We start from the raw sequence: 57,671 nt of genomic DNA on the forward strand, positions 1-57,671 counted from the left end.
CATCCCCGTACGCTTTCGCCCAGTCGAGCAGGCCCCGCCCAGTCGTCTGTGTGTCCTAGCGTTCGGTCGTATCCGCACACTCGGTTAGCGTTCGCTGGGCACCATGGGACAGCGTTGGTTGGCGTGCCATAAATAAAAAGAAGCGAGTAGGTTACCAGCAGTCAGTGAGAGCACCCTTCTGGGTGGCTTCCGCACCACAGTCCGCACACGTCCAGTCGGTGTGATCGACATTACCGTACTTGTCGTAGCCTGTGTATGTGCCACTGACACGCTCGTCGTCCTCGGACGTGAAAACGTCGAGCGTCCCGTCATCAGTCGCGTTTTCGACGGCGGCCATGTGTTTACAGAATGCGTTCCGGTGGACGTGATGCGGACACGTGCAGGCCATCAGGTCTTCAATCACATCGTCGATGGAGACGGTGTGCTGGTGGTCAGCGGGATTCTCGTGGCTTTCATTAAAAGATACAGTCCTCGACGAACGGGGGTGGAATCGAACCACCGGGGCCATGAAGTGGCCGCCATCAACTTGGTGTCGATGGTGCTTCTACCAACAAGCAACCCGTTCTAGTGACACGGTGCGTGGTTGTGCCAGTCAACCACGCATTGGACATCTGGCATCAGACGCGGCGTTTATTTATTGACGATGCTCGAGCGTCGCAGGACATGGCAACCTGACTGGTGTAGTACGACGCTCGCAGTTTTTCTATTGAGTGCATCGAGTATTGTTATGTGGTGCTTGACGATGGAGAAAGGACTAATAGAACACGGCAAAATACGTAGTTGTGTCAATCACTGAATTATGAGGAAGAATAACTCAGTATGAGCCTCTTTGGGATTCTCTTTATCATTATTGGCATACTCTTCATCATCTATCCAAAACGGGTTGCTCGCGATCGTCTGAAAGGTGCGGAAGCTCCTACCCCGACACAGGGAGCGATCAACATGGTTCGCTATCTCGGTGGGCCTCGCTTGGTGATCCTCGGGTTCATCATGGCGTTTGTGACCATATGGTGATTCAGAAGGATTCAAGCAGTTAGGACGAGCTATGATGCGTTTGCGAAGTATCGTGTGAGAGTAAACGCGACGAGCAGGGACGATTCGCGGAGCAAACGAGTGATGACGATATCCTTCGAGTGATTCGTGAGTCCGAGTTTCTAGCAGTGACCGCCCGGTGGGTCGCGGATACAGTTGAAATGAAACGGCGGCCAGTCCATCAACGGCTCGAGGAGTTGCATGAGCGAGGTGAGTTGGAACGTGGGAAATTGAGTCCACGGGTGGTTATCTGGTGGATTACAAAGGAAGAGTAAGATGGGTCGCTCTAGCCGGTATATTCCTTTTCGAGTACCACTGCCCCGTCTGCGTTCGTGATGATAATTGTGTCACCACCGTTGTTCCAGACAGCACTTCCGGACCCCCAATAGAGCTTCGAGGCTGAATTAGACCCACTCCCCGTATAGAGCGTCACCGTCTCACCAGGGTCGACCGTGACGCCGGATGGGACGTAGTAGTCGTGACCTGCCTTATCGGCGATTGTCCAACCGGAGATATCGAGTGACTTTCCACCGGTGTTTTTGAACACAATGTACTCCTCGTTGAGGTTGTCGTGATCGTTCCCTGCTGCGTCGATGTGCAGTTTCGAAACCTCGAGTTTTCCGTCGCTACCACCATCATCTGCTGGTGGCTGCGTCGTCTGCTGTGTCTGTCGACACTCCCAGAGGCCAATCCCATTTTGCTGGGCATTCGACTCGGCATCATAGAAGCGGTCTTGTTTCGTGAAATCGCTATCATACACTCGCGCATAGCCCTGTTTCACCAATTGATAGTTGAAGAGTTTCCCATCGTCGCGGATGTAGATGAGTAGACGGCCGTAATACCCGCGTGGTCCTTCTCGCTTGTCGAGCATGATCGTGACCGTATTTCCAGCAAGTTCCGAGCGAGCGAATTCACTGGTTTTGTGGCCCCAATCACGGAGACAACTCGCTCCGGCATCGTTGTCCGGAATTCCCTCGAATTCAGCTGGGTCGTTAGACGTGTGGACTTCTGGTGTGTCGACGCCAAGTAATCGACCGGTATCCATGGTTCCGTTCTGGTACTTGAACTCCACCGTATCACCATCGACGATACGGACGATGGTGACCGTCGTTTTCGTCCAACTCTCGGATTGTGGTGTACTCGTCGACGTTTGGTGGCTCGTCTGCTCGGCTATCGTGTTTGACCGAGTCGATTCTTTGTGTGAGCTTGACGTCGAAGGTGGTGCTGTCGAGGCTGGGGCTGTTGAGTGGTGTGTTGTCTGTTGCTTGGTTTCTGTTTGTTTGGGTGTTGAACTCGGTGGCTCTGTTGAAATCCTCTGGGAGTCACAGGTTCGCCCGATAGTGTGACTGAATGCAGGCTCTTCCAAAGTCGCAGTTACTCCGATTCGTTGAGCAAGCGATGCACTTAGCTCGTCGAGCTGTCCCTCGTCACTCCTCAAAGTTTTCGAAACGGCGGTACACGCTCCACCAGCATATCGTCCTGCTCTGCCTCAAAGTACGGAAGAATACGACGTATCGGACGCTACTTGACGAGCTTATCGAGATGCCTCGGATTCGGAGCGCTATCGACCTTGATGAAATACCATCTCCATCGACGTTGTGCAAAGCGTTCGACCGGCTCGATATGGCTGTCTGGCGTGTCCTTCTCAACCTCTCGGTCAGACTCCTTCCGACTAACGGTGTTGTCGGGATTGACGCCACCGGGTTCGACCGTAATCACGCCTCGAAGCACTACACGAAGCGAACGAAGTTGAAGATTCAGCAGTTGAAAGTCACACTTCTCGTGGATACAAAAGCGAATGCTATCATCGATCTCCACGTAACGACGACCAGAAAACACGACTCGCAGATCGCGCCGTCGCTCATCAAACGGAACATCGGAGAAGTGGCGATTCTCCTCGCCGACAAGGGATACGACGACCAAAAGATTCGTGCGTTAGCTCGTGAATATGGTGTTCGTCCGCTCATCAAGCACCGAGAGTTCTCCTCGCTTCACAAGATGTGGAACGCTCGGCTGGACACCGACCTCTACGGCCAACGGAGTCAGAACGAGACGGTGAACTCTCGGCTCAAACGGAAATATGGCGCATTCGTGCGCTCACGACACTGGTGGAAGCAGTTCCGTGAACTCGTTGTCGGCTGTCTCACTCACAACATCGACAAGGCACTCTAAACGTTAGATATCGGGGTGATAGACACCGGGATTGCTTGGAATAGTCTCAAAGTATTTACTACTGCACTTTCGATTAGTGATTATGAACTATCAAGAGGATGTTGATCAGGTCTTGTTCGGCACCTACCGCCAAATTGCCCTGCTCGCAACTGGGATTAGCATCCTTCTCGGTGTCGGCGTGTGGCTAATCTATCCGACTCTCGGTGTGGAGTATTGGTTGTGGCCATCCTCGCTGATTGATTGGACCTTTGTTATCGGATTCATTTTTCTCGCCGCAGGAGTCGCGTTCTACCGGGCGGGCCTACTTGCGGCGTGCTGGGTGAGTTTTCCCGCACACGTTGCTCTCGCTCACTTCTATTATAGTCAAAACGGATTCGTCATCCTTCCCTTCCAAAATGACCTCCTCTCCTACGCACTCATTTCGGCCATGATAGCCATCTTCCATGGCTTGATTGGGTATTTTCTTGGCACCGTAAGCCGATGGGGTATTGACCGCTCATCGTTCAGTAACCCGAAGGTGGTCGATTGATAAGCACACCTACCTAATGGCTGTTTCAGAGGGAAAGTTATCGAGATAATATCATTTTAACAGAGACGACATTTTCCAACCTGAATACCGTTAGTCAGGTGTGCAAACTGATTGATAGCGAAACTACCAGTGTGAATAGATAATTATGCGAGCGGGCTGTATAGACAGCGCGTCTCGGTCATTAGTGACACCGGTCACGATTCGACGGATAACAACTTCTTATTGCCAAAGCAGACCCTGTTTCAGAATTGTAATTACGATCTCTTTGAACCCATCATACCCGCTCCACCCGAGTTCATCATGAGCGTCCTTGTTCGCTGCAACGACTTCCAAGAGAGACAACAGCTCGATAACCGCCTCTGGGCGAATCTCTGTGATGTATCCATCACTTCGCTTCTGAATATCTGCAATCAAGGGAGTCATCCGATTCGAGATGTCGTCTAGCAGCTCGGCGAAGTCCTGTCCATTCGCGGCCTGCACGATCTGCTGTGGATTACGATGACTTCGCAGAAGCAAGGAACGCTGTTCGAACTCGGCTACCCATCTCCGGAATAACCGGTCGAGCTGGTCGTCGGAATCCGTGAGCCCTTCTAGCTCGGCCTCAACCGCGTCAATCAATTCGTTCTGTTCGCGGAGGAGTACCCGAATGTATAGACCCGATTTACTGTCAAAAAACTGGTAGAATGTCCCCTCACCGATCCCAACTCGTTCCGTGATGTCTTGCATCGTCGTCTTCTGAAACCCATATCTGGTGAAAAGGTCACGCCCGGTCTCCACGAGCCGTTCCTCTATCTCACGTCGCTCTTCGTCACTGAAACCGCTCATATCGATCCGTCGCTCTGTAGAGTAAAGAGCGTATTGCTCATCACTCATGAGCGAAAGAGTGAATTACTCATACGCTCAAGACACAGGTATGCAACGACAAGAGCACTGTGAGAGAATGGTCAATCCCTCGGGGACCTCCCCTGTAGCACATAGCTACGAGTCGCTTGTGGACGAATGAGTGTGATTCGTGCGGAAGGCCTCGAATACACATACCACGGCAGCGACCACCAAGCACTGAAAGGACTGGATTTCGAGGTTCAGCCTGGCGAAGTGTTCGGATTTCTCGGTCCAAGCGGAGCCGGAAAGACCACGACGCAGAAAATCCTGACTGGACTCCTCGACGATTACGAGGGAGGTGCAACAGTCTTGGACCGGTCGGTGGTCAAGTGGGGATCCGACCTGTATCGCCACATCGGTGTCTCTCCGGAAACGCCGACTCTCTACCAGAAACTCACCGGACGCGAGAACCTCGAGCTGTTCGGGTCTCTGTACGGGGGACACAAACGAGACCCCCTCGAACTGCTCGATACTGTCGGTATCGCCGACGCAGTTGACCGTCGCGTCGGCACCTACTCGAAAGGGATGCAGATGCGCCTGAACTTTGTCCGATCGCTACTGCACGACCCAGAGCTCGTGTTTCTCGATGAACCAACGGGTGGCATCGATCCGAGCAGCGCCCGGGATGTGATGAGCGTCATCGAATCCCTCCGTGACAACGGAACGACGGTCTTTCTCACGACCCACGACATGACCGTCGCAGACCGACTCTGCGACCGCGTCGCGTTCATCGTGAACGGTGCGCTCCCGGTCGTCGATACGCCGCGCCAGCTGAAGATTGCACATGGTCAGCAACGTGTCCGTGTCGAATACCGGGAGGAGGGCGGGCTCCTCTCTCAGGAGTTCCCGCTTGATGACCTCGGGACGAACGATGCGTTCCAAGACCTTCTTGCGCGCAATGAGGTTGAGACGATTCACTCCGAAGAGGCGACCCTGGCCGATGTGTTCATCGAGATAACTGGTGAAACACTCCAATGAGGTCCAATCAAAGCGCAAGACAGGATGATGCTCACCAGGAGCGGTCGGCGGTCCATCCGGTCGTCGAGATGCTCAAATGGGATATTCGCCTTCAGTTTCGATATGGAATCATCCCTGTCTATGTGGTACTCACGAGCCTGTTAGTGCTGGGACTCCAGCTCGCCGGGCAGGACATTAACCCGGATATAGTCATTTTACTTATCGCAACAGACCCGGCTGTGCTCGGATTTTACTTTATCGCCGTGCTGGTGCTATACGAGAAGACAGAAGGAGTCCTCCAAGCGCTCGTCGTCTCACCGCTCGACGCCACCGGCTATCTCTTTTCGAAGGCCGCTTCGCTCTCTACCCTTGCCGTCAGTGCATCGTTCGCTGTCGCGGTCTCCGAATTTGGACTCTCGCCCCGAATCGCGGTCCTCTTGTTCGGAGTTCTTCTTTCCTCGTTGCTTATCGTTTTTCTTGGGTTCGTTGCCGTCTCTCGCTTCGATTCGATAAACGAGTATTTCCTGAGCGCCGCTGTCTGGGGTACTATCCTCTTCTCACCGATTCTTGGATACCTAGGCTTATTCAATACGCCCGCATTCTACCTCCTCCCGTTTCAACCGCTCCTCATCACTATCGAGGCGGGCGTCCGTTCCGTCTCGTTGTGGAAGGTCATTTACGCGTTCGCATATCTAGTAGTGGGAACGACTCTCACGTTTTTGTGGGCCCGTCGGTCGTTCGACCGTGACATTCTTCGGCAGGGTGACCCTGGGCGGAAACTCGGGCACGGATCGACTCAATCGACTGGAACGGATCGATGGATGCCCATGCCGCAGTCTCCGTGGGTCGGTCTGCTCGTGACGGACGCCAAAAACTGGCTCCGTGATCCGATGTTAGCGTTTGCAGCGGCGGGTCCGTTGCTCCTCGCGGGAGTCATCCGAGTGATTGCCCCGGTCATCACTACGAGACTCGCCGGAATCGTTGATCTAACCGTGTACTATCCGGTGATCGCGGGCTCGATGGCGGTGTTCGGGCCGGGGATTTTCGGCTTCATCGTCGGGATGCTCATCTTAGAAGACCGCGATACCGATATCCTCACTGCGTACCGAACATCCCCACTCTCACTAAACGGATATCTGCTCTACCGAGGCAGTACCACGTTCTTCTTCTCGTTTCTCTCCACGCTTCCGGCGTTGCTCGTCGTCGGTCTCGTACAGTCATCGGCACCGATCCTTCTCGGGACGGTGGTTCTAGGCGCCCTGAGTGGACCCGTCATCGGCTTAGTATTGGGGCTGGTGGCTTCGAACTCGATAGAGGGTATCGCGCTCAGTAAATTCATGAATATCGTTCTCCTCGGGCCAGCACTGGTCATTGCAGTGGTCCCTGAACCGCTTCAATTCCTTGCGGGCATCCTCCCGATGTACTGGCCGGTGAAAATGTATGTTGCAGGAGTGACTGGGCAGTCAAATACGTTCGCCTTGTTTGTGATCGGAATCGGTGTACATCTGATAGCGCTTGTCAGCGTCGCCAAACTCGTAGTGCCGAAGACGATCACGAGACGGTAGAACACTGACTCGAGCGAGCAATCGTACGTTCTCTACTGACTACACGCTCTGTCTCTGGCACGGCGCTTCTGACGAGAACCAGGGATGTCACAACGTGGTTCTCTTCATCGTTCATCGTTACTCACTGTTCAAAGTGTCTTATCGATGTTGTGAGTGAGACAGCCGACAACGAGTTCACGGAACTGCTTCCACCAGTGTCGTGAGCGCACGAATGCGCCATATTTCCGTTTGAGCCGAGAGTTCACCGTCTCGTTCTGACTCCGTTGGCCGTAGAGGTCGGTGTCCAGCCGAGCATTCCACGCCTTGTGAAGTGCCGAGAACTCCCGATGTTTGATAAGCGGACGAAGATTCTCTTCACGAGCTAACGCCCGAATCTTTTGGTCGTCGTATCCCCTGTCGCCGAGGAGAATCGCTACGTCACCGGTGTTCCGCTTGATGAGCGACGGCGCGATCTTCGAGTCATGTTTTCTGGTCGTCGTTACGTGGAGATCAATGATTGCATTCGCTCACACTACCGGAGGTACCTGTAACTGCCTGAGGATTTCAACAGAGACAGATTCAACGAGTGAGAGCGTACCCAATCGACGAGCAATGTGACGTAACAGTGTCTCATCGAGTATTTTCTCGGTATCGTCGCTCATCGATTAGGCGGACGCTTGCGTGGTGTTGTCGTGGTTCTGCCGTGCCTGTTCGAGTTCTTCGATTCGCCGTCGAACGGTTTTCCACTCTTGCAGCTCCGACCAGACATCCTCGACATCAGCATAGTCTGCATGATCAAGTGCATCCACGTGGTCGGGGCTCTCGGCATCGTATTTTTCGCGGTAGCGCCGCTCTTTTTCGATCTCCGTTTTCAATCGCCGCTCGAGTTCCTCCATGGGGAGTCCGCCTAACCGATGAATCCGCCGCCATCGGAAGTAATCCTCGTCGCGGACGAATTCATCCGGCGTCTCGTTGGTCTGTACTAGCATTCCGATTTCCGTGAACCACTGCAGATAGTCTCGAGCGGTTTCCTTCGAGACATTTGCTCTCTCGGCAATCGCAGCAACTCGTGTTGGCTCATATAGCTGCAGGGCAGTGGTGTACACCCGATCTCGTGTCGATTCGTTTTCCCACGTCTCTTTCCATTCCTCGGCGAGACTTGGCGGCGTAGGTGGGGTATCGTCTGAGGTCATATCCTATTCTTTGTGCTACTACAGCATATATATTGCTTACGCTTAAAATATTGAGTAGTGAATGTGGGTTATCGATTCTCGCGATGTTACTGGCCGTCGCCCTCCTCGACGCGAATTGCACCACCACTGTACTGTTCAGGGTTACGTACCGTCTTCGAGCGTCAATAGCGCGGAATTCGACCGCCGCAATCCTCGCACACGAGCCACCACTTTGGCGTGGTGAAGCGTTCGCAGTGCTGGGAGTATTGAGGACGTCTGTCCACTGTGCGAACGTCGAGCCGTGATTCGCGTCGCCGAACTCATGGTACTGCCAGGCGTGAATGAGTTCGTGGCGGACGGTGGAACTGAATTGCTCCCACCCGTGGTGTTCGGAGGCCGTCCAGGTCAGCACAATCGTGATCGCCTCTGTTGCAGGGTCGTACTTGGTGACACCCGCCTGTCGTTGCGCTCGGTGTGAGACCTCCTAGTCGATCGTTTCGACCGGCAGGTCAGGGAAATGCTCGGCGGCGGCGTTCGTTGCGTGCTGTTTTGCTCGGTCGAGCAGAGCTGTCGGTGTCTCGGGGGTATCGTCGGTCGTTGTATCCGCGCTTTCCGTCAGCGTTCGCTGGTCAGTAATATCAGTGAATGTCAATTGGCGTGCCATGAATAAAAAAGACTGAAGCGGTGGATACAAGTCATCCAGTTTGCTAGTTTTGATTTGATGGCGCCCCAACAACTGTCTCTTCAGTGTTCCTGTACCCCGGCATACAAAACGTGGGCAAAGCCAGAAGGGGAAATACCCCCGTCTGCAGCAATTATTGAAGGACTCGCTGAAGTCGAAGACGCCAATCCATTAGAACTTGATCCGCTGCTTGAGCAGATTGACCTAGATGCTGTTGACCAACTGTTGGACCACTCTGACGGAGCCCAATCAGGACTCCTTAGTTACTCTCTTGGTCGCTGGAACGTGTTCGTTCGACAGGATGGACACATTCTCATCTGTGACTCTGACCGGCAAACAGATCCGTCGCCTATATTCGACTGAGTTAGCACGGAGAAACTCATGTTGATTCATATAGGGCATAGGTAGAGTAACATCGAGAGCGCTGCCTACCATACCAGGGTAAAAAGAGCTGTAGTGGTGGTTAGTTCGGCAGTTCTTTTCGTCCTGTTCTCACGCACGGCCAGCAGGGGAACCCGTTGAGGCCCTCACAGTCGCAGTTGTCTGGTTCGGTCTCGTCGTCGTCCTCCGATGGGAATGCGTCGAGCGTCCCGTCGTCGATTGCGTTTTCGATGGCGGCCATGTGTTTGCAGAAGGCATTGCGGTGGACGTGATGCGGACACGTGCAGGCCATCGCGTCTTCGGTCACGTCGTCGATGGAGACGGTGTACTGATGGTCTGCGGGGTTCTCGTGGCTCTCGGTGGTGACGTCGATGAGTCCGGGGGCATCGACGTCGAAGGCACATTGTTCGGCCTGTGCGCGTTTCTGTGCCGTCTCGTCAACTTCGAGAGCTGAGTTCGTTTGCGGAATACCGGTGCCACCTGAAGAGATTATCCCGCTTGACCACCGAAGACCTATATGCAGTGGTGTGATCAGCCAACGAGATCATCAGAGAGCGAGGGTGTGAGGGACCGGAACCGAAGCTCGAAGGGGAGAGTGGCGTGACCGACGACCGCCTCCCGGCCGAACACCTCTCGCCACTCGCCACGCTCGTCGACGAGGTACTCGCGGGCGTCGGCTACGAGGTGGCGGCTGCCACCGACGCCATCGACGACGCTGTCCCCGGTTACGGCGGTCTCTTCGACCCCGCGACCACCCCGGCCGAGTTGCGTCAGGCGCTCGAAAGCCTGCTGACGTCGGGTCTCACCCGGCCACCCGTCCCCGAGCCGACGAGCGACACACTCGTCCTCTACGTTGACGGCAGTTCACGCGGCAACCCCGGCCCCGCAGGTGCCGGCGCTGTCATCATGGACGCTGCCGGGGAGGAGCTCGCCCGTCTCGGTCGACCTGTCGGCTCCCAGACGGGGAACAACACCGCCGAGTATGTCGCCCTCCAGCTCGGGCTCTCCGAACTGTTGGTTCGCTACGAGCCACGCAGGCTGCAAGTGCGCATCGATTCGATGACGCTCATCCGAGATGTCTGGGGCGGCGATGACCCGACGGAACCGGGCGTCGAGACGTACAGCGAGGCCATTACGGTGGCACTGTCGAACATCCCGGAACATCAGTACACACATCTGGCCGACAGCGACCCGAACCCCGCCGACGCACTGGCGACAGTGGGAGCCGATATCGCGGCCTTCGGACCTGGGTAGACGAAGATTTTTGTCTGTCTAGATGAACCTCAAAGCGAATGGCGAACGGGAGGCGCAAAGACGAATGGGAGGACCCGCCAACGGGGTTCGTCGCCGAGGCGAACATCACCGAGCGCGACACAGACGCGTTCCGCGAGGCTGGCTGGCCAGCGTGCTGGGAGGCCGCCGCCGACCTGTTAGAGTGGGACCGTCCATACGACGACGTGATGGATGACGACGGGACGACATGCTGGTTTCCCGGTGGGCGACTCAACGCGGCGTCCAACTGCGTGGACCGCCACGTAGCGGCCGATCGCGGCGACGAGACCGCGATTATCTGGGAAGGCAAACTCGAAGAGACTCGCACCTACACCTACCGGGAACTCTACGCAGAAGTGAACGCGTTCGCGGCCGCCCTGCGTGACCTGGGTGTCGGCGAAGACGACGTCGTCACTATCTATCTACCCATGGTGCCGGAACTCCCGATAGCGATGCTGGCATGTGCGCGCATCGGTGCACCGCACAGTGTTGTGTTCGCGGGGTTCTCCGCGGACGCACTCGCTACACGCATGAGCGGTGCGGACTCGGAATATCTCGTCACCTGCGACGGCTACTATCGCCGCGGCACCGCACTGGACTTGAAGCACATGGCCGACAACGCCTGTCTCTCTGTCGAACAGTCGGTCGAGCGAGTCATCGTCAACCGTCTTCACGACGATATCCCGGCTGGCGACCACCACGCCTTCGACGATCTCGTGGCCGACCACGCGGGGACCGAAATCGCCCCTGTCGAGCGCGACGTAGACGACCTCCTCTTTCTTATCTATACGTCCGGCACGACCGGCGAACCGACGCTGGTGCGGCATACGACCGGCGGGTATCTCGCGCACGTGGCGTGGACGAGTCACGCCGTGTTCGACCTCACGCCGGATGACGTTCACTGGTGTTCCGCTGACGTGGGGTGGATTACGGGCCACTCCTACACGGTCTACGGCCCGCTTTCGATTGGCGCGACGACCGTCCTGTACGAGGGGACGCCGGACCATCCGGAGAAAGACCGCCTTTGGGAGGTCATCGACCGCAACGATGTCAATGTCTTCTACACGGCACCGACCTCGATACGGGCGTTCATGAAGTGGGGCAGCGAGTACCCCGATAGACACGACCTCTCGTCGCTCCGTCTGCTCGGCAGTGTCGGCGAACCAATCGACGAGACGACGTGGCAGTGGTATCGTGAACACGTTGGCGGTGGCGAGTGCCCGGTTGTGGACACGTGGTGGCAGACCGAGACCGGCGGGGTTGTCCTCTCGACGCTCCCCGGTGTCGATTCGATGCAGCCTGGTGCGGTCGGTCGGAGTCTCCCCGGTGTCGAGGCCGCAGTCGTGGACGGACTCGGTAAGACGGTCGATTCGGGGTCGGCCGGAGAACTCGTCCTGACGCAGCCGTGGCCGGGCATGGCGAAATCGCTCTGCGAGCAGACCGACTGGGGCGGTCGCCGAACGCGAACCGCGGATGGCGACTGGCGATACGAGACTGGCGACAAAGCGGTTCGTGACGGGGATGGCTACCTCCATCTGCGCGGGCGGGCCGACGACGTGTTCAACGTCTCCGGTCACCGATTGAGCAGTACGGAAATCGAGTCGGCGATCGTCGGCGTCGAAGGTGTGGCCGAGGCGGCCGTCGTCGGTCGGTCGGACACCGTGAAAGGGATGGCAGTCCACGCATTCGTCAGTCCGGAGTCGAACGTCGCAGGCGACGACGCACTCGGAGACCGAATCGAGAGAGCGGTCGAGTCGGCGATTGGCGCTATCGCGGTCCCGCATACGGTCACGTTCGCGCCGTCGCTTCCGAAGACGCGGTCGGGGAAGGTTGTGCGGCGGTATCTCGAAGCAATCGCGAACGGCGAGGACCTCGGCGATACGAGTGCGCTCCGCAATCCGGAAATCGTCGGCGAACTCGAATCGCTCCTCGACCAGTAGCACTCCATTTCGGGCTTTCGGATAAACACGAAATAATTCTCTCCGTCGTTCACACACTGTTCGATACGGTTAGCGGATGACCACACAGAATGCCGCCATGGATTCCTAATATTTATTCATGTGTCTCAGAAAACCTGAAACAGAATGGCGCGCGATGGAGACGACGAGTTTCTGACGACAACCGAGTACGAACGTCTCCGTCGCGCCACCGAAACCTACCGCGAGGACCTCATCGTGGCGCTCGCCGGACGCGTCGGTCTCCGGCCCTCCGAACTGACGCGGATTCGGCCGGCCGACCTCTGCGACCACGACCACGACGGCGACCGATTTTTCTTCCTCACCGTGCCCGAAGGCGACGACGAGACTCGCGAGGCATACGTGCCGCGAGCAATCGCCCACGACCTCCAAAAGTACCGCGCTGCGAACGATATCGACACAGGAGACCCGTTCATCGCCGTCTCACAGCGTCGCGTCCAGATGATCGTCAGCGACGTCGCCGATCGAGTCGATGGTCCCTGCGACGTGACTTGCCGCGACTTACGCAAGCATTTCGCGTGGCGTCACCTCGTTGAGGAGCACGTAGATCCACGTGTCGTACAGTCCGTCGGCGGTTGGAAGCGTCTCGACAGCCTCACACAGTACTATCCCACGCCGACGACGGCGACGATTATCGACGCCTTCACCACTCAACCACCGACTCGGAGCGGTCACAGGCGCGGCCGTCCCGGTCGTCCTGACTCCCGGATTCCGGCACCGGAATCGCGACGCACTGACCGCCTCGCGTGCATGGAAGCACTCGGCCGAGCACTCACAGAAGCGTCTACCGATGAGGACGTACGCGCCGCCGCCTGTGACCAGCTCGCGGACCTGTACCGTGGCGTCTGGCTCTGTGACGAACGAGGCGCTACACGGGCGAGTGTCACGCCGCCGCGAACTACCGACGACCACGCCGAAAACGGCAACAGCAAACGTGACACCGACAGTGCTACCGACAACGATGACGAGAGCGACGTTCCGGGTGCGATTCTCGACGCGACGGACGCACTCGACGGAGCGGAATCAGGTGCCGTTACGGTCGTGGATGCATCGTCGGTCGCTGCGGATATCGGTGGCGTGCTCTCTGGGTGTTCGTTCGCCGTTGCGCCGCTGGAATCGAGTGAGACCGTTCACGGTGTTGTTTGTGTGGCCGGTGACTCGTTTCGGTCGGCAGACCGGACGCTCCTCGCGGACGCCGGTCGGCGCATCGGACTGACATTGACGTCTATCGAGCGCAAGCGATTGCTCTTGACAGATACGGGTGTCGCGCTCTCGTTGCGGAGTACGGACAGTAGCGTCTTTCTCGTCGCCGCGTCTGCCGAACTCGATTGTCAATTCTCGCTCGACGGTGTGGTCCCCATCGAAGAGCACTCGCTGCTGTATTTCGTGACTGCCAGTGGGGCTGCCGTCAGCGAGGTGCTCGATCGTGTGACCGACGCGGAAGCCGTCGAAGATGCACGGCTCATCCGCGACTACGGTGAGGATGCGCTCTTCGAGTTCACCGTCTCTGGCGAATCGCTCGCGACGATTTTGGTTGAGCGCGGTGGGAACGTCCGTGAACTTTCGGCGCAGTCCGGCGTGCTCGACGTGTCGGGGGTCTTCTCACAACACGCCGACGTTCGAAGCGTGGTCGAAGCAGTTGAGGATGTGTTTCCGGAGACGGACTTGCGTTCGAAGCGCGAGGTCGAGGTACCGACGCAGCGTGGTGTCCGTGTCCAGCAGTCGGTGCAGGACCGCTTGACGGAGCGCCAGCGAACGGTGTTGAGGGCTGCGTATCTCGCGGGATACTTCGAGTGGCCGCGTGGGAGTACGGCAGAAGAACTCGCGAATTCGATGGGTGTCTCCTCGCCAACGCTGCATAACCACCTCCGGAAGGCACAACAGAAACTCCTCGACAGCGTCTTCGAGGAGACCGATCCCGCGTTGGATGAGACTGAGTGACACTAAGTGTCTAGCCTTGCAGGTTCTGTCGGACGAACATACTCCGGCTAGATCTGGTAGTTGTTGGTGGAAACTTTCGGTACAGGGCTCTCAGCGCAAGATTCGAGCGGATTGGTATAGTTAGCTCCATCACTTATATAATAAGGTGCGGGTTGTGAACTTGGCACATGAGCGACGAAGACGGCGTACAGTTGGAAGCGAGACTCGAAGAACAAGAAGCGTTCGACCCGCCAGAGGAGTTCGTCGAACAGGCGAACGTCTCCGAGAAGTCGATCTACGAGGAGTTCGAAGAGAACTGGCCAGAGTGCTGGGAGCAAGCGGCGGACCTGCTCGACTGGGAGGAGAGCTACGACGAGGTCTTAGATGCGTCGAATCCGCCATTTTATGAATGGTTCACCGACGGAAAGCTGAACGCCTCGGCGAACTGCTTGGACCGCCACCTCGATGAGCGCGGCGACGAGGCCGCCATCGAGTGGGTCGGCGAACCACTCGAGGAAGGAAACCGCACGTACACCTACGAGGACCTGCATCGGGAGGTCAACGAGTTCGCGGCTGCGCTTCGGGAGATGGGCGTCGGCGAGGACGATATCGTGACGATGTACATGCCGATGATTCCGGAACTCCCGATAGCGATGCTCGCCTGCGCCAGAATCGGCGCACCCCATAGCGTGGTGTTCGCCGGATTCTCGGCAGACGCACTGGCGACTCGGATGAACGCGGCTGACTCGGAGTACCTCGTGACCTGCGACGGCTACTACCGTCGCGGCGACCCGCTCGACCACCTCGAGAAAACCAACGACGGCCTCGCGGGCGTCGAGCACTTCGTATCCGATGCTGTGGTCGTAGAGCGCCTCCGCGACGGTGACGGCTTCGGCCACGACCTCGCAGACGATCAACGCACGTACGCCGACCTCGTCGCCGAACAAGCGGGCGAGACGGTCGAACCAGTTGAGCGGGACGCCGAGGACATGCTGTTCCTGATGTATACGTCGGGCACCACCGGGCAGCCGAAGGGTGTCAAGCACACGACCGGTGGGTATCTGTCGTGGGCGGCGTGGACCAGTCAAGCAGTGCTAGATATCGAACCAGAAGACACGTACTTCTGTTCGGCAGACATCGGCTGGATTACGGGTCACTCCTACATCGTCTACGGGCCGCTCGCACTCGGCACCACGACGATGATGTACGAGGGCACGCCAGATTATCCCGAGCGCGACCGCCTCTGGGAAATCGTCGAGGAGTACGAGGCGAACCAGTTGTATACCGCTCCCACAGCGATTCGAGCGTTCATGAAGTGGGGGAGTGAGTATCCCGACCGACACGACCTTTCCTCGCTCCGACTGCTGGGGACGGTCGGTGAGCCGATCAACCCGCGGGCATGGAAGTGGTACTACAAACATATCGGCGGCGAATCTTGTCCGATTGTAGATACTTGGTGGCAGACTGAAACCGGCGGCATGATGGTCACGACGCTTCCCGGCGTCGGCACGATGAAACCCGGAAGCGCCGGGCCGTCGCTCCCCGGTGTAGATGCACAAATCGTAGACACCGACGGTACGCAGGTCGACGCAGGGCGTGCGGGCTACCTCACGGTGCAAAAGCCGTGGCCGGGGATGCTGCGAACCTTATACAAGAACGACGAGCGCTACATCGACGAATACTGGCGCGAGTACTCCGACACCGATAGCGACGACATGGAAGACTGGGTGTACTTCCCAGAAGACGGCGCGAAGATAGACGACGACGGCTACATCACGGTATTAGGTCGCGTGGACGACGTTATCAACGTCTCCGGGCACCGCCTCGGGACGATGGAAATCGAGTCGGCGATCGTCGGCGTCGAGGGCGTCGCGGAGGCCGCCGTCGTCGGCGGCGACCACGAGGTGAAAGGCGAAGCCGTCTACGCCTACGTCATCACCGAAGAGGGATACGAAGGAGGCGACGGACTCCGGTTGCGCATCGTTGGCGGCATCGAAGACGCCATCGGGCCGATCGCGCGCCCCGAATCGATTGTGTTCACGCCCGAACTCCCCAAAACTCGTTCTGGGAAGATTATGCGCCGCCTCTTGGAGGACATCGCCAACAACGATGAACTGGGCGACACCTCGACCCTGCGGAATCCCGACGTCGTCGAGGACATCGCGGCGTCAGTATCGGATGACTAAACGATTCGAACGAAAACGACGTTCGGAACACGACGATGATAGACGAGACCACACCATGACAGACGAGACCTCACGACATGACGAGCAACGTGCCGAAATAGAGACAGACGGCGGTATCGCTACCGACCGAGGAACCACCGACTACCTCGACGCCCGCGTCAACATCTTCAAGCCATCGACCCCGTTCATGCGGGACCACCTGAAGATCGTGTGGACGATGTTCGCAGCGTGGGTGCTCGTTGTCTTCGCCCCTGTGACGGCAACGTATCTCGCGCCAGACCTCATGACGAGCATCACCGTATTCGGCTTTCCGTTACACTACTTCCTGACCGCGACGGGGTCCCCGCTCGGTGCACTCATCCTCTCGTTCGTCTACGCGCGCAAGCGTGACCAACTGGACGAGAAGTATGGTATCGAACACTCGACGACCCAAACTGCGAGCGACGCCGAGGCAGTCGCCTCCGACGGAGGGACCGAACAATGATGCTGACGCCGTTCACCCTGCTCCCGGACGCACTGAACGCCTCGTTCAAAATCATCCCCGCCATCATGGTCACGGGGATGTTGCTGTTGTTCCTCGGAATCGGATACGCCTTCCGCGTGACCGATACCGACGACCTCTGGGTTGCCGGTCGCTCCATCGGGAACGTCGAGAACGGTATGGCTATCGGCGCCAACTGGATGTCCGCAGCGTCATACCTCGGGATGGCCGCGCTCATCGCGCTGTCGGGCTACTACGGACTCGCGTTCGTCATCGGCTGGTCGACGGGCTACTTCGTGTTGCTCATCTTCATGGCCGCCCAGATGCGCCGGTTCGGCAAGTACACCGCGCCGGACTTCGTCGGCGACCGATTCAACTCCGACACCGCGCGCGCCATCGGCGCGCTGACGACGATTCTCATCGGCTTCGTCTACTCGGTCGGCCAAGCCCGCGGCATGGGACTCGTCGGCATCTACGTCTTCGGTGGCGACTACACCACGATGGTCGTCTTGATGATGGGTATCACCGTCGGCTACCTCGCGCTGTCGGGGATGCTCGGCGCGACGAAGAACATGGCCGTCCAGTACGTTATTCTCATCGTCGCGTTCCTCGCGGGCCTCTACGTCGTTGGCTACACGCAGGGCTACTCGACGTTCCTGCCGCAAATCGAGTACGGCGCGATGCTGAATTCGCTCAACTCTGAGTTCACGGAACCGTTCAGCAGCGGTAGTTACTACCTCTGGATTGCGACCGCGTTCTCGCTCATCGTCGGTACCTGTGGACTACCCCACGTGCTGGTCCGCTTCTACACCGTCGAGAGCGAGCGAACGGCCCGCTGGTCCACCGTCTGGGGGCTGTTCTTCATCTGCCTGCTCTATCTGAGCGCCCCCGCGTTCGCGGCGTTCGGCACCGACCTCTACGCCAAGTCGGTCGGCCCTGTCTACGGCGCCAGCGGCATGAGCGGCGCGGAAGGCGACGTCATCGTCGTCCTCGCGTCGCAACTCGCGAACCTCCCGACGTGGTTCGTCGGTCTCGTCGCCGCAGGCGGTATCGCCGCCGCCATCGCGACGACCGCAGGCCTGTTCATCGCCGCCTCGTCGGCGGCCGCCCACGACATCTACACGAACATCATCAACCCCGACGCGACACAGCGCCAACAACTCATCATTGGCCGTCTCACCATTATCGCCCTCGGTGCTATCGTGACCGTCACGGCGCTCAACCCACCGGCACTAGTCGGTGAACTGGTCGCACTCGCGTTCTCGCTCGCCGGACTCGTATTGTTCCCGATGTTCTTCCTCGGCCTCTGGTGGGAGAACGCCAATCGACAGGGCGCGCTCGCCGGAATGACGACCGGACTCCTCATCTGGACTGCCGCGGTGTTCAACGAACTCATCTTCGCCACCGACGCGGGCCCAGTCGTGCCCCTCTACGCCGACGTCTTCCCGGCGGTCGGTGCTGCGCTCGCTGGAACGCCCATTGTGTTCGCCGTCACCATCGCGGTCTCACTGGTAACCGACGAGCCACCAGAACGCATCAAACGCATCGTTCGGCAGTGTCACAGCCCCGAACCGATGGGGCAACAACAGAGTGCCGAAGACGTGGTTTTGGCCTCCAACGGTCCGGTTTCGGGGGACGACTGAATGTACGAACGCATCCTCATTCCCACGGACGGCAGCGACACGGCAGAACGAGCGGTCGACGAAGCACTCGCCATCGCGGAGAAATTCGACGCCGCGGTCGAGACGCTGTACGTCGTGGATACAGATGCCGTGAACGTGACCCTCGGCACCGAGCAAGTCGACCGCATTCGTGCCGGTCGATTCGGCGAGATGGACGACCTCGAAGCACGCGCCCGCGACGCGACCCGATACGTTGCCGAGCGAGGCCGCGAACGCGGTATCGACGTTGCGGAACACTTCCGTGGCGGCCAACCCCACCGAGTTATCGCGAACGTCGCGAGCGACCACGACGTCGACCTCATCGTGATGGGAAGTCACGGCCGTAGCGGCATCGAGCGAATGCTACTCGGAAGCGTCACCGAGCGCGTGCTCCGGTCTACCCATCGGTCGGTATTGGTCGTGGACGAACGGGAGGCCGAGTAACGTGTCGCTCACCGGCACCGTTCTAGACCATGTCCGCGAGCATCGGTCCGGGATGGTCGTTGATCTCGCGTTCGCAGTAATCTGGGTTGCCGTCGTCTCGGCGTTGTTCGATGTGCTTTCGGCACCGACGTGGGCGTACCACGTGTCGCTGTTCGCAGGCGTCGTCGCGTACTTCGGATTCTTCGCGTCGCTGGAGAGTGCGCGAGACGCCCAGTGACCCAGTCTCGGTTTTCCAGGGAGTGAACGATTTAATCTTCATCTGACACGTCCGTTCTGACGGCTACGCTTCGCCAAATGCGTCTTCGTAGCGCTCCAGACACGCCAGCTGTTCGTCGATGGCACAGTCGCTCGCAGTCGGTCACCGTCTGCGTAGACAGTTCACTGGCTGCAACGGTCAGGGTACACGCCGAAGAAACGTCCTTCTGTCTGACTGGCTACCTGTATCGAATCTCTGTCCTGTCGTGAAGTTCTTGCAGTCAGTGCTGAATGAGGAGCTGGTACTTCGTGTATAGATACGTGGTCACATTCAGTCCGGATACTTCAAGCGAAATGACGTACGATTACGCCAGCGTTGAGGCCGAGTTGTTTGATCGATCGCTTGAAACGGGTCGCGGTCGGTGGGTACTACCTCTCCCTCTGTAGAAGAATGTCATTCATTGGACACTAGGACGAAGTGATTGGAATCGATCGGTATGCACGTCAATCGCGGTCAGTAGAGAGAAAGCGAGTGATGACGATATCCTTTGGGTGATTCGCGAATCCGAGTTCCCAGCAGTGACCGCACGGTGGGTTGCGGATATGGTCGAAATGGAACGGCGACCAGTGCATCAACGGCTCGAGGAGTTGCATGAGCAGGGTGATTTGGAACGGGGAAACTGAGTCCACGGGTGGTTATCTGGTGGATTCCAATGGGAGAGTAACCCCTCGAACACAATATCAATATCAATATCATTGGTGCGACAATCGCATTGTATCTCGTTCAGACCCCGATTCGCCGTGTCCTTTCTCGGTAGAGATTTTGGTTCTACTCTCCGTCTACATACTTCTGAAGTGAGTAGGTCACTGATTCAGAATCTGGAATCGGTCCGAGTCGGCATCGAAATGGCACTGGCCATGGGAACCCTCGATGAAGCGTGAGGACATCCTCATTGTATTCGACCGAGCGTAGCTGCTGGCGTGGAATAAATCGGGTAGCGAGTGTGCCACTCCGCTTTACGAGGAGGCCGCTCTCAACCAGTGTAAAGTGCTTGGTTTTTCCGACGATTACTGCATTAGCAAGGAGAACGCCGCCAATCGAGGCGAACAATCCCTGAGCGGGTTCTATTGAAATAGGGAGCATGAGTCCACTCGCAAGGAAGACAAGACCACTCACAAACGAGAGTATTCGAACGAAACGGAGATACCGTGTATCGGCTCGTCCGAACCACTCTGCGAGCACGTCTTCATTTTGCTGGAGGATTACAGCATAGCAATTCATCGTTGTACCATAGAGGATGACCCCCACGATTGCGAGGACCAGAGCTTCATCGGTCAAATCTTGGAGCAGATTTGCATCCGGGATGATTCCGGAAGTAGTGCCAATATCGGTGATCAGGAGAAACAACAGTGGTCCGAGTGAGACCGCAAGATAGAGACGAGTGCGAACGAGCAATTCAGTAAGATCATCACGAGCGGTTGCAAGTGCAACGCCAATCAAGAAGCCGATACAGGCTGTGGCGAGTGAGATACGCGAAAGATAGTGAGTGCTTGTAAGGAGTGCTACGACTATTAGGGCAAGAATGGCAGTATAAACCCCGAATGCAAGATCAAAGAGAGTACGCTGTACCGGACGCTGGAACATTTCTTTTTGATAGTCATTTGTATTTGATTAAAGTTCTTGTGTGGGAACTAGTTACGTGATATACCGGTCGATAGGAGACATGGAACCAATTACGATGGCGAGAGACAAGGAAAGGAGAAGGCCTTTGTTGGGTGCGTTTTGATTTCGGAGTGCCTTGGTAGCTCAGGCTGGCAGAGCAACTCCTTTGTAAGGAGTCGGTCGAGAGTTCAAATCTCTCCCGAGGCTTTTCAACGAGTTCTGGTTGCCTATAGTAGGTGAGAAGTTTCACCGTGGGTGTCTGAAGTTAGTATTGACTACTAACCAAACTCCATCTGAATTCTGATGCAAACGCGGTAGAAATGACTCGAGCAAGAAGCAATACTTCGCAATAATCTTCCTCGTGTCTAATTCTCTATCGTGGAGATTGTCTATTGCTCTCCTCGCAAATCACCCACCAGTTCGGCGAAGTGAACCCTTTACAGTACCGTGAGGTGTCGAACGTATCCGTCCATCGGGTTAACGTTGTGCCGTGATCTGCGTCGCCGAATTCGTAGTACTACCAGGAAGTTTTGTTGCAACCTTATTACTCCGCAATTGCTTTGAGTAGAATCGGCAAGAAACAGTTCAGCGGCGTAATCGTTACTACGCACAAATTATTTCAGGAGAGAATGTTTATCCGAAAATATCGATGGTAAGCCGTGAAAATTGGATAACAATCGCCTTTGTCATCGTAGCCCTCCCCGCAGCGTACGCTGCCAACATCTTACTGGAATCAAACGGCATCGCTCAAGATACGGCCTTCATGATCTCGTTTTTCGTACTGCTTGTTGTTGGCGTTGGTCTCCCAAGATTTGCAACGCGTAGTGGATGACCCCAGTCACGCACTATCAGTACTGGATGACATCAAGTAGTACTGTCTTTGTCGTCGGAATTACGTCGTATCTGTTAGTCGTGCATCCGCACTTTCCGTGAGCGGTCGCTGGTCAGAGATACTGAAGAAACTCAAGAGATCAACATCAAGGCCCATCCTTATAGTGCAGACAACAATGGAGGAGATGGCTTTTCACTCGTGAATCCATACGAGAGTCGTATGCACTTTGATCAACGGACACAAAACGCCCTTCGCGAAACAAGAGGACTCTCATCCGACCAGATACAGACAGTCGCCAACGCCGTTGTTGAGGCAACGCAGAAAGATGCCGAGCGTCTAGAGGCTTTCTTTGCTGATGTGGAGACAGTCTATTCTGACATGGATCAAGCGCACACAGCAAGTGAGTTTCCAGAGCATCGAATTCAGTACATCGACCTCTATACGCACGCCGATGAAATCCAGGGATACCTCCGGTTCGATACGTGGGGTGTCGCTGTCGAGGGAGGACGAATCTTAACTGAGGATCGGATTGAGCTGACACTTGGCTCATCAATCAACGATCGAGTGCGATTTGCTCGTGAGCGGGATCAGTTCTGAAGTAGGCGGTTTTTTCGAGATTACAGAGGTTTCTTACTCAATGGGTTCGATCGGCAAATCAGGGAAACACTCGGTCAGTGTTCGCTTGGCACCATCGGACAACGTTGTTTGGCGTGACAGAACTGAAAAAGAGGAGTGGGTTAGCAGCAGTCGGTGAGTGCGCCCTTCCGGGTGGCTTCCGCGCCACAGTTCGTACACGTCCAGTATGTATGATCGACATTGCCGTACTTGTCGTAGCCGGTGTACGGACCACTGATACGCTCGTCGTCCTCGGGGGGGAAGGCCTCAAGCGTCCCGTCGTCCGTCGCGGTTTCGACGGCGGCCATGTGTTTGCAAAAGGCGTTGCGGTGGACGTGGTGCGGACAGGTACAGGCCATCAGTTCCTCGGTTACGTCGTCGATGGAGACTGTATATTGGTGGTCTGCCGGGTTCTCGTGGCTCTCATTGGTGACTTCGATGAGTTCGGGCCTACTGCCTCATGTTGCACTAAGCAGAACTAAGAGAGTCTGGCAAGCGTATCGGATTTGTGTGCTGGCGTCTCGATTTCATAGAGACTCGGCCGCATCGCCCGAGCCAAAGAGTCGTCTTATTTGATATCAATAGGAATTTCGACAAGACAAAATAGATCGCCACATAGGGCTTAGAGCCACTCATCGGAGAGTTCGTTCGAATGAGTGTACATCAATTCGAGGAGTGGTTGAACTTCGGCAAAGTGTGGGGAGTTTCACATATATGACAAGAATGTCCTTTGAGAGTGTGCCACATCCTGCCAGCGCAACCAATACACCAGTCGTAACAAAATCAATGGTAGTAGCTGCCCGCAGAGTGACCTCGCGTATCTTCTGGAGGGGATTTTGGTAGAGAGCTGTGGAGTTCGAATATCCTCGTTGAGTGCCCCCCAAAAACTACGTTCGTACTTTTCACATGAGGGGTTTTATTGTTACTGACCATCATTTGTGAAAGGTGGGAAATAGGGGATAGACGTAAACCATAGTACAATGTCGCTATATGAGCAACAGCGGTATAATGGCTACTTTCCAAGCAGACAATATAAGAATTTTACTCTCCTTTCATTCGCTGTCGTTGGATTTTGGAGCTACTGGGCGTTTTCCCGTGGTATTGTCTTCGCAACGATGTATATCGTTATGTTCGGTTTCCTGGGACTTTTGTTCGTACTACTGTGGGAATGGTGACGGTCACGTTCGATCAAATAATAATCTGATTCATGACTGTGATCGAATTAGACGTCAAGGTACCTCCTCAAGAAGCACTCAATGCGCTCGCGACCGCACTCCCGGATGAGAGAGGATTTACGTACGAGCAAGCGTATACGATTCTGAAGAACGAAGAAGATCTTGAGCGTCCTGCTGCTGAGGACATCGTTGAACGGCTCTACATGAAGGGACATCTCTATGAGGTCGAGGGGAAGCTTCGACTCACTGATTACGAAGCTGAATAGTGAGGGGTAGTCGGCGATCTCAACCGAATCTTTCCACCAGGACTGAATCGCCGTAATGACTTCTCCAAGAACGTCACAGAAATCGTTGGGATATCGTTGATTACCTGCATCATCGGTGGTCCTGCTGGCGCCGTTGATCAGCAGTTGACGGGAGTAAGCTCCTTCGTATACAGTGAATCGTTGTTCATATCTTTGAGAGTTACCGTCAAGACGTCCGACTGACCATCGACGTCGACCTGTCCGAAGAATTGAAATCCGTCACTTGGTGGGAGGTTCGCTTCACCCTCTGGCGGACTCTTCTCGAAGACGACCGTCGGTCCGAAAGTGTCATCGAGTTCGTTCGGTCCGAACGTCCCGGCGTGAAGCGGTCCGGAGACGAACTCCCAGAATGGATCGAACTCGGAGAACGACGCTCGCTTTGGGTGATAATGGTGGGCAGCGGTGTAGTGAACGTCCGCCGTTACCCAGACCACATTCCGGATATTTTCCGATTGCATGAATGAGAGTAATTCCTTGATTTCGATCTCCCTTCCCTTCGGTATCCCACTGTCTGCGTTTGCGACGGCTTCATACTTATCACCGTCAGTGACCACGAGTCCGATCGGCATGTCCGCCGCGATGATTTTCCACGTTGCCTCGGATTCCGAGAGCGCGTCTTTGAGCCAGCTCATTTGCGTATCGCCGAGGAAGTCCGTTTTCGGACCCGATTCCGTTTGCGTGTTTTCTGTATTCGGGCCTCGATAGCTTCGCATATCGAGCCGAAATACCTCTAACGAAGGCCCATATGGGAAATTTTGATAAATCGCATCATCCACATCATCTCGAGGGCGAATGGGCATATAGTCGAGAAACGCCCGCTGACCACGTGCAGCGAGTAAATTCACGCTTTTAACGTCGTGCGGGTCGTCTGCCGGTAGCTTCTCGTTTGGATACCAATTGTTGAGGATTTCGTGGTCGTCCCACTGTGGAATCATCGGCACTTCGGAGACGAATGCTCGATAGTGGTCATCTCGGAGATTGTATCGATAGTTTCCACGGAACTCCGCAAGGGTGTCGGCAACGTCGGACGTCGCTTCGGTAACGACGTTCTGCCAAACGCTTCCATCATCAAGTTCGACACGTTCTTCGAGCGGCCCGTCAGCGTATATCGCGTCACCAGAGTGGATGAAAAAGTCCGGGTCCGTTTCACGCATCGATTCGAACGTCCTCATACCTCCGAAATCGGGGTCGATTCCCCACCCCTGTCCGGCAACATCTCCACCCCAAACGAAGCGGATATCGGTTCGGTCGGTCGGAGGCGTTCGAAACGACCCTCCTACTGGATCGTTTCGAGTCCCTGGATTTCGAAGACTTTCGAACGTCACTCGGTAATAAATTTCTTCGCCTCGAGGGAGTCCCTCGATGTCCATCGTTGCAGTATAGTTACTGTCTGCCAACGCCGTCGGCCCACGGATCGTCCGTTTCTCGGAGAAGTCCTGCTCGGTCGAGAGATGAAGGAACATCCGTGCTGGCTCACTCGCCCGGCTCCAGATGAGGGCTCTATCCTCGACAACGTCCCCGATTTGTGCACCGGATGGTGCTTCGATTACGTCCGTAGAATTGAGGTCTTCACGCGTGTCTCTCGGCTGTTCGGCTATCGTTGATTCGGTTATCATCGCTCCGCCGAAGGCTGCAGCAGCGGTCGTCCGCATTGCATCTCTTCTAGTTACGTTGTCCAGCATCGTTATTTGACATAATGTGAGATTATAATATAGTTCTTTATAAGTGTGAACAATACACCTATGTTACCCACCGAAGCTGTATGAGCGTTTGCTTCGCGCCGTCGTTTTTTGAATCCAGTTCTACGATCTGTTTTCGGTAGTTCACCGTCCAGAAGTACGGCGATTCGCCGGTTATGACTGGAGGAGATTTTCGGGGCGTGTAAAAAATCGTGGTCCGAAGCGGTCGTCGGAGCCCGAACGTTAAGTCGTCATTTCGCGAAGTCGGACTATGGTGGGGAAAGCGAACTACGATTTCACCGGCGAATCGGCCATCGTAACGCGGTCGACGAAGGGAATCGGCCGCGGAATCGCGGCCGACGTCGCCGAGGCAGGCGCGAACGTCACCATCAACGGGCGTTCGGAGGACGAAGTACGGGAGACGGTCGACGGACTTCGAGCGGACGCGGACAGCGCTCATCGGCGACGGACTCGTCTTTCAGGCGTTCGCCGGGGCGGTCATCGGGGGCGTCAACCTCTTTGGTGGCCGCGGCACCGATCTGGCTTATGAATTGCGGATAGTCATCCTTCAGGTCCTCGTTCTCCTCGATATCTCCGAATTGGAAGAGCCAGTCGAGCGAGTTCTCCTTGTCGGCGATATACCCGTCGACGCTCGTTGCTGTGTAGTATTGAGTCTTCACGATATGCTTACCTCCTTGTTAGTCTTCACTCTGAAGATAGTAGCTGAGATGTGTCACAGTGGGTGAGCTGATCACTCGTTTGATTTTCAGTTTATTCAGCTCGAGGTTCATATTGTCGAACAATCGGATTCCGTCGCCGAGTAACACGGGTGCGATGTGAATCTGGAGTTCGTCGATCAGCCCGGCTTCGAGGAATTGCTGGACGACAGCTGCACCGCCTGCGATTCTGACATCCTGTTTTCCGGCAGCTTCCGTCGCCTGTTCAAGCGCGCTATCAATACCATCAGTAACGAATGTGAAGGTAGTTCCCCCTTCACGGACCCATGGATCTCTCCTTTGATGAGTGAGGACGAAGACTGGCGCTTGGAATGGTGGCGGATTCGGCCAGCTTACTTCACCCTCGTCAAACATTCGACGGCCCATTATGTAGGCACCGACGCGGTCGAATGCTTCCCGGACCACTTCATCGTCTTTGTTCTTCTCGCCTCCCGTGCGATCCTGTCGTTCACGCCAGCTTTCGAGCTCGTACATCCACTGGTGAATCTGCTGTCCATTATCCCCCAAAGCGTTCTGGGGGCTACTGTTCGGACCGGCGATAAACCCATCTACTGACATACCGATGCCTACGATTACATTACTCATGGGGTAGTTTCTGGAAATTGGCTTTCGTCATTAGAATCTTCGCGCCAAGCTGCTAGGTCGGTAGGTTCAATCCAACCATCGACAGCTTCATCTGGCAATACGGGTGATTGTATCCCTCCGTCTGAGGACAGGAACTCGGATACGATTAGCCTCCGTTCCATGGCCCTCCAACGTCGTAATGAAAGTTGAACGTGCTGCCGAACAGTTCTGGTAGCAGTGGCTACTTCACATTCCGAGTTATATTCCCCCGGCGGTAATGGAGGTAGCTGTGTCAATACTCCAGATTCCAAATCAATGCATCGCTCGAGAGAGAATCCGTGCCTTGATTTACTGTAGGTGGTCAGCCAGTGTGGCTACACCAGAGTTAATGTGGTCGGCGGTCTCCCTGTTGCCTTCCTGTCGCGGACAGTGGCACATCAAAATAGAAGATTACAGCGCACCCATATAAACACCATAAATGTCCGGCACAATCTGCATGTGGAAGTGGAGCGTCCATATGATTAACGCATGTCAAGCGGGAAAACTGAAAGAGGCGCAGTGAACCGGGCGGAGACGAAACGACCGACTCCCGGCCAGTCGATCGTCGCCATGCTTGCTGAGTGCTTCGGCCGTACCGCGCTATTCAGGGGACCCCCCGAATTTGGCGGTATCGATGCTTCCGGAGGTAAAGCCGCCCTTGAAGTGCTCACTGATCTGGTGGAGGGATAATCACCCATGGCACCCCACACCTTCCTGCGCCGTGCCCACCGCGTCATCGCAATCCTGTTCTTACTCTCCATCCCCCCTGCTGGCTACTTTTCGTTCTCTACTACAGGCGGTGAGGTATCTCCCGTAGTCTACCTCCCTCTCTTCCCCCTCCTTGGCCTTATCCTCACAGGCGGGTACCTCCTTATCGACCCGTGGATCAAACGGTTCCGGGAACGTCGAATAACATGAACAGGACCCGAATTGTCGGCGCTATTATGACGTTCCTGGTGTATCGAATCAGCGTTCCGCTCGTGGGGATTCGTTCTCGATGACTATGCCTGTATGGAGGGCAGGAGGGAGTTCTGGCACTTCCTCATCTGAACCGGTCAGGAGACACTGAATCGAATGCTTGGCGACATTCGTATCGAGCACGACGCCGAGCTTACCGTTTTCACAATACCGGCTCGACTATGGTCAATTCGACGGTCGAAGATGTGAGCTTTTAGCAGCATTGCATATATGGTTTTTATCGGAGATTGAATCAAGCGCTTCGTTGTGCCCACTTGTCGAATCCGTGGTTTTCGATCCCATTCAATCGACGACATTCCTCGTCGGTGAAGATTACATCAGAGGCGGCAAGATTCATTTCTAGCTGCTTGAGGGTACTACAACCGACAATGGGAACCGTTGGGTGGTCACGTTCAAGCATCCAGGCGAGCACGATTGTGTTGCCGCTTACGTCATGTCGATCAGCAAGTTCCTCGACAAGAGACATCTTAAGTCGATTTTCCGATCGAACATAGGTATCGGGAATCGAACGATCATCGCGACCATAGCAACCGCCCAGTGTCGGCGAATACGGCAGTACAGTCAGGTCGGCTGTGACACAGTAGTCTACCAATTCATCCGTCATCGGCAATTGGACGGCCGCATCGAAGCTCGGATTGCGCTCGGGAATCAAGTAGGAAAACCGAGGCTGGACGAACTCGAACCGGGGCCAGTTACGCTCTTCAGCGATGCAATTCGCACGTGCGATTCGCCAGGCTGGCATGTTACTCGCGCCAATATAACGGACGTTCCCAACATCGACCTGCTCGGCTAACGTACGCATCACGTCGACCTGTGGCGTCTCTGGATCGTCGACGTGGACGTACAACAGGTCGATCGTCTCGATTCCGAGCCGTTCGCGACTTCGGTCGACTTCCTCCTGGATTACTTTGGGCTCAAGACTTCGTGGAACGTTCCCGTATTCAGCCCCGACCTTTGTAGCGATTGTCACCTCATCACGAATCCCTCGCTCTGTGATCCACTCCCCGAGTAATGATTCACTCTCGGGTTCTTCGTGTCCCTCGACCCAGGTAGCGTACACGTTAGCAGTATCGATGACTCGCCCTCCAGCGTCGTAGTATCGATCTAGCAGTTCAAATGATGTTTCTCGGTCGAGACGGCTCCCAAAATACATTGCCCCTAGACAAAGTTCACTTATCGATTCACCAGTCTTCCCGAGTTGTTTCATTTTCATATTCTCGAGTTGCTCAAAGGCTGTGGTAGTGCATGAGTGCGGTGCCGAACAATTCTGGTAGCAGAGGTTCACTCGACGCACGGATGACATCCGATGCCAATGGCGAAGACAGTTGTAGTGTAGAGAGAGCAGTTCACAGCACCGCTTGAGAGAGGATTCGAGCCTCGATCTTCTGAAGATGTTCGCCCACTGTCGCAACACTGAGGTCTATTTCGTCGGCGATTTCTCTGAGACCTACCTGGCGCGGTACATCGTAGTATCCCAGGTCAATCGCTAGTTTCAACAGTTCTCGCTGGCGCTCCGTCAGCAGCGACGCGAGTTGGCGCATATCTGAATGATACTCGCCGATCCCTTCGAGGTTAATCTGAACCCCTTCAGGTATTTCTCTGATAACCTCTCGGATTTTCTCATCGTCTCCAATCCAGGTAATTCGAAGCGCACCCTGAGCAGTGTATTCCATCGGCCAGTCCACAACGACCTCGTGCCGTCGAAATAGACCGAGGAGTTCAGTCATAAGCGCATCCGCCTGAAAATGGAGATAGACAAGCCCGTCCGCTGCCTCGGACCGCTCTATTGATAGCACCTCCGGGTCTTCCTCCAGTGCTTTTGCACTCTCTTCGAGGTCACCACGGAGTTGGTAGAGTGCTACACCAGTTCCGTCATCCAAGAGAGTAATGTAGTGAATTGCTTCACCTTCTACCACTGAATCGGTAGCGTCCTCTCCCTTAGAGCAGTTTTCATCATCAACTTTAGAAATGACGACTGTGATGTATTTCATACAATCGAACCAATATTTGTGTTTGTTTCTCTGAGAGTCTCTATAGTGGGACAATCAGTCGAGTAACGAGTCGATTGTGCTGTGTCTGTTGTTGATAGTGGTGCATAGGTAGAGGAGTATGCGTCAAATGTATTTAAACCCACCATAGCTGTACGGCGCTATTCGCATGCCGATGTGGAGCGTCCATAACATCACCTCATGTCAGACATACAAGCTGGAAACGACACCACAAACCGGACCGAGACGAAACCACTAACTCCCAGTCAGCCAGTCGCTGCCGCGCTCACCGAGCGCATTGACCTTGCCAAACATCGACGGTATCTCACACGCGATCTTCAGGGGGCGACACTACACCAGGGTGCTGGTGGTTTCACACTGGACGAAATCGAAACGCTACGTTTCGGCATGAACTCTGTTCGGCCATTCGTGCGCGAAACCACCACGCCTGTAAGCGATACCGAGACTGATTACCGGGTCGAAATAAGAGACTCTGCCTCTTCGTCCCTGGTAGTATCCTCAGATGATGATAGTTCTCAAGAGGTGCGCTGAAACATGAACGTGAAGGCGATCGCATTAGCGACTTTTGGCGCCGTCGTAGGGCTTCTCGGAGTGTTATGGCTGATTCAAGGCCTCGGACTCGTCGAGATCGGCCCCATCTTGTGTGTCGCTGACTGTGAGCCAATCACTGGAGAATCAACGCGGTGGACCGTCATCGGCATGATAGCCCTAATTCTGGGATTCACCATTGTCCGAGCGGGATTGAGACGCGCGAGTCGATGATGGCACTTGAAATCCTTACGAGGATCGCCAGGAATGAACCATTGGCAGGGGGACTGAAGAAGCGATTGTACCGCAGCAGACGCATGCCCTGATTGGTCTACCAATCCCGGTGTCGCCCGGCAGGATACACGCCTCGTAGACAATGGCGCGGCACTCGAAATGGTCGGAAGATAACTGACTAGTTTGCCATGCTCCAAAGCGCACTAAGGATCGAGGTGTGAAAGCACGCGCCCAAGCCGCGTTTTCTAAGACTTATTCAGGGCCACCGCTGAGCGAACGAGGGACTTGAACGCCTCTTCCTCGATTTTATCCCCTTCATGGATGTCGATAGCGCGACTGACTTTGGCGTCAAGGCTGGCGTTGAAAAGCCCTGCCGGATCGTCGAGGGAAGCACCCTTGGCGAAGGTTAGTTTCACCTTCTCTTTGTACGTCTCGCCAGTACAGATGTTCCCGTTGTGGGACCACACCGGGACCCCATGTGGGTTCGTCGGCTTTCTCCATTTCACTTCTTCGACCACATCGGGGTCAGCTTCCTTGATGAGACCACGCAATCGGGAAAGCGTCTCCCCTCGCCAGTCGGACAACTCCTCGATTCTTGCGTCGATCAGTTCGGAGGGGGATTCTTCGTTCTCCGAGGCTTCACCTGCCATGATTGCTCTCCTCCAGCCTTGTGGCGTCTTTGCTGAATCGGGATGCTGAATATCCGAGTCGTGTCCCAAACCGTAACTTGCTCAGTGACTCGCGCCTCGTCGCCGACCGGGTAAGCCCCCGGATGCGAAGCGATGTATCGTTCGATTTTCGGAGCGTCTCGCGCGGGGTACGCTCGCTCGCATCGATCACCGATATCGTTGAAGTAGTTCGATGTTTCATACTACTTCCGTCTACTCAGGAGACACACGAGCATACGAATGCTGCCGAACACTTGAGGTGGCTTTATTGTCGACGACGGTCGTTCTCCACCCTCACAGAGTTCGTCATTGAGTAAACTGCTTCGACGGGCTGAAAACAGAATCGTTAGCGAGGTCGTCGCCAAGGCGTCCGAATAGCGCGAGACGTTGAAGTTGAAACTAAACCAGTCTAATCGATCGTTAATGTAGAAACACTCTGTCGCCAGGAGATTCGTCAGACATCAATTCACTGAAGGGAAGACACACATCATTTTCATCCTCCGAGGTTGTGAAGCAGTGCTGGAGACAGAGGCATATCGGCCATACGGTCCATCGTCCCTGACCGAGCTGGCACTTATCGCACGGGCGGCCACTGTGTCTCTGGATAGGATTGGGTTCCGCCGTGGCTATTGCGAGCGACGAGTTCGACGGTCGCTGAGTGTTTTCCTTCCCACTGCTCGCTCGATTCCTCGTAGTACAAGACAGTCAAGTCGAGACAGGCGTGGAGCAGTTCGTTCGAGCAAAACCGGTACCGGTCCGTACTCGGGCCTACCTCTGCCGGTGGCTCCGAACGGAGGTGATGCTGGTAGAACAACAACGCGTTCGGTTTCAGCGCCGCCTTGATGTCACTCAGTCGGTCGAGCGTCCGGAAGAAACTGACCGTCACTACGTCGTAATACTCCTCCGGATAGTCGAACTGAGTCGCATCCGTCTGTATCAGATTGATCTTGTCAGCGACATCCTGCTCCCGCGCATTTGCTCTGGTGATACGGAGCCCTTCGATCGACTGGTCGAGCGCATCCACCTCGTAGCCCCGGTCGGCGAGGAATACCGCGTTGCGTCCCGTACCACAGGCGACATCGAGTGCCCGTCCGTCGGACGTCTCGTCAGCGTACTCGCGCAATACTGGCGAAGGTTCCGGCTCAGATGGATATTCGCCGGTACGAAACCGCTCGTCCCATGTTGTCATACAGTAACCATACCGTCCCTCACCTTTGTCAATACCTCTCTTGATCTGTTCTTGTTGACTCCGCCCCACGTCCCAATACGGACTTCATAGATTCCCTTCACTACTCAGCACACTGTTCCGAAGGAACGTCGCAGCATCTCTTCAAACGGATCGACAGTGACGACGATATTTCCGTACTCGTACACTAATCGTCGACGACTCCGATGAGGACGAGTGGCCCGAGCAGTCGTGACCGCTCCTAGTCTAGAATTTTCCGGCGCGGGTGCGCTACTCGCTCGAGTCGACCTCTCCGGCCTCGATCAGAGCCTCAACCGCCTCGCGGGTCGCTTCGAGCGAGGTGTATCGCGGTTCGTATCCGAGTTTCTCGCGCGCCTTCTCGATACTCATATTTGGGCTGTATCGGATGTGTTCCTCGGTCATCTCGACGTCCTCCTCGTCGTATTCGGGTCGATCGGCCCACTCGTCGAACGGCAGATATGTGAGGTCGGCGTCTCGTCCGAACCACCCGGCGACGGCCTCGGCGTAGCCGCGGAGGGTGAGCGCCCGCGGCGAGACGACGTGGAAGCTCTCGCCAACGGCCGCTGACCAGTTCTCGAGCGCACGCTGGAAGCCCTGTGCTACGTCGTCGGCGTGGACGTGATGAACGGTTTCGAGTCCGAAGTTGGGGAGCGCGACTTCTTTACCCCGCGCGAGTCGCGAGAACACGTCGGTGTCGAAGTTGCCCGCCGGATTGACGGGCTCCCAGCCGGGGCCCACGATGTGTCCAGGGTGGAGGACGGTCGCCGGGAAGTCGTTCCGTCGCGCCTCATCAAGCAGGTACGCCTCAATCTCGGCTTTCTTTCGTCCGTACTCGCCGAGCGGCCGGCGCGTGCGAGGGGAGTCCTCTGTCGTGGGGACGACGTCGCTGGGACCGTGGACCCAGATCGTCCCACAGTGCAGTAGGTGTTGGACCTCACCGCGTAGGGACGCGACGAGCGCTTCGGCGCTCTCCAGCTCAAAGCAGATCAGGTCGATAACGGCGTCCGGGTTGGTGGCCGCAATCTCCTCGCCGAACTCGCCCCGTTCCTCGGCGGTTTCGCGGTCGATTTCGACCGACTCGACGTCGGTCCACGCGCTATCGTCTTGATAGGGATTACGCTCTCCCCGGCTGACTGCGACGACCTCGTGGCCTGCCCGCACCAGTCGTGGCACCAAGTAGGTGCCAATGTGTCCGGTGGCTCCGATGACGGTAACTCGCATGGGTAGCGCAATGGCTAGTCCTCACGAAAAGAATTTGGATACCGGACTGATTCGGCTCTCGTCCGGGCGACATGCGTGTCGCATCCGAGGAGTTTGGTGGCGCGGTCGGGGTCGGTGCGCTCGACGTCGCTGACCAGCTCGAGTTCACCGCCCTCAACGGCGAGTTCGCCGTGGATACCATCAGCCGGATCTTCATCGCCTCCACTTGCGCTACCCAAGTTGATGTTGGCCGCCTCCGTGCGCAAGATACCCCTCGCCCACGAGTGGAGCGTTACAGCCCGGAGTCGCCCGCGGTGCGTCGACAGACGAAGGCGTAGCTCTCGTTTTCGAAGCCAACTAATCGGTCGACTTCGAATCCGGTGTCCCCAAGCCAGTCGTGGAGTCGATCCGGCGCGAGTCGGTGATTGATAGGTGGTCCCTCCTCACCAGGGCCGTTGGGGTGGTACTCGCAGACGAAGAGGCGAGACTCGGTGGGCAGTGCCTGAGAGAGTTCGGCGAGCAGACGCGTCGGGTGGTCGGCATGGTGGAGGACGTACGTGAGGAGCGCGACGACCGGCCGGTTGAACCGAACAGGGAGCGCCTCCGCGTCGGCGTGAATCGGCTCCACGTTTCCGACGTCTGTCTTATCCATCGTCCTCTGGAGGTAGCGGAGGGCGTCTCCATTTCTCTCGACGGCGTACACAGTACCCGACGGTCCGACTCGCTGAGCCGTGCGTAGCGCCGTGTGGCCGGGACCGCTCCCGACCTCGACGACCACGTCACCAGTTTCGAGCGAGATCTCGTCGAGCCACCTGGAAACGTATTCATCGCGTGCAACCTGTCGATCGTACACTTCCTCCCAAGTGAGGTGGCTCAGATCTCTGTGGAAGTCGTCGGTCATTCGTCTGTGTTGACCATCGAATCCCCACGCTATCACCCTGTCTACTCGCTCCCGTGGGATCAAGTCGACCACCTCTCCGGTAGCACCCAGATATTTACCAGTTGCCCGCGACTTTTCGGATAGCAGCTTCTCTGTGCGTCGTGGGTACGGAGTTGACTCGACCCGCCCGTTGGATTGGGTAGAAGCGAAATACGATCCCGAAAGCGAACACTAGCAGGTAGTCGAGAGAGCGCGTGCCAACGACCTTCTGAACGTTTGCGGAAACGACCTCCCGCACATTGATGCCATAGTGACGGGTTTTATCGAGACTTGTTAGTTCGTGCGGCGGTGAGTATGGTATCTCCCAATAAAGAGTACGAATTGCGTGTCGTCAAAATCGGATTAGAGCGGGGTTTGAGGACGATTTGGTCGATGTGTGAGAAAGACCTATTAGACGTCACTAGTCCGCTCACGTATGAAAACAGAAGACCATGAGTTGGCAGAGGGTACAACACTCCCAGATGAACGAGTAGTGAGATTCGAACAACTGCTTGATGAGAAATCCGAATTGGAGCTCACGGAGACGATGGCCACAGTCTGTGGAGTCCATATAGCAGCATTCCGTGTATACCTGACTGTTCTCAATCATCACCACAGCACGATCGCTGAAATCGCGGAAATTCTCGACCGTGATCAGAGTACGATTGGGAAGCAACTGCAGCCGCTATATGAACAGGAGTTGGTCACTCGGTATCCACGCACTGTCAGTAGTGGTGGTGTCAGGTATTTGCATGTCGCTCAACCACTTGCAGAAACCACGGAGTGGCTACAGCAGGAGCTATACATGTGGACAGATGCAGTCATGACCCAACTATCACGTCTTGGCGCAAACTAGCATATGGGATAAGTTTGGGTATATCGCTAATTGCGATGTGAGAAGTTCGACCGATGTTCACGATTCGTAGAGTTCGTTGGACAGCCTTGTTTCTCACCTCTGAACCGACGTAAGAAGACCACGTACTTTGAAAGTCGTGCGATGTTTGCAATTCGTACGAAGTCTACGATTCATAGGAATCGTACAGTTCGCTAGAATAGCTTTGTTTCTTAGCCCCTGAACCGACGACGGCAAGTCTCGTAGCTTAAGATTCTCGCGAGGTTTACGATTCGCGAGATTCGCTTATAACAGTTATACAATCCTGATGAGACGGTTGGAGCATAGGCACGCGCATAGTTGACGAGCTTTGAGATTCGTGCGATGTTTACGATTTGAACGATGTTTACGGTTCGTACGACTCGTAGAATTCGTTAGGGGCAGCCCGTCTCTCAGCTTGTGGACTGGTGGAGAAGATTTTGTACAGTGAACCGTCACAGGGTCAAGTCCCGAGGGGGAGGCCGTACGCTCTACCGGTAGACTTCGTACGATGTTTACGATTCTCGAGATTCGTACGATTCGCACATAACGTTTATACAATTCTGATGAGATGGTTGGAACAGAGGCACTCGCGAAGTTTACGAACTTCAAGATTCAAGCGATGTTTGCGATTCGTACGAATCTCACGAATCGTGGAGTTCGTTGAGTGCAGGAGAATCAATCATGGCAGGGGAACACAACAGCGGAGAACCGCGCGCCGTTTCTGTCGGCGTACTCAAAGGCGGGTTCGGAAAGACAACGACGGCGATTAACCTCGCTCGTGAGTTAGCTCATCGAAACGGCTCAGCTCTCGTTGTCGACCTCGACGACAACGGCCACATGAGCCAGAACCTCGGATTCACAGAACAGTATAGTGCCGAAGAGAATCACGCCGAAGCCGTTCTTATCAACGGAGAGGATCCAACGCAATACATTCAAACAGTAAGCCACGGGCTCGATATTTTCCCTGCCCACGTGCAACTCGAAGACGTCCAGAGTGGGCTAAAGGAAGCGACAATGGGAACGACACGACTCAAGGAGAACCTCATCAATCCGCTTCTCGGTGACGAGTACGAGTACATTGTGGTCGACTGTCCAGCAAATCGCGGGAAGTTGAACGACAACGCCATGTACGCAACAGGGAACATTATCATCCCCCTTCGCGCAGAGAGCGGGTATGAAAGCGGGCTCTCTAGCACTGTTCAACGGCTCGTTCAAGAAGCACGGCAGTACTTTGAGTTGAACATCCTCGCGATTACACCCACGGACTTACAAGATCGTATCGACCAAGATACCCGCGACCGGTCACTCCTCAAGGAGATCAACAATCGGGATGGTGTTTCAAAGCTCGTACCGAACTATGCACGAATAACCAGTGATGATTGGGAAGCGATCGATCAAGGGAAACAAAACGGTAATCTTCCGGGGATTCGACACCGAGCGGCGATCGATCGTGCGCACGATGAAGGTGTTCCACTTCGAGACTACGATGAGGCGTGCGATCAGCTCGAAGCCTACGACGAGCTCGCTCAAATCGTCGAGCAGGGGGAGGTGGTGCACAAATGACTGCGTTTGACGATCTCGAAAATGCAATCAACGAGGGAACAGAGAAGCCATCAACTTCGAGCAGTTCGTCCGAGTCTGGCGCATCGGAAGAATCGCAAACATCGAACGAATCGCACGAGTCGCACGAATCGAAAACGTCAGAAGAACCAAAAGACCCACGAGAGACGCCTGCATTCGAGTTTTCTCCAGATCTCCGACGGAGTATCTACACACGCGAAGAATCGTGGCAGGAGTTTGAGGATGCACGTGATTTAGAGATGACGCGAGAGTTGCGGGATGCTGGTGTCCGGAATCACGAGAGTCGTGAAGTTCACGATGCGATGGTTCGGTTAGCGGCGGAAAATCCCGAAAAGATGGCACAGTTAATCCTTGACGCACGCGGTGTCGACGAAGAGCAGTAGCTAGGGGAGTGCTTCAGCACATTCCAAAAGTTCGTCCTCGGTCTACCAAGCACACAGGCGGCCTGCATCATCTAGACTATCAAAGATTGCAGTCTGCATTCCACGATACGGTTTCTCGAGATCGATGTTCATATCAACTTCATTGGGTTCGATGTCGGAAAAGTCACGCTGGAAAACAGCGTCTTTGTGAAATACCCTGCCTACACGCTCGCTGACGCTCCCCCCTTAAGACGGGCGAGAATGTCACAGTCGTTTAACCGTTAGGATGTTTAAACATCGTACGATTCTACCGACTCGTTCGAATCGTACGAATCTCAGACATCGCAGCAGTCAGAAAATTTGCGAACTACGCTTACAGACCAGTCCTGGCACGATCTGACGGAGAGCAAACTCGAGAAAAACGATTCGGTGTTAGTATCGAATACTAACTTCAGCTGGAATAGGTTATTTGAACCAGCAACAGCTTTCTTGAATGTTCAACGTAGGATTAGTTGTTTTGAAGATCAGACACGATATTCTGCTTCGTTTTTGGCTGTTCAAATACAGTATCGAGAACCATATCCGAGTCGCGCAAGAGGGAGTGTTCCCGATAGCTCCCTTCACTCTTACCACACCAGTATGCCGATTTTCAGTGACGTCACTAAAGCCCCATTCCTTCAACAGTTCCAGCACTCGCTGGTGACTGAGAGGATCAGTTCCTTCACTCTTACAGACGTCTTCGTACACACGGTAGATCTCGCCTGTGCTGAATGCTTGTTTCAGGGAAGATTTCTGGAGATAGGCGAGCGCGAATAGGATATATTTCGAATGGGGAGTCGATCCCCGAATTAGCTCTTGGAACCGCGACATTTCCGCATAATCCTATGCTGCATCGACATGCTCCTCTGTGACACTAGAAACGCTATTCCGAGCAGCCGGCTTTCCAGCGCTCGAAAGAATTACAATTGCTTTCCGTGCGTCACCATGCTCACGCGCGGCAAGCGCTGCTACGCGTGGGATAACACCATTTTCGAGAACATCGGGTTGGAATGTATCTCGCCGTTTACTCAGAATTTCACGGATTTGCCCGGCATCATACGGATGGATATGGACGGTTAGTGGTCAAAAAGCGACGAGAGACACCCCTCATTTTCAGTGAAAACAATCGAGTGAATACCTACTTGATTCGAGCAGAACACGATAACTTAAAAGCGAGGGAATGGCTTCATTGTCAGACACCATGCTTTCAGTGAAAAACACGACGGCTACAACCGATTTTTACCCTCATAACCACGCCGCTAATATTGCGTCTACCCATAGATACTTACTATACATTCTAGTTAAACTAGTAGAGTAGTTGAGAATCAGCTAGCGGTTCTGTTTTCGCTGAAAACGAGGGGTGTGGGGATCCGTCTTCCGTTAGCATATTATACTAACCAAGAGCGGACGATTTCACACCTGCTCTCGACGAATCGTCGCTATGTCGGCTGCCACTCGTCCCGATTCGTCTGCTGCAATCACGAGTAGATTTGGCGCTGGTGTGCAGGGTGCTCGATCACCGACGTGAAATCCTGCATCTGCGGCACCCGGCAGTTGGACCTGATAGCCGTTCCCTGCGATCTGAAGTGAAGCGTTTGCAACTCGGTGGATCGAGACGGTGTCGAGCGCGGCTGATGTCGCGAGTTCGACGATATTCTCGTCGGTGATTCGGTCGAGGTCGACGACAAGAAGAAGGCCGTCAAATGCGAATACGCGGATGTCTGCGAGACGGGTTGGCTCGTCGTCGGCCTCTTCGACGAGTTCAGCGGCTCGGGCAGGCTTTGTGACTTGGAGAGCGAGGCCATCGCCGGACCGCTTGATCGTGTTGGGCATTGGAGGTTAGTATAGCATACTAACTCATGGATATTCGCCTTGGCAATGCGCTCTCGGCTCGACGTTGTTAGTGCCGCGAATCTTCCCGTATCTTCAGTTTTACTTCCGCTCTGGTTGGCTGACGTCTTTATCCATCGGATACGAAGCGTCGATTGCAGTCAGCGTACCCCAGTAGACGACGTGGGCTCCTGTGCCCAGACTAACCCATCCTTCCACGTCGTTTGCTCGTTCCCCTTGTTACGATGAGCTAGGTAGTGTCACGAGTGGACTCTGTCCGAGGGTTTACCTGTCGTGTCCTCGAATTTGGTCGCACGTATGGGTCCAAACGAGACGTCGCCGCTCACTCCACTTGCGCAAGAAGCACTTGATGCGCTCGCGAGCACACTCCCACCCGGTGGTGAACTTACTTACGAGCAAACCTATGCTATTCTAGCTGAGAAAGAAGATCTCGAGCGGCCTGCTGCCGAAGATATCATCGAACGATTGTACAATAAGGGCCATGTTTACGAAGTCGAGGGAAAACTCCGACTCACTGATTACGGGGCTGAATAGCGAAGCCGTCATATTTTGTCAATTATTATTCAGGAGATGATCGAACCAGCGTCACACTTGATTACGGCATCCAGATCGTCGCTTCGATCTAGTGTGGAAAACGGTCGAGATACCACTGCTTCTTATTGGGTGTCGTCAATACCGCTCCTGAACGGACGATGTTTTCGGAAGAATTGGAACTTGCCCACTTCCGTTTATTATCGCGGGCGGAATAGACACGGACAACACAATGATTCACGATGCTCGCGTCCTGCAACCACAGTTCGTCCCGGAAGAGGTCGAGCATCGCAACGCCGAGATCAACACCCTCTCGAATACACTCAAACCCATCATGGACGGTCAAAACGGCGAAACATCGCTCCTATTGGGTCCGTCCGGCGCGGGGAAAACCTGTATCGCGAAGTTCACCATCGAGCGACTACGTGAGAACGTTCTCGATATCGACCGCCAGTACGTCAACTGCTGGCAGGATTACACGCGATTTCAAGTCCTCTATCGTATTCTCGAAGGCATTGGCAAAACCGTCAACATCCATCGTCGATCGACACCGAAAGACGAACTCCTCGACCGTCTTCAGCGGTACGATGGACCACAGTTCATCGTCATCCTCGACGAAGTCGACCAACTCGAAGACAAGAGCGTCTTGTATGATTTGTATCGGATGCCGACCATCTCGATGGTACTCATTACGAACCGCGAGGACGAGCTATTTTCCCATCTCGACGGTCGATTGGCCAGCCGGTTGCGGACGTGTGTTCGCGTTCCGTTCGAAAAGTACCACCTCGACGAACTCGTTTCGATCCTCCGTGCTCGTGTCCAGTGGGGACTTTCGGAAGGCGCAATCGGAAACCAGGAACTCGAACTGATCGCAGACGCAGCAGCGGGTGATGCACGGGTCGCAATCGGCATTCTCAGGAACGCGGCACGTCGCGCCGACCAGAGTGGTCTGGATTACATTTCAACCGATATCGTTGATGAGGCAATCCCGGATGGCCAGCGCGAAGTTCGGCAGAAAACGATCAGTCAACTCAACGCTCATCAGCGCGCCCTCTACGACATTTTGGAAGAAGAGGGTGAACTCAATCCGGGGGAACTCTACGAGGCATATCAGGAACGCGTCGAGAATCCGAAAACAAATCGGACAGTCAGAAATCACCTCTCGAAAATGGAGCACTATCGGCTCGTCGTGGCCGATGGGAAGAATCGAGCGCGAACATACCAACTCCGCTGATTCGCGCTTTCGGAAGCGTTGGAAGCGACCCAGTCTTGCCTATGGTTGTACCGAGAGACACGTCTATTCGTGATGATGAATCAGAACTCACCGACGCTTCCGACGCTCGGCAGTGGAATAACACTTCTCGAAGTGGATGACCGAACGACTGGTGCACTTCAGTCGCTCGTTCTCGACCACCTCTTGCTCGAAGATGGCTCTGCCATCTGGGTTGATGCACAGAGACACGGAGCCACACAGCCACTCGCACAAATTGCACCATCGATGCGCTTGCTCGACCGCATTCGTATCGCTCGTGCGTTCACGCCGTGGCAACATTCGAGCCTTCTGCGGGACCTCAAGTCGGCCGTCACGGCTGACACGACGCTCGTGATTCTCCCCGCGTTCGACTGGTTCTACCGCTCCGACGACTTGGGTCAGGGTGATGGAAAACGGATGCTGGCAGCGGGTCTCGAGTTCGTCACCGAACTCGCGGCTGAAACCGACAGTCCGATTCTAGTGACTCTGGATTCCGACGATTCGTTTACCGCACCGATTCGAGCGGCGGTAGACGACGTCGTTCGTTGTCGAGGGACGACGTTCGGTCCTCGATTTACTGGCAACGACTTCGAAACGCTGGTCTACTCGCTGGAGAACGGCTTGGTGCAGACGACATTCGCGTTTTGGAAACAGGTGCTCACGACGCGGCATCCATCTATCGAAGGTGCGAGTGCCACCACTCGAACGGAGGTGAGCCTCCATGGGGCGAACTAATTCGACGTATCGTGACCTCCTTCGGGCGATGGAGAATCGATGGGGGGAGTATCGACGCGGCCTTCGTCGTGCTGACCAGCAGGTGTTCGACCGGCTGTTCGAGTTTGCACGGGCACACGCGGATGCGAGCGGATTGCAGACGCCTCGGCTCGTAGAAATCCCCGCTCTCGTCTCGATTATCCTCGAACAGCAAAAGCAGATTGACGACCTCGAAGACCGTCTCGACCATCTCGAGCAGGATCTCAACGATCGGGAATGAGACGATGGTGTACAAAATCGACTCCGTTGACGGCGACGTGTTCAGGTGGTCGGTAACCGAGTCGGGGGTGGAATGTGAAGTAGATGAATCGTACACGCCGACGATCCATGTGTCCGTCCATGGTGATGGCGACTTTTCGACGGCACGTGCTGCACTTCGGGACCATCCTGCCGTTACGCGGGTTGCTGTGGTTGAGGGACGCGTGAGCTTTCGGCACGACCCCGAGCAAGTACTCCGAGTGGATGTAGTTGACCTCAAGGCGGTGAATTCAGTGGCACGAATGGTGAGCAAGTGGGGCTCTCCTGGTGAGTATCGCTGCTACAACGTTGATTTCTCGCGAGAGTTCCGCTACTGTCTCGAAGAAGGAATCGATCCGTTGCCGAAACACGAACTCTCGAAGATGCAGATTGCTGTGTCGGAGACGGAGCTTGCGAGTGAGCAAGTTACTGAACTTACGATCGACGATGAGATGGTGACTGGGAGTGGTGCGGACGTGTTAACGGCATTGTCGGCTCGTGTTGAGTCGGTTGACCCCGACGTTCTGTTCCTGAACACCAGCGACCTCATTCCCATCCTCTTCCAGCAGGCCGACCGACTCGACGTAGAGTTCCAGCTTGGACGACGACCCGGATGGCAGCAGTTGGCGGGTGAATCGACCTACGAAAGCTACGGGCAAGTCGGGCACTCCCCGGCACGCTACAATCTGCCCGGTCGGGTGATCATCGATGGCTCGAATACGTTCATGTGGAATCAGACGAATCTCGACGGCTGTCTGTATCTCGTCGAGCAGTCGGGCAAACCGCTGCAGGAGTTGGCATGGTCCTCGATTGGGAATGTTCTGACCGGGATTCAGATCCAAGAAGCTCGTGAACGGGATGTGCTTGTCCCGTGGCGTTCGTGGCGACACGAGCAGTTCAAAACGATGCGCCAGTTGCACGACGCCGACCGAGGTGGGTTCACGTTTACACCGGACGTCGGGCTGCACGAGGATGTCCACGAACTCGACTTCTCCTCGTTGTATCCGAGTATCATCGTCACGCGGAATGTGAGCCCTGAGAAGATTCGGTGTGAGTGCCATGCTGGTCGAGAAGATGTGCCGGGCATCGGGTATTCGATTTGTGATGAGCGTGGGTACCTTCCGGATGTGCTTGAGCCGTTGATCGAAGATCGTGATGCGATTAAAGCCGAGATTCGGGAGACTGAGGACGAAGAACGTCGCGACGAGTTGGAAGGCCAATCGAGTGCGATCAAGTGGATTTTGGTCTCCTGTTTCGGCTATCAAGGCTTTTCGAATGCGAAGTTCGGACGGATCGAGTGCCACGAGGCGATCAACGCGTATGCTCGGGAGATTCTGTTGGAGACGAAAGCAGTGCTCGAGGAGAACGGGTGGCGCATTGTGCATGGTATCGTCGATAGTGTGTGGGTGACGCCGATCGAAGGCGAGGAACAGACGTCGCTTTCGGAGCTTGTCTCGGAGATTTCTGAAGAAGTGGAAATTCGGCTGGAGCACGAAGCCCACTACGACTGGATCTCGTTTGTGCCGTTACGTGATTCGGATGCTGGTGCCTTGACGAAGTACTTCGGAAAGGTCGCCGGAGAAGATGAGTACAAATATCGGGGCATCGAGTGTCGCCAGCGGAGTACGCCGTCGTATATCGATGAGGCGCAGAAAGCGTTGATTCGAGCGGTGGATGCGTATCGTGATCCAGAGGCGGTGTGTGGGGAACTACGGTCGTGGGTCAATCGTCTTGAGCGTGGGGTAGTCGATCCGAGTGAGTTGGTGATCACGAATCGTGTTTCGAAAAAGCGGGAGGACTACACGCAATCGACGCGGAGTGTGGCGGCACTGGAGCGGGCGGCGGATTTGGGGTTGGCGCGTGCGCCTGGTCAGAGTGTCTCGTATGTGGTGGTGGACGATTCGAAGAAATCGCGGGAGCGGGTGAAATTGGCAAGTGAGGAGGTAGACGAGTATGATGTCGAGTTTTATCGGGAGTTGTTGGTTCGTGCGACAGCGAGTGTATTGTCACCGCTTGGGTGGCGAGAATTGGATATTGAACGGGAGTTAGAGCAGTATACCGAGTCGAGTTTGACGTCGTTTAGGTAACGTTTGTATGCTGCGAGAGCGAGCCCGGATGGTGTACCAATCAACAGTACCCAGTGCCACGGCTTCATACTGACAATCGTGCACCAGCACCGGAGCGGGAGGTATCTGAGCTGCCCGAGAGTTAGTTGCCACTGCAGGTGATTGTCGCGGTTGTCCTCCCATGCAGACATATGTACTAAATATAGTTGAATTGATATAATGGTTCGGTGTGGCAGTTCGCACTCTACAGGCGGACCAGGCCGAGTGCCTCGGGGTCAAGCCCCGAGGCGGTTCACGTGAAACACGAGAAACCGGACAACCCCGAGAAGGTGCAAAACTGGCTGCCAGCCCCCGACGGTGGCATGCGCTTTGCGGCTTGATTCTATGGACCCCACTGGTCGCTGGTCGACGGGCCATATGACATGCCCGAAGTCGTCCTTGCGGAGGAATGACGACTCCTCACTTCATCTCCAACCAGACAGTTGGCCTGCTGGATACTTCCTATTCGGTAGCCCAGTCTTAGCTGAGTGCTGGTAGTTCGACCAGCTACTGCTGAATAGAACGCGCTTATTCACCATGTGTCGTCGGAAGTTCGACGCCACTGTCTCTGATTACTCGCCCGTGGGCTCAGATGTGGACGCTTCGTTTCCGCCCGAGTCCCCTCCGGCGCCACCACGCTGGCCGAGTTCCTGATCAACCATCAGGAGGCCGGGACCGTCGTCACCGACGTGCTTGAGTTTATCCAGAACGGCCTGTGCTGTCGCCTCCTCCTCGACCTGTTCCGCAACGAACCACTGGAGCATGTTCTCGGTCGCGTTGTCGTTCTCTTCACGGGCGAGTGCGACGAGGTCATTGATCATCCCGGTTATTTCGACCTCGTGTTCGTAGGCTGCCTCGAAGGCGTCAGACGGACTGGACCACTCCTTTGGCGGACTGTCAATAGTATCCAGAGTAACTCGTCCGTCGCGCTCGATGACGAAGTCATAAATTCGCATCGCGTGAGCACGCTCCTCGTCGGCCTGGGCCCGCATCCACGACGCGAACCCGGGCAGACCTTCATCCTCGTAGTAGGCCGCCATCGAGAGGTACAAGTACTCCGAGTAGAGTTCAGCGTTGATCTGTTCGTTCAATGCCTCCTCGAGCGAATCTTTGAGCATAACGTCTAGGTTAACGCTTGGCCATGGCATCATTGTTGGGGTCAACGAAACCAACCCCTATTCGAAGTATATGATGGATGGGTGATGGGTATGTGCAGTTCTGGAGATACTGACTACGCCCTCTGTATCCGGCACAACACCCCTGACAGCTATAGTGCGTTGCCACCTCTCGATAGACCAACCGTGCGACCATCACGTCGTTCGTCTTGGTGACGTTCTTCGCGTGTTCGAGGACGTTGAGATACTTGTCCTCAACCTGCTGACTTTCCTCAGTCTTCCTTTTGTAGTTGATCTACGAGTGCATCCATTCGGTCGACGAATACTTCTGTTCGAGTACGAAGTGCGCTCAAATCGAGATCGAGTGGTTCGTAGCCATAGTCGGCTTGCTCACATTGGTCCCACAATTTGGATGAAAATCTCCCGTCGTCTCGTGGCGCATCCCCTTCGCGTCTACTTCCCTCCTCATTCCCTCGTAGTGGAATGATGAACGGCGAGCCGACCGAGTGGAGATTCGGTCCCAGACTGGTCGATCTGAACCTGCAAAGCGTTTATGGGGGAGAAATTCGTTTCGACGGGCATGGACGAGGTAGACCTCAAGTCCCTGGTGTCGTCACTAACGCCCCAGGAGGAGAACCAGTCGATCAAGTCGTACCAGAACACGGTTTCAGTGGCATGTCCGGCATGCGACGAACCATTCGAAGACCTCGTCGTCTGCAAGCAGAACCCGACGAGCCTCAACCTCTCATTGCAACTCGACCTCTGCGTCGGCGTCGAAGACGATCGCGCATTGATCTTCACGCACAGACATTAGTCGAAGGGGACTACCACGTCACTCCGAAGCAGACGGCGATGGCGCCAAATATACGCTCTGTAACAATTGTAAACTCGTCTCCATCATCTCCATCTGCCCAACTTGTCGATTATGGCGTGATTGAGTACAACTCCTCACTGCAGGTCGTTTCGTACACAGAACAACCTCACCACGAAGCGCTGGTGCAGGCGGGATAGAACCTCGGTGACGGCGGTAATGAATCGGATGGGAACAGCTCCAACTCGGAGCACTCTACGTATCTATGTCAGCAACGGAAACCGTGCGATCAGAATCAATCGTAACGTGAAACCCGATATACTCGAAGCTCACCATCGGTGAGCCATGCTGATAGAGATCCTCGAGTGCATCGGGGTCAATCACCTCGTAGAAGGGGTCGCAGGCGCCGTCCCATTCGCTTCAGTCACCGTCGTCACCACGGCAGCAGTAATCGACTCAGTATCTGAGTGTGTCGTTCGTATCGATGGCTCTGGCTGCGATGATGACGTGTTCTCCATACGCTCTGCCCAAGCAAGGTGTACTATAGGTTTTAGATGTTACTCGGCAACATATAGCATTCTTTTTGAACGATCAACAAACTCTCCTACCAGGTGGACAGTCGGCCAACAGAAACGGAGTGCTCACTTCGATTGAACATCCATTACCGTAGCGACGACAGAACGGGCCTTGGAATCGGTTCCCCCCGGGCATCCGGTTCCGCTATGGGCTACCCGCGCGAATGCAGCGAGTAGGCGATCAGCAGAACGCCGAAGAACTGAAACAGTCGCGTGACGAGCGTGAGCGGTTGCTGGTACTGCAAACCGAGGTAGCCCTCGCGGAGTAGCAGCGAACCGACGAAGGCGATGCTGAACGCGACGGCAGTGAGGAAAAACAGGCCCATGGAGAGTGCTTGCATCGTTCGGCTGTCGTGGCGGCGATACCCACGGTAGGCCTGATAGCCAACGTAACTACCGACGAGCGTCGACCCGAGGGCGAGCGCGATGATAACCCAATCGATGACGGTGGCTACAGGTGCCATCTCAGAGGTCCTCCCACATCTTCTTGAAGCGGTCGGCGGTGTCGCTCTCCCGTTCCCCGGGAAACGATTCGTCAGTGCGCGTTACGGCCGCCTCGAAGGACCCGGTGTCCAACTCGATAGAGACCTCCGACAGCGTGGCCGTATAAACGCTGTAGTGATTGTTGCGGGTCCGAATCTTGGTCTGCTCTTCGAGGAGTCCGTGTCCCTGTAACCGTTCCACTCGGCGGTAGACCGTCGGTTTGGACATCTCACATTCGTCGGCAAGCTCTTGTGCGGACATTGGTTTGATACTCGTTGCTGCGAGGATTTCCCGGGCGTACTCGTCACTGAGGATATCGAGAAGCTCACCCAGCGCTGGATCCTCACTCACGTTTCGGTCGAATGACTGCCTGTCGGATTAATAGGTCCATGGGTTTTGAACGCGGACGGTTGCGGCGACCGATTCCGGGAGTATGACGGGGGTGTTGCAGCGATACGGCGTTACTCTGGAGGGGCTGGTACGTCAACGGTGACCGCGATGGGTAGCCTCGTGCTGTCAGAGGGCACATCACCGTACTTCCGGTGTGGCTGCACGCTATCAATTCGTTGGCACCCATCGCATTTCGATGAAGGTGCCGTTAGATAATATAAAAGTAGGGCGAGTTTCTGACCCGGAAATTCGCGCGATTTCAGGCGTGACAGCCCACCGAACGGCCGACTTCGACGATGAGGTCGATTTTGACACCGGTTCCCCGGACAGTGTAGCCGTAGCCGTTGCAGTTCCACGAGAGCGAATTGGTCGTTCCGTGGTCGATAGTCGCCGGCTGTCCGTCGATCGTCACGTCGTGTTCGTCCTCCTCGATGTCGAGGGTGTAGTTGAACTTCGCAACCGTAAGTTCGCGTCCGTCAGCGGCGTACCGGAGTCCGACCCCCTCGATGCGGCCGGTCGTTTGCGTCGCGTAGACCAGTTCGAACGCGGGCGGCACGGTCGGGTCCGGCACCGCAATCGAACTCTGCGCCTCTAAGTCGGCGCGGCTCCGGTACCACTCCGTGTTCGGAGTATCCGGCCGCCGTACCGTCGTGTTGTCGTCTATCTCGGAACGGAACGTGTCCGCCGACACCTGCGGGTCGAACGTCACGTTCGTGTACGTCGTCGTCACCGACTGACGGGTATCGTTGACGTTCCACGCCGTCTCCTTGCGCAACGGGTAGAATCGCTCGGTGTCTACCCACAACCGCTGTCGGTAGCTGTCCTCGCTCCGGTTGTCCGCGGGAGTGATGTCGAGCACGTACGCGTCTCGCCCGCCGACGGCCTCGGTCTTGACGAACTCGACGGCGTAACTACGGTTTCCGTCCATCTGGGGGGTGGTACCGGCGTGTCGCGGCAAGGCGGGTAACGGCGACACGCCGATGGATTTGGGTCGCCCCGCGTCGTCGGTCAGCCCCGCGGCTGCGACGAGCCGTTGGAGTCGAACGGCCGTTTGAGAATCGGTCGGTGGTCCCGTCAACTCGACGGTAGTCACGACGTTCTGGTCGATATCGTGGAGCCAAAGCGTCGAACCGTTCGAGACCTGCAGTTCGTACCGTCGATCCGATGCGTTTTGGAAGCGGACTCGTTTTCGGTCGGTACCCGGGACGAGCGTGACGGTGGCGACGTTTCGAGACGTGACGGTGCCGTTAGTCCGCATCGTGACCGCCCGCGTGCCTGTGAACGCGTCGATGGAGTGGTAGCGCTCGGTCACGTTGGCGTCGACCGAAGGGTTCGCGTCGTCTATCGTACCTCCCGCGGCCCAGAGGACCGCGGAGAGCACGACGCCGAGGAGCAAGAGCGCGACGAATGTGCGTCGGTTGAATCGGAGTCGCGTGCGGCTCATACTACTACCACGCTGAGCGAGGGTTTAATTGCGTGTCGAATAACTGGCGGCGAATTACTTCCGGATGATCGGCGAGCACCGACGGTTCCCGCCGACCGTGCAAAACGAGGAAGCCACTAGCGAGGGGTGGCGCAGCGGAAAACAGTCGCTCACGGTTTCGACCGAATCGAGTTGGACGTGCCACAATATGTTTCTTTTCGGTGGAATGGTAATAAATGTGTTTTCAGCACGTGAGAATTGGAGAAGGTTTTACTCCACTTCGTATCATATGCCTGTGCAGTAATGAAAACACCGAACGACCAACAGACGCTCTCGCCAGATACCGTCTTCGACGTACTTCGGAACCCTCGTCGCCAGTTCGTCTTAGCGTATCTCCGACAGCAGAATCACCCGGTGACGCTCACCGAACTCGCGCGCCAGACTACCGCGTGGGAAGCAGATGTCCCGGTGTCGGAGGTCGATGGGGAGTCGATGAAACCGGTGTATACATCGCTATCACACGCCCAATTGCCGAAACTCGTGGACCACGGACTGCTCGAATACACGAGCGATGATCGACGAACCGTCGATACTACGGGTCGAATGCGGATACTCGAAGCCGATTTCGATTTTACTGCTCTCGTCGAACCGCAGCGGTACTACACCGAGTGATACCCGACAGTGTTGTTATGCGATCTGACGCGGTCGATACGGACTGGCCCACGTGGGGATATCACAGCCGAGTCGAGCCACGCGGTTTTCTATCGATGGATGGGTTGCGAACAAGGAAAAGAGAAGTGAACGATCCGTGTTCCACGGAATCGGACCCGCGATATCCTCGATGTTCTCGCCAGTTGCGATAGCTGCGACTCGATAGAGCGCATCGGCGAGCGTTTCGGGGTCCACGACGTGGGCGGCGTAGGCGTCCGCGCGGTACTCTTCCATTCGATTCGCATACCGACTCAGCGCGAGCGCGAGTGGTTCGACACCCAACCCGAGTGCATACCGAACGAGGCGGATTGGTCGCTCTTCGATGAACGCGAGGGCGCTGAACAACAGTGACCCGATGGCGGCTACGAACGGGCCGCGTCCTGCAAGAAGGACGAGCCAGAACGCGCTGAAACCGAGTATCTGGGGAGTGTACGCACGGATCGCGTCCGTGTGGATATCCGTTCCCAGATGACCGAGTTCGTGTGCGAACAACGCACTCACGCCTACTCGCCCGACGATTTGCGGGAGGAGCGGGTCGAACGCGACGACGGGTTCACCGTCGTCGTAGCCGACGACGGCACCCGGCGCGTCCATCTCCATGAGGACGATTCGAGGAACGGGACGACCCGCAGTTTCGCAGACTTCGAGTACCGCCCGCTGAACGTCTGGTAACTCGTTGGGGTCGAACGGTCTGGCGTGTTCGTGTTCGAACTCGTAGCGACCACCGGAGCGGTACGACAGAAAGGCGATGATACCGAACACGAACAGTCCGAGGCCAACGACAGGGAGGGGGGCACCTGTCCGAACGACAGCTGCAATCGCGAGGAGCGTGGCGGCCAATAGCCCGAGCGTGATTCCCCACGCACGAACGATCAGCGAAATCGTCATATAACTTCACACTCACAGGAGGAATAATAATAGAATCGATTATCGAGGGGGTGACCGACGTCCTAATCGCTCGTCTGTGTCCAGACGGCGGCTTTCGCCGGAATATCGGCGAGACACGCGTCGATATCGAGTATCCGTTTCACCTCGAAAACATAATAGAAGACCTCGGCTTTCTCCACGATTTCGTCGTACTTTCTCGTGAACGTGTTCGGGATACCGTCGTGGGGTTGCTCCGCCGTGAACCACGACCGCCCGCGTTTGCCGCAGCCGCGTCGTCGAGAGCTCGTCAGATAGAGATGTCAAATGAGCCGCGGTGAAAAATCACGGTTTGACGAAGATTTTCACTTGGTCGCTACTTTCGTCGAGGAGGGATTCGAACCCCTCGTCGACGATATCATCGAGTTCGATGCGGTCGGTAACGAGCGGATCGGGGTCGAGTGTCCCGTCCGCGAGCATATCAATAACCATCCCGTATTCTTCGTTCGAGCGTGGTCCCCCCAGATATGCGAGCGTTCCGGTGAGCGTTCGTTCGCCGAGGACGACCGTATTCGGAGGCATATTCACCGTCTCTTCCCAGATGCTCACAACGGTAACGGTTCCACCCGGTCGGGTGCTTTCGAGCGCGGCGTTGAACGTCGCTTCGATGCCAGCGACTTCGAATGCTGCATCGACGCCACCGTCAGTCGATGAGAGTATTTCGCCGACGGCATCCACCTCAGTCGGGTCGATGAGATGGTCGGCTCCGGAGTCTGCCGCTCGGTCGCGGCGGGCCGCCCGAGGTTCCGAGACGAAGATGCGTCTGGCACCGGCCGCCCGTGCACACTGAATCACCGATAGGCCGATAGGACCGCTGCCGAAGACCGCGACAGTGTCGCCAGCGCTAATACCGGAACGACGAACGGCGTGGAGCCCGACACTCAACGGTTCGACGAGCGCACCGTGTTCGAGCGGAACATCCTCTCCAAGGGGGACTGCTTGCTCCGCGCTCACGACGACGTTTTCGGCGAACCCACCGCCGCCACCGGACAGACCGATGAAGCCACCAGAATCACAGAGGTGATACGTTCCCTGTCGACATTGGCGACACTCGCCACAGTAGAGAATGGGATTGATCGCCACCGCATCACCTTCACTGAGATCTTCCACGTCCGCTCCGATTTCGCTGACGACACCGCTGAATTCGTGTCCCATCGTAATGGGCGCCTTTTCACCCGAAACCGCATGCGGCTCCCCTTCAGGGATGAATATGGGTCCCGCCGCGTACTCGTGTAAATCGGAGCCACAGATGCCACACGTATCGACCGCTACGCGCACATCCGTTGCTCCGACACTCGTTTCCTCCGTCTCTTCGACGCGAATGTCATGTTGTCCATGCCACCGTGCAGCTTGCATAACAGAACAGCTTCACCACGATCCATGATAGCAATTGTGGTGGTTTCACGAGAAGTCAGCACGGGACGGATGACCGGTCGGTAATAACCACCCCATATTACCTATTGAAACTATTGTGACTATTGTGACTATTTCAGCTGGCGCTATCAGATGCACACTCGCGGCCCCGACTTCCTTCGTTCAACGGTTCCATCTTCGCGCCCTCACAAGCCGTCGGTGCGCGGATAGAAGGTCGGTTTCGAGCGTATCCGCCTCTCACCGGGTAGCCACGGCGGAGAATACCAACGTAACCACTGATGGTACAGACATAGTTCTCCTCCAAACCATCTAGCAAACTACTCTGATTCGGGCTGGCCGGTTCGTTCATCGGCTTCCGGAATCCGTCGTGGCAAGAACGTCGATACGATAAGCAGGAGGAGCACGAACAGTACGAGGAGAAGCAGCGCCGCCCGTTGCGCGTCGAACATCGCGGCCTCGAAGATACCTTTGACCAATCGACGTTGTGACGGGGTGAGTTGGGCCAGGAACTGCCGTTGCGTGGCTTCGGTCGCCGTCTCTGCTGCATCTTCGAGCGCGATTATCAACTCGTACCGCTGCTTCATCGAGACCGTCACGTTCCGTACGCGCAGCACGCCGTCGACGACGCTGCCGTAGAACTGTCCGAGAAAAAACGAGCCGACGACTGCCGTCCCCAGGGAAAATCCTATGGAACTGCTCACATTCAGGACGCCGGACGCCTCCGCGGAGTCCGCGGTCGGGACAGCCGACATCGTCATATTGGTGATCTGTGCCAGTATGAGTCCGACACCGGCACCATACAGCGCCACCGGGATAACCATCGTGCTGATCGTCTGATCGGGCCCCGTCTGCTCGTACAACAGCACCAGTCCAACGCCGATACAGACGATGCCGACCTGAATGAGCGTCTTTGGCGAGATGTACTTCCGCCAACCGGGAGTAAACGCCGAAAAAAGAACCGACGCGAGAGAGTACGGTAACAACGCGACCCCGGTTTCGAAGGCGGTGTATCCGAGCACGGCCTGGAGATAGACCGGGACAATAAACATGAAGCCAGCCGAGATTATCGAGCGAATGTTGTACGTGATGACACCGGACAAAAAAGAGCGGTTCGTCAGTACGTTCAGCGGAACGAGCGGTTCCCGGTCGGCGCGTTCCATCCGGCGTTCGTACTGAACGAACGCGGCGAACGCGAGCAGTCCGACCCCGAGGAACCAGATCGTCGGCGACGTGCCGAACGGGTTGAGCTGCACGTCGCCGACGAAAAACGGTCGCCTCACGAGTAGCCACCCGTACTTCCCACTGAGAAGGAATCCGGTGACGAGCGACGTTGCACCGACGATGGACAGAGCAGTCCCGCCTTTGTCCAACGATTCGCCTGTTTCTGACAGTGGGTTCGGATTCACGTACCGAACGAAGAAGAGAATAACTCCCACACCGATGAGTTGGAGCGTAAACCCCCACCGCCAACTGGCGTACGTGGTTAGTGCACCACCGATAATCGGCCCGAGAGTCGACCCGACCCCGTTCACGCCAGCCAACAGACCGAATGCCTTCGCCCGGTCGTTGTCTTCGTAACTGACCGTCAATACGGTGAACGTCAGGGGAAACAACACGGCGGCCGCGGACCCCTCGATGAACGACCAGCCGATGTAGAGGACCGTCGTATTCCAGCTAATCGACGCCACAATCGTCCCACCGGCGTAGACGAGCAGTGCGATTGTCATTACACGACGACTACTATGCCGAGACGGCAGCGTACCCGCCGGGAGAATCAGCGCCGCTATCACCAGCGAGTAGAGCGCGACCGCCCCTTGAATCGCGGTCACCGTGGTATCGAACTCGTCCACCATCGTGGGAATCGCCACGTTCATCAGGGATGCATTGATGACCACGATGAACGTCGTCAGACTCACGGCAATTGCTGGCCCCCAGTATCGTACTCTCGTCTGTACGTCAGTCGAGAGACGAGAACTTCCGTTGGAAGCAGACCCATCTGGAGGCATACAGCGAAATACCACCGTGATCCCCAAATAGCATAGACCTGAGTATCACCGAGAGTCGGAGATACTACCCGGCCCTTCGGGGCGGAGGGGTGTCAGTTCGGTTCGTCAGAACGGCCTCGCGTGCGTGGTCGCCTGCCCGTTCCGCGGACTACTCGGTCTCTTCGACGTTCCCGCAGTTCCGACAGCGTTTCATTCCACCGTGCGCGTCGCCGTAGTCGTGTCTGATGCCCGAGATGCACAGCACGTCTTGGAGGAGTCCCATACGTGGCAGATATCGCGGCGACCGGATAACGGTTTCCCGTTCTGCTCGCGGACCTGTGAGCCACTGAGTCGTCACCGCTGGAAACGCTGACTCCCCGGTCGCCAAGAGAATATCGTCGTCGGTCGTTTCCTCTACATGCCGATAGCGCGTCTCTCTCTCTTTCTGGTATCGCACACTGCCGTCTGTCATTGATGCAGACACGTTATCCGGCGCGACTACCGTGAGCACGGTACCGATTACGCGGTGCCCCCCACGACGGTGAAGCGGGATTGGTTAGTCTTCGGTCTCGTGGCCGTTCGATTTGCGTTCTTGGTCGGGATGGTCGGAGACGTACACCGTGGTGTTCGAAGGAATATCCTCGGTAATCCAGGAATTTGCGCCGATACTGACGTGATCGCCGACGGTGATGGCGCCGAGGACGTTCGACCCGGCACCGATGACGACGTGGTCGCCGATGTCGGGGTGGCGCTTGTACCCTTTCTTGAGTGCGTGGTCGGTGTCCTCCTCCTCTTCGAAGTGGAGGGCACCGAGGGTGACGTTCTGGTAGAGTCGGCACCAGTCGCCGATAGTGGCGGTCTCACCGATGACGACGCCGGTGCCGTGGTCGATGAAGAAGTAATCTCCGATCTCGGCCCCGGGATGGATATCGATGCCCGTGTCGCTTTTCGCGGCTTCGGTGAGTTCGCGTGCGTACTCCTGCCTGCTCTCCTTGTACAGTTCGTGAGCGACACGCTGCGCGACGATGGCGTGGAATCCCGGATACGCCCGGATTACCTCGATGTAGGACTTCGCAGCAGGGTCGCCTTTATACGCGGCTTCGACGTCGTGTTTGAGGCGCTCTCTGATGGCGGGAAGTTGGTCGATGACGGCGCTGATACAGTCCCGAGGGTGATCGCTGGGAGCGTACAGTTGGCAACCTCGCGTGAGTTGCTCGCCGAGTTCAGTGAGGGTTTCTCGAACGTCATCGGGGTCGGTGTGGTCCGCGTAGGCGTTCCAGCAACTCGGGAAGAGGAGGCGATGAAGGAGGTCGAGTTCAGTGCTCGCGTGCGAGGTCTCGGGGGCGGCCCGTGGCTCGTGGACCGGAAAGGGAGGCTCGTCGGCCTCGTAGGCGGCGACTAAGCTGTGGTGAGCGTTGCCGGTGTAGCGGTACTCCATCACTCTTTTTGTAAGGAGCTAGTTGGGAAGAAGCTATGGGATAACGGAATTGCGGTCCATCCGGGAAACTCACCATCGATGGCGAGGAAGAGAGAATGCACAGTTGGTCGACAGAGCTGTCCGGCGCGTCGTGGCAAATCGTTCCTGCCGTCATCTCCGAATTTCTGCAGAACACGGACGCCGAAAATCGAAACGAGTTATCGAATCAGTGCTCCAAATGAAGACCATCAAGATATTCACATCGATGGGAGCGTACGACAGCTATGTGAAGGGGAATATCGGCTCTGATATCCATTTCACACGTCCCACATCGCTTCGTGAATTTCTGTAATGGTTCTTTTTTTGGCAAGTGTGAGAACGGAAGTGGTCGCGAACGACCGTCTCTGTCGGTTGGATACTGTAAGTTGATTAATACCTAATGAGCCCGTTATTGGTGGTGGATGCCAACCCAGAAATTTCGAGTGTCGATCTTTATCGTCGTGCTGATACTTCTAGCACCTGTCGCGACGAGCGGATTGATGCACGAGGATTTGACGGTCTCGAAGGACGCAAATCAACGAGCAAACGATATCCCGGTCGAGGACGTCACGTTCGTTTCCGCACAGGGAAAGGAGTTTCCGACGGGACAGGCGAGATTGGTAGCGTTCGACACGGCGACGAACGAACCGGTCTGGATACACAGCAAGTACGACCGATATATGGACGTGGATCCGCTCGGAGAGAGTCGGGTTCTCTTCGTCGCACGTGATGGGAGTATGAACAAGTCCGCGTTTTCGTTCGACGTGACGTTTTACGCCATCGAGATGAACTGGCGGACGGGAACGGTACTCAAGAAGTTCGAGATTCCACCCGGAACGCACGACATCGACTACCTCGGGGGGGATCGGTACGCCATCGCCGACCTGAGCAAGGAAAACCGCGTGTTCGTGTACGACCGCTCCGAGGACGAGGTCGTGTGGGAGTATCGGTTCCGCAAGCACTTCCCCAAGAGTGCGGGGGGCGGTCCCGGTGGATACACTCACTTGAACGACATCGATGCGGTCGACAACGGGTCCGCGTTTCTCGTCAGTCCGCGGAATTTCGACCGTGTTATGCTTATCGACCGGGAATCGAAACGCGTTCGCTGGACGCTGGGAGAGGAGGATAACTACGACATCCTCAACGAACAGCACAACCCGGTTCTCCTCTCGCAGGACCCGGTCACAGTTCTCGTCGCGGATAGCGAGAACAACCGCGTCGTCGAGTACGAAAAGACGGAGAGCGGATGGAAACAGACCTGGTCCTACGGAACGGGATTGGATTGGCCGCGGGACGCAGACCGACTTCCGAACGGAAACACGCTCATCGTCGACAGTAACAACAATCGCGCTCTCGAAGTGACTCCGGGCGGAGACGTCGTCTGGAAAGTGAAGATTCCCTTCGAACCGTACGACGTCGAACGGCCGGTGTACGGGGACGAACCGTCGGGACCACCGATAGCCGAACTCGAGGGAAGCGATGCCGTCGATACGAAAGCAGTCGGGCAGGATAGGAATGGCCTAGTGGCCAGAATCGATGCCACGTACACGTACGTCTACACTACCGCCCAGTGGGTTCTTCCGACGTGGATCGGTCCGCTAGAATTCAATCTCCTCGTCCTTGCGGTGCTCATCGTCGTACTGTGGGGTGCTGTCGAGGTGGTTCATTGGAGAGGGTGGACGTAAGCGAAGTGAGTGAGTGAGTGAGTGAATGAGTGAGTGAATGAGTGAGTGAATGAGTGAGTGAATGAGTGAATGGGGTCTCGATGTGACGGCAACAGAGAAACTACTGCTGATTTCCCCGAGAAGTCCCATTCTCTCTCATTTCCCGTATTCTCTCTCAACTCCAATACTGTACTCCCGTAATGGGCGGTCCCATCGCCTGTAGTTTATCCGATAGCGTCACGACCTACCAAGTATGTCATCCGCGTCATACCGGTGTACGTGCGGTGCGACCCTCGAGTACAAGCAGGATCTCGTG

Annotated in this window: 53 protein-coding genes, 1 tRNA gene and 1 pseudogene; 27 read left to right on the forward strand and 28 right to left on the reverse strand. The window is 55.9% G+C overall.

Annotated elements, in window-relative coordinates; genetic code table 11:
• Positions 1-151 precede the first annotated feature (151 nt).
• Positions 152-403 (reverse strand): hypothetical protein, encoded by a 252-nt coding sequence (locus tag OPC11_RS16595; protein ID WP_264782651.1) that lies wholly within the window; start codon positions 401-403, stop codon positions 152-154.
• A gap of 915 nt (positions 404-1,318) precedes the next feature.
• Positions 1,319-2,104, reverse strand: coding sequence for a lamin tail domain-containing protein (locus OPC11_RS16600; protein ID WP_264782652.1), 786 nt, complete (start codon positions 2,102-2,104; stop codon positions 1,319-1,321).
• Positions 2,105-2,382: 278 nt separating this feature from the next.
• Between OPC11_RS16600 and OPC11_RS16605 the strand changes: the two genes are divergently transcribed.
• Positions 2,383-3,204, forward strand: a complete 822-nt coding sequence (locus OPC11_RS16605) for an IS5 family transposase (protein WP_264782653.1) — start codon at positions 2,383-2,385, stop codon at positions 3,202-3,204.
• Positions 3,205-3,286: 82 nt separating this feature from the next.
• Positions 3,287-3,733 (forward strand): hypothetical protein, encoded by a 447-nt coding sequence (locus OPC11_RS16610; protein WP_264782654.1) that lies wholly within the window; start codon positions 3,287-3,289, stop codon positions 3,731-3,733.
• 219 nt (positions 3,734-3,952) lie between these two features.
• Here the strand turns inward: OPC11_RS16610 and OPC11_RS16615 are convergent, their stop codons facing one another.
• Positions 3,953-4,558 (reverse strand): TetR/AcrR family transcriptional regulator, encoded by a 606-nt coding sequence (locus OPC11_RS16615; protein WP_264782655.1) that lies wholly within the window; start codon positions 4,556-4,558, stop codon positions 3,953-3,955.
• A 174-nt stretch (positions 4,559-4,732) separates the two neighbouring features.
• On the opposite strand from OPC11_RS16615, the gene OPC11_RS16620 reads away from it, so the two are divergent.
• Together OPC11_RS16620 and OPC11_RS16625 are read left to right on the forward strand one after the other, a co-directional pair.
• On the forward strand, positions 4,733-5,593 hold the full coding sequence (locus OPC11_RS16620) for an ABC transporter ATP-binding protein (RefSeq protein WP_264782656.1): 861 nt from the start codon (positions 4,733-4,735) through the stop codon (positions 5,591-5,593).
• The gene (locus tag OPC11_RS16625) at positions 5,590-7,137 is read left to right on the forward strand and encodes an ABC transporter permease (RefSeq protein ID WP_264782657.1); all 1,548 of its coding nucleotides are present in this window, start codon (positions 5,590-5,592) and stop codon (positions 7,135-7,137) included. The genes OPC11_RS16620 and OPC11_RS16625 overlap by 4 nt, the downstream gene beginning before the upstream one ends.
• Positions 7,138-7,265: 128 nt before the next feature.
• Here the strand turns inward: OPC11_RS16625 and OPC11_RS16630 are convergent.
• From OPC11_RS16630 to OPC11_RS16650, 5 genes and pseudogenes are all read right to left on the reverse strand, one after another.
• Positions 7,266-7,640 (reverse strand): annotated as a pseudogene (locus tag OPC11_RS16630) (transposase); the annotation flags it as partial.
• A 141-nt stretch (positions 7,641-7,781) separates the two neighbouring features.
• Positions 7,782-8,309: an ArsR family transcriptional regulator gene (locus tag OPC11_RS16635; RefSeq protein ID WP_264782658.1), complete on the reverse strand. Its 528-nt coding sequence runs from the start codon at positions 8,307-8,309 to the stop codon at positions 7,782-7,784.
• Positions 8,194-8,709, reverse strand: a complete 516-nt coding sequence (locus tag OPC11_RS16640) for a SprT-like domain-containing protein (RefSeq protein ID WP_264782736.1) — start codon at positions 8,707-8,709, stop codon at positions 8,194-8,196. Before OPC11_RS16640 ends, OPC11_RS16635 begins: the two co-directional genes overlap by 116 nt.
• Positions 8,710-8,772: 63 nt before the next feature.
• Positions 8,773-8,952 carry a hypothetical protein gene (locus OPC11_RS16645; RefSeq protein ID WP_264782659.1) on the reverse strand — a complete coding sequence of 60 codons (180 nt, stop codon included), beginning with the start codon at positions 8,950-8,952 and terminating at the stop codon, positions 8,773-8,775.
• Positions 8,953-9,433: 481 nt separating this feature from the next.
• Positions 9,434-9,658: an SWIM zinc finger family protein gene (locus tag OPC11_RS16650; protein ID WP_264782660.1), complete on the reverse strand. Its 225-nt coding sequence runs from the start codon at positions 9,656-9,658 to the stop codon at positions 9,434-9,436.
• 293 nt (positions 9,659-9,951) lie between these two features.
• Between OPC11_RS16650 and OPC11_RS16655 the strand changes: the two genes are divergently transcribed.
• The 8 genes from OPC11_RS16655 to OPC11_RS16690 all read left to right on the forward strand — a co-directional run bounded on the left by OPC11_RS16655 (position 9,952) and on the right by OPC11_RS16690 (position 19,508).
• Positions 9,952-10,605, forward strand: a complete 654-nt coding sequence (locus OPC11_RS16655; RefSeq protein ID WP_264782661.1) for a ribonuclease HI family protein — start codon at positions 9,952-9,954, stop codon at positions 10,603-10,605.
• A 38-nt stretch (positions 10,606-10,643) separates the two neighbouring features.
• The gene (gene acs / locus OPC11_RS16660) at positions 10,644-12,563 is read left to right on the forward strand and encodes an acetate--CoA ligase (protein WP_264782662.1); all 1,920 of its coding nucleotides are present in this window, start codon (positions 10,644-10,646) and stop codon (positions 12,561-12,563) included.
• A 144-nt stretch (positions 12,564-12,707) separates the two neighbouring features.
• Entirely contained in the window at positions 12,708-14,540 is a 1,833-nt protein-coding gene (locus OPC11_RS16665; protein ID WP_264782663.1) for a bacterio-opsin activator domain-containing protein, read from the forward strand.
• A gap of 167 nt (positions 14,541-14,707) precedes the next feature.
• Positions 14,708-16,705, forward strand: a complete 1,998-nt coding sequence (gene acs, locus OPC11_RS16670) for an acetate--CoA ligase (RefSeq protein WP_264782664.1) — start codon at positions 14,708-14,710, stop codon at positions 16,703-16,705.
• Between the two features lie 55 nt (positions 16,706-16,760).
• Positions 16,761-17,189, forward strand: a complete 429-nt coding sequence (locus tag OPC11_RS16675) for a DUF4212 domain-containing protein (RefSeq protein WP_264782665.1) — start codon at positions 16,761-16,763, stop codon at positions 17,187-17,189.
• Complete coding sequence (locus tag OPC11_RS16680) at positions 17,186-18,829, forward strand: VC_2705 family sodium/solute symporter (protein WP_264782666.1); 1,644 nt, start codon at positions 17,186-17,188, stop codon at positions 18,827-18,829. The genes OPC11_RS16675 and OPC11_RS16680 overlap by 4 nt, the downstream gene beginning before the upstream one ends.
• Positions 18,830-19,291 carry a universal stress protein gene (locus tag OPC11_RS16685; protein WP_264782667.1) on the forward strand — a complete coding sequence of 154 codons (462 nt, stop codon included), beginning with the start codon at positions 18,830-18,832 and terminating at the stop codon, positions 19,289-19,291.
• Position 19,292: 1 nt separating this feature from the next.
• Entirely contained in the window at positions 19,293-19,508 is a 216-nt protein-coding gene (locus OPC11_RS16690) for a hypothetical protein (RefSeq protein WP_264782668.1), read from the forward strand.
• Positions 19,509-20,315: 807 nt separating this feature from the next.
• Here the strand turns inward: OPC11_RS16690 and OPC11_RS16695 are convergent.
• Positions 20,316-21,131, reverse strand: coding sequence for a hypothetical protein (locus OPC11_RS16695; protein WP_264782669.1), 816 nt, complete (start codon positions 21,129-21,131; stop codon positions 20,316-20,318).
• A 151-nt stretch (positions 21,132-21,282) separates the two neighbouring features.
• Here OPC11_RS16695 and OPC11_RS16700 point away from each other — a divergent pair.
• A tRNA-Thr gene (locus tag OPC11_RS16700) sits at positions 21,283-21,356 on the forward strand.
• Positions 21,357-22,200: 844 nt separating this feature from the next.
• On the forward strand, positions 22,201-22,578 hold the full coding sequence (locus OPC11_RS16705; protein WP_264782670.1) for a hypothetical protein: 378 nt from the start codon (positions 22,201-22,203) through the stop codon (positions 22,576-22,578).
• 140 nt (positions 22,579-22,718) lie between these two features.
• Here the strand turns inward: OPC11_RS16705 and OPC11_RS16710 are convergent, their stop codons facing one another.
• Entirely contained in the window at positions 22,719-22,955 is a 237-nt protein-coding gene (locus OPC11_RS16710) for a hypothetical protein (protein ID WP_264782671.1), read from the reverse strand.
• 848 nt (positions 22,956-23,803) lie between these two features.
• On the opposite strand from OPC11_RS16710, the gene OPC11_RS16715 reads away from it, so the two are divergent.
• Positions 23,804-24,037 (forward strand): hypothetical protein, encoded by a 234-nt coding sequence (locus tag OPC11_RS16715; protein ID WP_007981401.1) that lies wholly within the window; start codon positions 23,804-23,806, stop codon positions 24,035-24,037.
• Between the two features lie 137 nt (positions 24,038-24,174).
• Here the strand turns inward: OPC11_RS16715 and OPC11_RS16720 are convergent, their stop codons facing one another.
• Entirely contained in the window at positions 24,175-25,758 is a 1,584-nt protein-coding gene (locus OPC11_RS16720) for an alkaline phosphatase D family protein (protein ID WP_264782672.1), read from the reverse strand.
• Positions 25,759-26,104: 346 nt separating this feature from the next.
• On the opposite strand from OPC11_RS16720, the gene OPC11_RS16725 reads away from it, so the two are divergent.
• Positions 26,105-26,305 carry a hypothetical protein gene (locus OPC11_RS16725; protein ID WP_264782737.1) on the forward strand — a complete coding sequence of 67 codons (201 nt, stop codon included), beginning with the start codon at positions 26,105-26,107 and terminating at the stop codon, positions 26,303-26,305.
• A 148-nt stretch (positions 26,306-26,453) separates the two neighbouring features.
• Here OPC11_RS16725 and OPC11_RS16730 read toward each other — a convergent pair whose 3' ends face one another.
• From OPC11_RS16730 to OPC11_RS16765, 8 genes are all read right to left on the reverse strand, one after another.
• Entirely contained in the window at positions 26,454-27,077 is a 624-nt protein-coding gene (locus OPC11_RS16730) for a dihydrofolate reductase family protein (RefSeq protein ID WP_264782673.1), read from the reverse strand.
• Between the two features lie 1,228 nt (positions 27,078-28,305).
• Positions 28,306-29,280 carry an aldo/keto reductase gene (locus OPC11_RS16735; protein ID WP_264782674.1) on the reverse strand — a complete coding sequence of 325 codons (975 nt, stop codon included), beginning with the start codon at positions 29,278-29,280 and terminating at the stop codon, positions 28,306-28,308.
• Between the two features lie 139 nt (positions 29,281-29,419).
• Positions 29,420-30,064, reverse strand: a complete 645-nt coding sequence (locus OPC11_RS16740) for a helix-turn-helix domain-containing protein (protein WP_007981377.1) — start codon at positions 30,062-30,064, stop codon at positions 29,420-29,422.
• A gap of 1,025 nt (positions 30,065-31,089) precedes the next feature.
• A complete protein-coding gene (locus OPC11_RS16745) occupies positions 31,090-31,494 on the reverse strand; it encodes a DUF1801 domain-containing protein (protein WP_007981373.1) in 405 nt (134 codons plus the stop codon).
• A 592-nt stretch (positions 31,495-32,086) separates the two neighbouring features.
• Positions 32,087-32,701, reverse strand: coding sequence for a class I SAM-dependent methyltransferase (locus OPC11_RS16750; RefSeq protein ID WP_264782675.1), 615 nt, complete (start codon positions 32,699-32,701; stop codon positions 32,087-32,089).
• A gap of 267 nt (positions 32,702-32,968) precedes the next feature.
• The gene (locus OPC11_RS16755) at positions 32,969-33,940 is read right to left on the reverse strand and encodes an NAD-dependent epimerase/dehydratase family protein (protein WP_007981370.1); all 972 of its coding nucleotides are present in this window, start codon (positions 33,938-33,940) and stop codon (positions 32,969-32,971) included.
• 14 nt (positions 33,941-33,954) lie between these two features.
• Entirely contained in the window at positions 33,955-34,185 is a 231-nt protein-coding gene (locus tag OPC11_RS16760) for a hypothetical protein (RefSeq protein WP_264782676.1), read from the reverse strand.
• Between the two features lie 26 nt (positions 34,186-34,211).
• Positions 34,212-34,820, reverse strand: coding sequence for a methyltransferase domain-containing protein (locus OPC11_RS16765; protein ID WP_306421027.1), 609 nt, complete (start codon positions 34,818-34,820; stop codon positions 34,212-34,214).
• Positions 34,821-35,274: 454 nt separating this feature from the next.
• On the opposite strand from OPC11_RS16765, the gene OPC11_RS16770 reads away from it, so the two are divergent.
• From OPC11_RS16770 to OPC11_RS16780, 3 genes are all read left to right on the forward strand, one after another.
• Positions 35,275-35,694, forward strand: a complete 420-nt coding sequence (locus OPC11_RS16770) for a helix-turn-helix domain-containing protein (protein ID WP_264782677.1) — start codon at positions 35,275-35,277, stop codon at positions 35,692-35,694.
• Positions 35,695-36,393: 699 nt separating this feature from the next.
• On the forward strand, positions 36,394-37,275 hold the full coding sequence (locus tag OPC11_RS16775) for a ParA family protein (RefSeq protein WP_007981367.1): 882 nt from the start codon (positions 36,394-36,396) through the stop codon (positions 37,273-37,275).
• Positions 37,272-37,676: a hypothetical protein gene (locus tag OPC11_RS16780; protein WP_264782678.1), complete on the forward strand. Its 405-nt coding sequence runs from the start codon at positions 37,272-37,274 to the stop codon at positions 37,674-37,676. The genes OPC11_RS16775 and OPC11_RS16780 overlap by 4 nt, the downstream gene beginning before the upstream one ends.
• A 1,431-nt stretch (positions 37,677-39,107) precedes the next feature.
• Here the strand turns inward: OPC11_RS16780 and OPC11_RS16785 are convergent.
• The gene (locus tag OPC11_RS16785) at positions 39,108-39,527 is read right to left on the reverse strand and encodes a hypothetical protein (protein ID WP_264782679.1); all 420 of its coding nucleotides are present in this window, start codon (positions 39,525-39,527) and stop codon (positions 39,108-39,110) included.
• 315 nt (positions 39,528-39,842) lie between these two features.
• Between OPC11_RS16785 and OPC11_RS16790 the strand changes: the two genes are divergently transcribed.
• From OPC11_RS16790 to OPC11_RS16810, 5 genes are all read left to right on the forward strand, one after another.
• Positions 39,843-40,079, forward strand: coding sequence for a hypothetical protein (locus tag OPC11_RS16790; RefSeq protein WP_264782680.1), 237 nt, complete (start codon positions 39,843-39,845; stop codon positions 40,077-40,079).
• Positions 40,080-40,308: 229 nt separating this feature from the next.
• A complete protein-coding gene (locus tag OPC11_RS16795) occupies positions 40,309-41,310 on the forward strand; it encodes a Cdc6/Cdc18 family protein (protein ID WP_264782681.1) in 1,002 nt (333 codons plus the stop codon).
• Between the two features lie 72 nt (positions 41,311-41,382).
• Positions 41,383-42,063 carry a hypothetical protein gene (locus tag OPC11_RS16800; protein WP_264782682.1) on the forward strand — a complete coding sequence of 227 codons (681 nt, stop codon included), beginning with the start codon at positions 41,383-41,385 and terminating at the stop codon, positions 42,061-42,063.
• Complete coding sequence (locus tag OPC11_RS16805) at positions 42,050-42,322, forward strand: hypothetical protein (RefSeq protein WP_026178017.1); 273 nt, start codon at positions 42,050-42,052, stop codon at positions 42,320-42,322. Before OPC11_RS16800 ends, OPC11_RS16805 begins: the two co-directional genes overlap by 14 nt.
• A 4-nt stretch (positions 42,323-42,326) precedes the next feature.
• A complete protein-coding gene (locus OPC11_RS16810) occupies positions 42,327-44,426 on the forward strand; it encodes a type B DNA-directed DNA polymerase (RefSeq protein ID WP_264782683.1) in 2,100 nt (699 codons plus the stop codon).
• A 590-nt stretch (positions 44,427-45,016) separates the two neighbouring features.
• Here OPC11_RS16810 and OPC11_RS16815 read toward each other — a convergent pair.
• Positions 45,017-45,562, reverse strand: coding sequence for a ferritin (locus tag OPC11_RS16815; RefSeq protein WP_139025525.1), 546 nt, complete (start codon positions 45,560-45,562; stop codon positions 45,017-45,019).
• Between the two features lie 577 nt (positions 45,563-46,139).
• Here OPC11_RS16815 and OPC11_RS16820 point away from each other — a divergent pair.
• Positions 46,140-46,373: a hypothetical protein gene (locus OPC11_RS16820; protein WP_026178018.1), complete on the forward strand. Its 234-nt coding sequence runs from the start codon at positions 46,140-46,142 to the stop codon at positions 46,371-46,373.
• 724 nt (positions 46,374-47,097) lie between these two features.
• Here OPC11_RS16820 and OPC11_RS16830 read toward each other — a convergent pair.
• The 3 genes from OPC11_RS16830 to OPC11_RS16840 form a co-directional block, all read right to left on the reverse strand.
• A complete protein-coding gene (locus OPC11_RS16830) occupies positions 47,098-47,409 on the reverse strand; it encodes a hypothetical protein (RefSeq protein WP_007981349.1) in 312 nt (103 codons plus the stop codon).
• Position 47,410: 1 nt separating this feature from the next.
• A complete protein-coding gene (locus OPC11_RS16835) occupies positions 47,411-47,779 on the reverse strand; it encodes a helix-turn-helix domain-containing protein (protein WP_007981347.1) in 369 nt (122 codons plus the stop codon).
• A 298-nt stretch (positions 47,780-48,077) separates the two neighbouring features.
• Positions 48,078-49,262 carry a sigma-E factor regulatory protein RseB domain-containing protein gene (locus tag OPC11_RS16840; RefSeq protein ID WP_264782684.1) on the reverse strand — a complete coding sequence of 395 codons (1,185 nt, stop codon included), beginning with the start codon at positions 49,260-49,262 and terminating at the stop codon, positions 48,078-48,080.
• Positions 49,263-49,544: 282 nt separating this feature from the next.
• Here OPC11_RS16840 and OPC11_RS16845 point away from each other — a divergent pair, with 282 nt between their 5' ends.
• Positions 49,545-49,913, forward strand: a complete 369-nt coding sequence (locus OPC11_RS16845; protein WP_264782685.1) for a hypothetical protein — start codon at positions 49,545-49,547, stop codon at positions 49,911-49,913.
• 15 nt (positions 49,914-49,928) lie between these two features.
• On the opposite strand, the gene OPC11_RS16850 is transcribed toward OPC11_RS16845, so the two are convergent.
• From OPC11_RS16850 to epsC, 4 genes are all read right to left on the reverse strand, one after another.
• Positions 49,929-50,840, reverse strand: coding sequence for a M48 family metalloprotease (locus OPC11_RS16850; RefSeq protein WP_264782686.1), 912 nt, complete (start codon positions 50,838-50,840; stop codon positions 49,929-49,931).
• A gap of 321 nt (positions 50,841-51,161) precedes the next feature.
• A complete protein-coding gene (locus OPC11_RS16855) occupies positions 51,162-52,232 on the reverse strand; it encodes a 2,3-butanediol dehydrogenase (protein WP_026178019.1) in 1,071 nt (356 codons plus the stop codon).
• A 335-nt stretch (positions 52,233-52,567) separates the two neighbouring features.
• Positions 52,568-54,166, reverse strand: coding sequence for an MFS transporter (locus OPC11_RS16860; protein ID WP_007981335.1), 1,599 nt, complete (start codon positions 54,164-54,166; stop codon positions 52,568-52,570).
• A 625-nt stretch (positions 54,167-54,791) separates the two neighbouring features.
• A complete protein-coding gene (gene epsC / locus OPC11_RS16865) occupies positions 54,792-55,673 on the reverse strand; it encodes a serine O-acetyltransferase EpsC (RefSeq protein ID WP_264782687.1) in 882 nt (293 codons plus the stop codon).
• A 518-nt stretch (positions 55,674-56,191) separates the two neighbouring features.
• Here epsC and OPC11_RS16870 point away from each other — a divergent pair.
• A complete protein-coding gene (locus OPC11_RS16870) occupies positions 56,192-57,376 on the forward strand; it encodes an aryl-sulfate sulfotransferase (protein WP_264782688.1) in 1,185 nt (394 codons plus the stop codon).
• Positions 57,377-57,671 lie beyond the last annotated feature (295 nt).

The sequence above is a fragment of the Haladaptatus sp. T7 genome (assembly GCF_026008575.1).
GTDB classification, from domain to species: Archaea; Halobacteriota; Halobacteria; order Halobacteriales; family Haladaptataceae; genus Haladaptatus; species Haladaptatus paucihalophilus.

Coding starts and splice junctions, on each gene's coding strand:
- OPC11_RS16605 (WP_264782653.1), top strand. CDS start 2,383: ATGCAGGCTCTTCCAAAGTCGCAGTTACTCCGATTCGTTGAGCAAGCG.
- OPC11_RS16610 (WP_264782654.1), top strand. CDS start 3,287: ATGAACTATCAAGAGGATGTTGATCAGGTCTTGTTCGGCACCTACCGC.
- OPC11_RS16615 (WP_264782655.1), bottom strand. CDS start 4,558: ATGAGCGGTTTCAGTGACGAAGAGCGACGTGAGATAGAGGAACGGCTC.
- OPC11_RS16620 (WP_264782656.1), top strand. CDS start 4,733: ATGAGTGTGATTCGTGCGGAAGGCCTCGAATACACATACCACGGCAGC.
- OPC11_RS16625 (WP_264782657.1), top strand. CDS start 5,590: ATGAGGTCCAATCAAAGCGCAAGACAGGATGATGCTCACCAGGAGCGG.
- OPC11_RS16635 (WP_264782658.1), bottom strand. CDS start 8,309: ATGACCTCAGACGATACCCCACCTACGCCGCCAAGTCTCGCCGAGGAA.
- OPC11_RS16645 (WP_264782659.1), bottom strand. CDS start 8,952: ATGGCACGCCAATTGACATTCACTGATATTACTGACCAGCGAACGCTG.
- acs (WP_264782662.1), top strand. CDS start 10,644: ATGGCGAACGGGAGGCGCAAAGACGAATGGGAGGACCCGCCAACGGGG.
- OPC11_RS16665 (WP_264782663.1), top strand. CDS start 12,708: ATGGCGCGCGATGGAGACGACGAGTTTCTGACGACAACCGAGTACGAA.
- acs (WP_264782664.1), top strand. CDS start 14,708: ATGAGCGACGAAGACGGCGTACAGTTGGAAGCGAGACTCGAAGAACAA.
- OPC11_RS16675 (WP_264782665.1), top strand. CDS start 16,761: ATGACAGACGAGACCTCACGACATGACGAGCAACGTGCCGAAATAGAG.
- OPC11_RS16680 (WP_264782666.1), top strand. CDS start 17,186: ATGATGCTGACGCCGTTCACCCTGCTCCCGGACGCACTGAACGCCTCG.
- OPC11_RS16685 (WP_264782667.1), top strand. CDS start 18,830: ATGTACGAACGCATCCTCATTCCCACGGACGGCAGCGACACGGCAGAA.
- OPC11_RS16695 (WP_264782669.1), bottom strand. CDS start 21,131: ATGTTCCAGCGTCCGGTACAGCGTACTCTCTTTGATCTTGCATTCGGG.
- OPC11_RS16705 (WP_264782670.1), top strand. CDS start 22,201: ATGCACTTTGATCAACGGACACAAAACGCCCTTCGCGAAACAAGAGGA.
- OPC11_RS16710 (WP_264782671.1), bottom strand. CDS start 22,955: ATGGCCTGTACCTGTCCGCACCACGTCCACCGCAACGCCTTTTGCAAA.
- OPC11_RS16715 (WP_007981401.1), top strand. CDS start 23,804: ATGACTGTGATCGAATTAGACGTCAAGGTACCTCCTCAAGAAGCACTC.
- OPC11_RS16720 (WP_264782672.1), bottom strand. CDS start 25,758: ATGCTGGACAACGTAACTAGAAGAGATGCAATGCGGACGACCGCTGCT.
- OPC11_RS16730 (WP_264782673.1), bottom strand. CDS start 27,077: ATGAGTAATGTAATCGTAGGCATCGGTATGTCAGTAGATGGGTTTATC.
- OPC11_RS16735 (WP_264782674.1), bottom strand. CDS start 29,280: ATGAAACAACTCGGGAAGACTGGTGAATCGATAAGTGAACTTTGTCTA.
- OPC11_RS16740 (WP_007981377.1), bottom strand. CDS start 30,064: ATGAAATACATCACAGTCGTCATTTCTAAAGTTGATGATGAAAACTGC.
- OPC11_RS16745 (WP_007981373.1), bottom strand. CDS start 31,494: ATGGCAGGTGAAGCCTCGGAGAACGAAGAATCCCCCTCCGAACTGATC.
- OPC11_RS16750 (WP_264782675.1), bottom strand. CDS start 32,701: ATGACAACATGGGACGAGCGGTTTCGTACCGGCGAATATCCATCTGAG.
- OPC11_RS16755 (WP_007981370.1), bottom strand. CDS start 33,940: ATGCGAGTTACCGTCATCGGAGCCACCGGACACATTGGCACCTACTTG.
- OPC11_RS16765 (WP_306421027.1), bottom strand. CDS start 34,820: ATGACCGACGACTTCCACAGAGATCTGAGCCACCTCACTTGGGAGGAA.
- OPC11_RS16770 (WP_264782677.1), top strand. CDS start 35,275: ATGAAAACAGAAGACCATGAGTTGGCAGAGGGTACAACACTCCCAGAT.
- OPC11_RS16775 (WP_007981367.1), top strand. CDS start 36,394: ATGGCAGGGGAACACAACAGCGGAGAACCGCGCGCCGTTTCTGTCGGC.
- OPC11_RS16780 (WP_264782678.1), top strand. CDS start 37,272: ATGACTGCGTTTGACGATCTCGAAAATGCAATCAACGAGGGAACAGAG.
- OPC11_RS16785 (WP_264782679.1), bottom strand. CDS start 39,527: ATGCCCAACACGATCAAGCGGTCCGGCGATGGCCTCGCTCTCCAAGTC.
- OPC11_RS16790 (WP_264782680.1), top strand. CDS start 39,843: ATGGGTCCAAACGAGACGTCGCCGCTCACTCCACTTGCGCAAGAAGCA.
- OPC11_RS16795 (WP_264782681.1), top strand. CDS start 40,309: ATGATTCACGATGCTCGCGTCCTGCAACCACAGTTCGTCCCGGAAGAG.
- OPC11_RS16800 (WP_264782682.1), top strand. CDS start 41,383: ATGATGAATCAGAACTCACCGACGCTTCCGACGCTCGGCAGTGGAATA.
- OPC11_RS16805 (WP_026178017.1), top strand. CDS start 42,050: ATGGGGCGAACTAATTCGACGTATCGTGACCTCCTTCGGGCGATGGAG.
- OPC11_RS16810 (WP_264782683.1), top strand. CDS start 42,327: ATGGTGTACAAAATCGACTCCGTTGACGGCGACGTGTTCAGGTGGTCG.
- OPC11_RS16815 (WP_139025525.1), bottom strand. CDS start 45,562: ATGCTCAAAGATTCGCTCGAGGAGGCATTGAACGAACAGATCAACGCT.
- OPC11_RS16820 (WP_026178018.1), top strand. CDS start 46,140: ATGGACGAGGTAGACCTCAAGTCCCTGGTGTCGTCACTAACGCCCCAG.
- OPC11_RS16830 (WP_007981349.1), bottom strand. CDS start 47,409: ATGGCACCTGTAGCCACCGTCATCGATTGGGTTATCATCGCGCTCGCC.
- OPC11_RS16840 (WP_264782684.1), bottom strand. CDS start 49,262: ATGAGCCGCACGCGACTCCGATTCAACCGACGCACATTCGTCGCGCTC.
- OPC11_RS16845 (WP_264782685.1), top strand. CDS start 49,545: ATGAAAACACCGAACGACCAACAGACGCTCTCGCCAGATACCGTCTTC.
- OPC11_RS16850 (WP_264782686.1), bottom strand. CDS start 50,840: ATGACGATTTCGCTGATCGTTCGTGCGTGGGGAATCACGCTCGGGCTA.
- OPC11_RS16855 (WP_026178019.1), bottom strand. CDS start 52,232: ATGCAAGCTGCACGGTGGCATGGACAACATGACATTCGCGTCGAAGAG.
- epsC (WP_264782687.1), bottom strand. CDS start 55,673: ATGGAGTACCGCTACACCGGCAACGCTCACCACAGCTTAGTCGCCGCC.
- OPC11_RS16870 (WP_264782688.1), top strand. CDS start 56,192: ATGCACGAGGATTTGACGGTCTCGAAGGACGCAAATCAACGAGCAAAC.